The 53,618-nt window shown below is 38.8% G+C and carries 47 protein-coding genes, 2 pseudogenes and 1 riboswitch; of the genes and pseudogenes, 23 read left to right on the forward strand and 26 right to left on the reverse strand.

Annotation, left to right across the window (positions count from 1 at the left end; genetic code table 11):
* Positions 1 to 308 precede the first annotated feature (308 nt).
* The 4 genes from BM098_RS07305 to BM098_RS07320 all read left to right on the forward strand — a co-directional run bounded on the left by BM098_RS07305 (position 309) and on the right by BM098_RS07320 (position 4,938).
* Complete coding sequence (locus BM098_RS07305; protein WP_234987444.1) at positions 309 to 1,259, forward strand: alpha/beta hydrolase; 951 nt, start codon at positions 309 to 311, stop codon at positions 1,257 to 1,259.
* 144 nt (positions 1,260 to 1,403) lie between these two features.
* Positions 1,404 to 2,126, forward strand: coding sequence for a YebC/PmpR family DNA-binding transcriptional regulator (locus BM098_RS07310; protein WP_089831921.1), 723 nt, complete (start codon positions 1,404 to 1,406; stop codon positions 2,124 to 2,126).
* 112 nt (positions 2,127 to 2,238) lie between these two features.
* Entirely contained in the window at positions 2,239 to 4,038 is a 1,800-nt protein-coding gene (locus tag BM098_RS07315; RefSeq protein ID WP_089831923.1) for a M3 family oligoendopeptidase, read from the forward strand.
* A gap of 171 nt (positions 4,039 to 4,209) precedes the next feature.
* Positions 4,210 to 4,938 carry a GntR family transcriptional regulator gene (locus tag BM098_RS07320; RefSeq protein ID WP_089831924.1) on the forward strand — a complete coding sequence of 243 codons (729 nt, stop codon included), beginning with the start codon at positions 4,210 to 4,212 and terminating at the stop codon, positions 4,936 to 4,938.
* A gap of 19 nt (positions 4,939 to 4,957) precedes the next feature.
* On the opposite strand, the gene BM098_RS07325 is transcribed toward BM098_RS07320, so the two are convergent.
* The 6 genes from BM098_RS07325 to BM098_RS07350 all read right to left on the reverse strand — a co-directional run bounded on the left by BM098_RS07325 (position 4,958) and on the right by BM098_RS07350 (position 10,964).
* Complete coding sequence (locus BM098_RS07325) at positions 4,958 to 5,167, reverse strand: hypothetical protein (RefSeq protein ID WP_089831926.1); 210 nt, start codon at positions 5,165 to 5,167, stop codon at positions 4,958 to 4,960.
* Between the two features lie 115 nt (positions 5,168 to 5,282).
* The gene (locus tag BM098_RS07330) at positions 5,283 to 6,014 is read right to left on the reverse strand and encodes an SIS domain-containing protein (protein ID WP_089831927.1); all 732 of its coding nucleotides are present in this window, start codon (positions 6,012 to 6,014) and stop codon (positions 5,283 to 5,285) included.
* Between the two features lie 10 nt (positions 6,015 to 6,024).
* Positions 6,025 to 6,663, reverse strand: a complete 639-nt coding sequence (locus BM098_RS07335; RefSeq protein WP_089831929.1) for a copper homeostasis protein CutC — start codon at positions 6,661 to 6,663, stop codon at positions 6,025 to 6,027.
* On the reverse strand, positions 6,660 to 7,565 hold the full coding sequence (locus BM098_RS07340) for a DUF7916 family protein (protein ID WP_089831932.1): 906 nt from the start codon (positions 7,563 to 7,565) through the stop codon (positions 6,660 to 6,662). Before BM098_RS07340 ends, BM098_RS07335 begins: the two co-directional genes overlap by 4 nt.
* An 86-nt stretch (positions 7,566 to 7,651) precedes the next feature.
* Positions 7,652 to 9,091: an N-acetylglucosamine-specific PTS transporter subunit IIBC gene (gene nagE, locus BM098_RS07345; RefSeq protein ID WP_089831934.1), complete on the reverse strand. Its 1,440-nt coding sequence runs from the start codon at positions 9,089 to 9,091 to the stop codon at positions 7,652 to 7,654.
* A 175-nt stretch (positions 9,092 to 9,266) separates the two neighbouring features.
* Positions 9,267 to 10,964, reverse strand: a complete 1,698-nt coding sequence (locus BM098_RS07350) for an ABC transporter ATP-binding protein (protein ID WP_089831936.1) — start codon at positions 10,962 to 10,964, stop codon at positions 9,267 to 9,269.
* Between the two features lie 215 nt (positions 10,965 to 11,179).
* On the opposite strand from BM098_RS07350, the gene BM098_RS07355 reads away from it, so the two are divergent.
* From BM098_RS07355 to BM098_RS07365, 3 genes are all read left to right on the forward strand, one after another.
* Entirely contained in the window at positions 11,180 to 12,517 is a 1,338-nt protein-coding gene (locus BM098_RS07355; protein WP_089831938.1) for an ABC transporter permease, read from the forward strand.
* Between the two features lie 23 nt (positions 12,518 to 12,540).
* Entirely contained in the window at positions 12,541 to 14,013 is a 1,473-nt protein-coding gene (locus BM098_RS07360) for an ABC transporter permease (RefSeq protein WP_089831940.1), read from the forward strand.
* A 69-nt stretch (positions 14,014 to 14,082) separates the two neighbouring features.
* The gene (locus tag BM098_RS07365) at positions 14,083 to 15,879 is read left to right on the forward strand and encodes an ABC transporter substrate-binding protein (RefSeq protein ID WP_089831942.1); all 1,797 of its coding nucleotides are present in this window, start codon (positions 14,083 to 14,085) and stop codon (positions 15,877 to 15,879) included.
* Between the two features lie 93 nt (positions 15,880 to 15,972).
* Here BM098_RS07365 and BM098_RS07370 read toward each other — a convergent pair whose 3' ends face one another.
* Positions 15,973 to 16,752, reverse strand: a complete 780-nt coding sequence (locus BM098_RS07370) for an alpha/beta hydrolase family protein (RefSeq protein WP_089831944.1) — start codon at positions 16,750 to 16,752, stop codon at positions 15,973 to 15,975.
* A gap of 106 nt (positions 16,753 to 16,858) precedes the next feature.
* Positions 16,859 to 17,524 carry an NAD(P)H-dependent oxidoreductase gene (locus BM098_RS07375; protein WP_089831946.1) on the reverse strand — a complete coding sequence of 222 codons (666 nt, stop codon included), beginning with the start codon at positions 17,522 to 17,524 and terminating at the stop codon, positions 16,859 to 16,861.
* A gap of 508 nt (positions 17,525 to 18,032) precedes the next feature.
* Here BM098_RS07375 and BM098_RS07380 point away from each other — a divergent pair.
* From BM098_RS07380 to mnmH, 5 genes and pseudogenes are all read left to right on the forward strand, one after another.
* The gene (locus BM098_RS07380) at positions 18,033 to 18,959 is read left to right on the forward strand and encodes a glycine betaine ABC transporter substrate-binding protein (protein WP_089831948.1); all 927 of its coding nucleotides are present in this window, start codon (positions 18,033 to 18,035) and stop codon (positions 18,957 to 18,959) included.
* A gap of 109 nt (positions 18,960 to 19,068) precedes the next feature.
* The gene (locus BM098_RS07385; RefSeq protein WP_089831950.1) at positions 19,069 to 19,377 is read left to right on the forward strand and encodes a nucleotide pyrophosphohydrolase; all 309 of its coding nucleotides are present in this window, start codon (positions 19,069 to 19,071) and stop codon (positions 19,375 to 19,377) included.
* Positions 19,378 to 19,583: 206 nt separating this feature from the next.
* Positions 19,584 to 20,624, forward strand: coding sequence for a selenide, water dikinase SelD (gene selD, locus BM098_RS07390; RefSeq protein WP_089831952.1), 1,041 nt, complete (start codon positions 19,584 to 19,586; stop codon positions 20,622 to 20,624).
* 11 nt (positions 20,625 to 20,635) lie between these two features.
* Positions 20,636 to 20,809 (forward strand): rhodanese-like domain-containing protein, encoded by a 174-nt coding sequence (locus tag BM098_RS13920; RefSeq protein ID WP_307725242.1) that lies wholly within the window; start codon positions 20,636 to 20,638, stop codon positions 20,807 to 20,809.
* 12 nt (positions 20,810 to 20,821) lie between these two features.
* A pseudogene (gene mnmH / locus BM098_RS07395) lies at positions 20,822 to 21,658 on the forward strand (tRNA 2-selenouridine(34) synthase MnmH); the annotation flags it as partial.
* Positions 21,659 to 21,740: 82 nt separating this feature from the next.
* On the opposite strand, the gene BM098_RS07400 reads toward mnmH, so the two are convergent.
* A complete protein-coding gene (locus BM098_RS07400) occupies positions 21,741 to 24,797 on the reverse strand; it encodes a hybrid sensor histidine kinase/response regulator (RefSeq protein WP_089831954.1) in 3,057 nt (1,018 codons plus the stop codon).
* 455 nt (positions 24,798 to 25,252) lie between these two features.
* Here BM098_RS07400 and BM098_RS07405 point away from each other — a divergent pair, with 455 nt between their 5' ends.
* Positions 25,253 to 26,383: a response regulator gene (locus BM098_RS07405; RefSeq protein WP_159430137.1), complete on the forward strand. Its 1,131-nt coding sequence runs from the start codon at positions 25,253 to 25,255 to the stop codon at positions 26,381 to 26,383.
* Positions 26,384 to 26,537: 154 nt separating this feature from the next.
* Here the strand turns inward: BM098_RS07405 and BM098_RS07410 are convergent, their stop codons facing one another.
* Entirely contained in the window at positions 26,538 to 27,494 is a 957-nt protein-coding gene (locus BM098_RS07410; RefSeq protein WP_143423386.1) for a class A sortase, read from the reverse strand.
* Between the two features lie 67 nt (positions 27,495 to 27,561).
* A complete protein-coding gene (locus BM098_RS13695; RefSeq protein ID WP_089831960.1) occupies positions 27,562 to 29,493 on the reverse strand; it encodes a collagen-binding domain-containing protein in 1,932 nt (643 codons plus the stop codon).
* 1,113 nt (positions 29,494 to 30,606) lie between these two features.
* Between BM098_RS13695 and istA the strand changes: the two are divergent.
* Positions 30,607 to 31,734, forward strand: a pseudogene (gene istA / locus BM098_RS13700) (IS21 family transposase); the annotation flags it as partial.
* A 191-nt stretch (positions 31,735 to 31,925) separates the two neighbouring features.
* Here istA and BM098_RS07425 read toward each other — a convergent pair.
* Entirely contained in the window at positions 31,926 to 32,834 is a 909-nt protein-coding gene (locus tag BM098_RS07425; protein ID WP_234987445.1) for a DMT family transporter, read from the reverse strand.
* 142 nt (positions 32,835 to 32,976) lie between these two features.
* Positions 32,977 to 34,008, reverse strand: a complete 1,032-nt coding sequence (locus BM098_RS07430) for an NAD(P)/FAD-dependent oxidoreductase (RefSeq protein WP_089831965.1) — start codon at positions 34,006 to 34,008, stop codon at positions 32,977 to 32,979.
* 275 nt (positions 34,009 to 34,283) lie between these two features.
* Here BM098_RS07430 and BM098_RS07435 point away from each other — a divergent pair, with 275 nt between their 5' ends.
* The 6 genes from BM098_RS07435 to BM098_RS07460 all read left to right on the forward strand — a co-directional run bounded on the left by BM098_RS07435 (position 34,284) and on the right by BM098_RS07460 (position 39,483).
* On the forward strand, positions 34,284 to 35,078 hold the full coding sequence (locus tag BM098_RS07435; RefSeq protein ID WP_089831967.1) for an ABC transporter ATP-binding protein: 795 nt from the start codon (positions 34,284 to 34,286) through the stop codon (positions 35,076 to 35,078).
* Positions 35,079 to 35,080: 2 nt separating this feature from the next.
* Positions 35,081 to 36,016, forward strand: a complete 936-nt coding sequence (locus BM098_RS07440) for an iron-hydroxamate ABC transporter substrate-binding protein (RefSeq protein ID WP_089831969.1) — start codon at positions 35,081 to 35,083, stop codon at positions 36,014 to 36,016.
* A gap of 106 nt (positions 36,017 to 36,122) precedes the next feature.
* Entirely contained in the window at positions 36,123 to 37,124 is a 1,002-nt protein-coding gene (locus BM098_RS07445) for a FecCD family ABC transporter permease (protein ID WP_089831971.1), read from the forward strand.
* A complete protein-coding gene (locus BM098_RS07450) occupies positions 37,121 to 38,128 on the forward strand; it encodes a FecCD family ABC transporter permease (RefSeq protein ID WP_089831973.1) in 1,008 nt (335 codons plus the stop codon). The genes BM098_RS07445 and BM098_RS07450 overlap by 4 nt, the downstream gene beginning before the upstream one ends.
* 95 nt (positions 38,129 to 38,223) lie before the next feature.
* Positions 38,224 to 38,652, forward strand: a complete 429-nt coding sequence (locus BM098_RS07455; RefSeq protein ID WP_234987446.1) for a GNAT family N-acetyltransferase — start codon at positions 38,224 to 38,226, stop codon at positions 38,650 to 38,652.
* Positions 38,653 to 38,842: 190 nt separating this feature from the next.
* Positions 38,843 to 38,941: riboswitch (SAM riboswitch) on the forward strand.
* A gap of 104 nt (positions 38,942 to 39,045) precedes the next feature.
* Positions 39,046 to 39,483: an OsmC family protein gene (locus tag BM098_RS07460; RefSeq protein WP_089831978.1), complete on the forward strand. Its 438-nt coding sequence runs from the start codon at positions 39,046 to 39,048 to the stop codon at positions 39,481 to 39,483.
* 83 nt (positions 39,484 to 39,566) lie between these two features.
* On the opposite strand, the gene BM098_RS07465 is transcribed toward BM098_RS07460, so the two are convergent.
* The 4 genes from BM098_RS07465 to BM098_RS07480 all read right to left on the reverse strand — a co-directional run bounded on the left by BM098_RS07465 (position 39,567) and on the right by BM098_RS07480 (position 42,039).
* Positions 39,567 to 40,358 (reverse strand): mechanosensitive ion channel family protein, encoded by a 792-nt coding sequence (locus tag BM098_RS07465; protein ID WP_089831980.1) that lies wholly within the window; start codon positions 40,356 to 40,358, stop codon positions 39,567 to 39,569.
* Positions 40,359 to 40,436: 78 nt separating this feature from the next.
* Positions 40,437 to 41,177 (reverse strand): sulfite exporter TauE/SafE family protein, encoded by a 741-nt coding sequence (locus BM098_RS07470; RefSeq protein ID WP_159430139.1) that lies wholly within the window; start codon positions 41,175 to 41,177, stop codon positions 40,437 to 40,439.
* The gene (locus BM098_RS07475; protein ID WP_089831984.1) at positions 41,170 to 41,730 is read right to left on the reverse strand and encodes a histidine phosphatase family protein; all 561 of its coding nucleotides are present in this window, start codon (positions 41,728 to 41,730) and stop codon (positions 41,170 to 41,172) included. Before BM098_RS07475 ends, BM098_RS07470 begins: the two co-directional genes overlap by 8 nt.
* A gap of 90 nt (positions 41,731 to 41,820) precedes the next feature.
* Positions 41,821 to 42,039, reverse strand: a complete 219-nt coding sequence (locus BM098_RS07480) for a hypothetical protein (protein WP_089831986.1) — start codon at positions 42,037 to 42,039, stop codon at positions 41,821 to 41,823.
* A 420-nt stretch (positions 42,040 to 42,459) separates the two neighbouring features.
* On the opposite strand from BM098_RS07480, the gene BM098_RS07485 reads away from it, so the two are divergent.
* Entirely contained in the window at positions 42,460 to 42,804 is a 345-nt protein-coding gene (locus tag BM098_RS07485) for a hypothetical protein (protein WP_089831988.1), read from the forward strand.
* 168 nt (positions 42,805 to 42,972) lie between these two features.
* Here the strand turns inward: BM098_RS07485 and BM098_RS07490 are convergent, their stop codons facing one another.
* The 7 genes from BM098_RS07490 to BM098_RS07520 all read right to left on the reverse strand — a co-directional run bounded on the left by BM098_RS07490 (position 42,973) and on the right by BM098_RS07520 (position 47,713).
* Entirely contained in the window at positions 42,973 to 43,707 is a 735-nt protein-coding gene (locus BM098_RS07490; RefSeq protein WP_234987447.1) for an aldo/keto reductase, read from the reverse strand.
* 166 nt (positions 43,708 to 43,873) lie between these two features.
* Complete coding sequence (locus BM098_RS07495; RefSeq protein WP_089831990.1) at positions 43,874 to 44,356, reverse strand: hypothetical protein; 483 nt, start codon at positions 44,354 to 44,356, stop codon at positions 43,874 to 43,876.
* 17 nt (positions 44,357 to 44,373) lie between these two features.
* Entirely contained in the window at positions 44,374 to 44,586 is a 213-nt protein-coding gene (locus BM098_RS07500; RefSeq protein ID WP_089831992.1) for a helix-turn-helix domain-containing protein, read from the reverse strand.
* A 10-nt stretch (positions 44,587 to 44,596) separates the two neighbouring features.
* Positions 44,597 to 45,070, reverse strand: coding sequence for a DUF2975 domain-containing protein (locus BM098_RS07505; protein ID WP_089831994.1), 474 nt, complete (start codon positions 45,068 to 45,070; stop codon positions 44,597 to 44,599).
* A 197-nt stretch (positions 45,071 to 45,267) separates the two neighbouring features.
* The gene (locus tag BM098_RS07510; protein WP_089831996.1) at positions 45,268 to 45,720 is read right to left on the reverse strand and encodes an ASCH domain-containing protein; all 453 of its coding nucleotides are present in this window, start codon (positions 45,718 to 45,720) and stop codon (positions 45,268 to 45,270) included.
* 40 nt (positions 45,721 to 45,760) lie between these two features.
* Positions 45,761 to 47,161 (reverse strand): polysaccharide deacetylase family protein, encoded by a 1,401-nt coding sequence (locus BM098_RS07515; protein ID WP_089831998.1) that lies wholly within the window; start codon positions 47,159 to 47,161, stop codon positions 45,761 to 45,763.
* Between the two features lie 123 nt (positions 47,162 to 47,284).
* Positions 47,285 to 47,713 (reverse strand): MarR family winged helix-turn-helix transcriptional regulator, encoded by a 429-nt coding sequence (locus BM098_RS07520; protein ID WP_089831999.1) that lies wholly within the window; start codon positions 47,711 to 47,713, stop codon positions 47,285 to 47,287.
* A 168-nt stretch (positions 47,714 to 47,881) separates the two neighbouring features.
* Between BM098_RS07520 and BM098_RS07525 the strand changes: the two genes are divergently transcribed.
* Entirely contained in the window at positions 47,882 to 49,348 is a 1,467-nt protein-coding gene (locus tag BM098_RS07525) for a methyl-accepting chemotaxis protein (protein ID WP_089832001.1), read from the forward strand.
* A 156-nt stretch (positions 49,349 to 49,504) separates the two neighbouring features.
* Complete coding sequence (locus tag BM098_RS07530) at positions 49,505 to 49,927, forward strand: organic hydroperoxide resistance protein (RefSeq protein ID WP_089832003.1); 423 nt, start codon at positions 49,505 to 49,507, stop codon at positions 49,925 to 49,927.
* 105 nt (positions 49,928 to 50,032) lie between these two features.
* Here the strand turns inward: BM098_RS07530 and BM098_RS13705 are convergent, their stop codons facing one another.
* A complete protein-coding gene (locus tag BM098_RS13705; protein WP_234987448.1) occupies positions 50,033 to 50,212 on the reverse strand; it encodes a hypothetical protein in 180 nt (59 codons plus the stop codon).
* Between the two features lie 80 nt (positions 50,213 to 50,292).
* Positions 50,293 to 53,574 carry an SNF2 helicase associated domain-containing protein gene (locus BM098_RS07540; protein ID WP_089832006.1) on the reverse strand — a complete coding sequence of 1,094 codons (3,282 nt, stop codon included), beginning with the start codon at positions 53,572 to 53,574 and terminating at the stop codon, positions 50,293 to 50,295.
* Positions 53,575 to 53,618: the final 44 nt, after the last annotated feature.

Below are 53,618 nucleotides of genomic sequence, written 5' to 3' on the forward strand. Positions count from 1 at the left end.
AATACCATTAAAAAAATGAAAAATAATTTAAAGCTATCCAGAAAAGCAAAATAGTACTCACTTTTTCAAAAGCGAAAAAACTCTCTAAACCCCTGTAAAATAAGGGGTTAGAGAGTTTTTGTTTTAATTAAGTGTCAAACTCGAGATTATAGCATAGTTTTTGTTAATTTGCTGAAAAAATGTTTAACCGATAGATTTTAAAAGAAAACAAACGGTAGATGTTTCGCAATTTCACCTTTAATTTCATATAATGGAGATGAACCTCACTCTTATCGCTACACTAACCTACAATGAAAAGGATGATTCCGTTGAAGAAAAAAACACTTAAAATCGCCTTATCCGCACTCGGTACAACAAGTGCGGCGCTTCTTTACAGCAGCATTTATTTTTATAAGCAAGCCGTTAAAAACAAACGTTCAACCGTCCCGCTCGATTACGATCTTATTAACGTCGTTCCTAATGATCCGTGGGAAAAAGAAAAAATATGGTTTCAAAAAGTTGAGCGTAATACCTTAACGATTCAATCACAAGATAATCTAACCCTTAAAGCTATGCTTGTCGAGCATGAAAAAGCAAACAAAAAAGTAGCTATTTTAGCACACGGTTATAGCGGCACAAGTAAGGAAATGGCGCCATTCGCCAAATTATTTTACGATTTAGGCTTTACGATTGTCTTACCTGATGCGCGAGGTCACGGTGACAGTGAAGGGGATTATATTGGCTTCGGTTGGCCGGAACGTCATGATTATCTCGCGTGGATTGATTCACTCATCAATCGCTACGGGCAGGACACGGAGATTGTACTCTTTGGTGTTAGTATGGGCGGCGCGACAGTACTTAACGTTAGTGGAGAAATTTTACCGGACCAAGTCAAAGCGATCGTCGAAGATTGTGGTTATAGCTCTGTCGAAAAAGAGCTTAGCTATCAACTGAAGAACTTATATAAATTACCTTCGTACCCAATTATTCCAATGACAAGTTTACTCACAAAGTATAAAGCTGGCTATTCGTTCACTGAAGCGTCACCTGTTGATCAAGTAAAAAAAAGCTCAACACCGACGCTTTTCATTCACGGAGACAAGGACAGTTTTGTGCCTACAGACATGGCGTATGAACTCTATCAAGCAGCCGCTTCAGATAAAGCTTTATACATCGTTCCTGGTGCGGAGCATGCGTACAGTTATGTGACAGATAAGGATGAGTATCGCCGGCAAGTAGCACGGTTTTTCTCGCGTTATCTCAATCACACTATCTCATAGGGAAGCTTCAGGGGAATGATCTCCACAACTAATTAACAGAACAGAGGTAGACTTTTTTCTTGTTTTTTCTTTATCCATGTCCCGTTTCGTGTATAATAAATAACGATGATCAACTAAAGCTAAAGAAGAAAGAAGTGTATAATAATGGGACGTAAATGGAATAACATTAAAGAGAAAAAGGCAAGTAAAGACAAAAACACCAGTCGTATTTATGCAAAATTCGGCCGTGAAATCTATGTAGCTGCTAAACAAGGCGAACCTTCACCTGAATCTAATCAGGCGCTTAAATTCGTCTTAGAACGTGCTAAAACGTATAGTGTACCCAAGCATATTATTGATCGTGCGATCGACAAAGCCAAAGGTGGCGGCGAAGAGAACTTTGATGAACTCCGCTATGAAGGTTTTGGCCCAAGCGGGTCGATGGTAATTGTTGATACGTTAACGAATAACGTCAATCGTACCGCCGCTGACGTTAGAATGACCTTCGGTAAAAATGGTGGCAATATGGGTACTAATGGTTCAGCGAGTTATATGTTTGACCATACTGCTGTTTTAGGTGTCGAAAATAAATCTGTCGATGAGGTTTTTGAACTGATGATGGAACAAGACCTTGATGTGCGTGATGTTGTCGATGAAGACGGTGCGGTGATTATTTATGCTGAGCCTGACCAATTCCATGCAGTTCAAGAAGCGTTAACAAAAGCGGGTGTCGAGGACTTTACTGTTGCTGAGCTTGCGATGTTACCACAAAACGAACTCACACTATCGGATGAGGACTTAGAGACATTTGAAAAATTGATTGATGCCTTAGAAGATTTAGAAGATGTCCAGAACGTTTACCATAATGTTCAACTAGACGACGAATAAGTAACAGTCAAGAAAACTTAGCGTAGATGCGTTAAGTTTTCTTTGCTTCAACACCTATAGCCAATTGAAGACATAAACAAGAAAGCAATCCATTAAAAGAAAGGTGATTATTATGACTTATACACAAACATGGGATTTGGATGCCATTTTCCCTGGTGGCACTGCATCACCTGCCCTAAAAAACAAACTTCAATCCATTGCACAAGATTTAGCTACGTTTAAAACCCTTGTCGATCAGTTTACTGATCAGTTAGCAGACTTTAAACAACTCTTAATCCAACAAGAACAGCTAGAAAAGGCCTTACTGCACGCATCAACATTTGCGAATATGGCCCATGACGCAAACACAAAAGATCCTTATGCGCCTGTTGTGAAGGGTGAAATTATGGTGCTCTTTAGCGAATTAAATAAAGTCGGCAATCGTTTTACGCAAAAACTGGTCGACCTTGATGAAGCGACATTCACACAATTTTTAGCCGATGAGACTCTGGCATCGATTGCTTTTGTCTTAACAGAACAGCGCCAAAAAGGCGCCCGTCTTCTTTCCGAGCAAGAAGAGGCTTTAATTGCCGAATTGAATAAAGATGGTTTAGCCGCTTGGAGTCAGGTGTACGACACGATTATTTCAACGATGTCAATCCCTTGGACAAACGCACAAGGTGAAACGGTCAACTTGTCGATTGGACAAGCAATGAATCGAATGTCACAAGACAACGACCCAATGGTAAGAAAACAACTATTTACCGCATGGGAAGAGGCCTTTAGTCATCAAGCCCCGATATTTGCTGATGTCTTAAATCACTTAGACGGTTACCGTATGACACTACAAGACAAGCATCAATATCGCCATCATTTAGAGGAACCCCTCGAATATAACCGGATGTCAAAAGCGACACTCGATGCGATGTGGCAAGCAGTCTCTGACAATAAACAGCCGCTTGTCTCCTTCTTAAAGAAAAAACAACAGCTCTTACAGCTAGATGAATTAGCTTGGCAAGATGTTGATGCCCCCTTAGCTATTGGTGATCACAAAGCGATGACCTTTACGTACGATGAAGCGTGTGATTTTATTATTAAACATTTCCATACATTCGGTCCTAAACTCACAGACTTCACTACCCATGCCTTAAACAATCGCTGGGTAGAAGCTGAAGACCGAAATGATAAACGACCGGGTGGCTACTGTACAAGCTTACCTGAGTTTGATGAATCACGAATTTTTATGACCTTTACTGGTTCAGCATCGGATACGAGTACACTTGCGCATGAATTAGGCCACGCTTTTCATTCTCATGTTTTAACCGATGTCCCGTATTTAAATCAGCACTATGCGATGAACGTTGCGGAAACGGCTAGTACCTTTGCGGAAACAATTATCGCGGATGCGACTGTTAAATCAGCCCGTTCGGATGAGGAAAAACTGTCCCTGTTGAATAATAAACTTGAAGGAGCAACAGCGATGTTTATGAATATTCATGCTCGGTTTATTTTTGAGGATAGCTTTTATCATGCCCGCAAAAAAGGAATTGTTTCACATGTTCAGCTATCAGAATTAATGACAGCCGCTCAAAAAGAAGCGTTTCACGGAGCACTGGATACGTATCACCCTCATTTTTGGAGTAGTAAATTGCACTTCTTTATTGATGATGTCCCGTTTTATAACTTCCCGTACACATTTGGTTACTTATTTAGTTTAGGCATATATGCAGAATACTTAAAGCAACCTGAAAACTTTGAAGAGAAATACATTGCCTTGCTTAAAGATACAGGAGCGATGACGGTTGAAGACCTTGCGATGAAACACTTAGGGGTTGACGTCACTAACGTTGACTTCTGGGCTCAAGGGGTTCAGTTAATGACTGAGGATGTGAATCAATTTATCACACTAGCTGATCAATTAACAAATAAGTAAATGAATCCGATAAGGTAATCGCCGGATTATCTTATCGGATTTCATTATGTCGTGACGAAAGATATATTGGTATAGTTATCTAGTTGTTTATTCTATACTTTATTCATTTAGTCTGATAAAATAGTGATAGGATACACCAGATGATTAAATAATCGAGAAGGAGGCGGACTGGTGGTTAATAAGCAATCAAAAATACCCATTTACTATCAATTAGAAAAGGCAATTAAGAATGAAATCGATAAGAGTGGAATGGAGCCGCATAGTCCAATCCCTTCCGAACGTGAATATGCAGAAAAGCATGGCATCAGTCGTATGACTGTGCGTCAAGCGATTAACAACCTTGTCAGTCAGGGGATACTTTATCGTGAACGCGGGCGTGGAACATTTGTAAGCGAACAAAAATTTGAGCAAGATATTTCTCAATTAACAAGTTTCAGTGAAGATATGCGTAACCGTCATCTCACACCATCAACTAAAATTATTAAAATGAATGAGTGTGTCGGTCCCTCAGCTGCACATGACAAACTAAAACGAACAAATGAGGATGTCATCTATGAAATCGTCAGACTGAGATTAGCTAACAATGAGCCGATCGCACTCGAAACCATCTACACACCCAAAAAGCTTATCGGCGAACTAAAAGATCATCAAATTGAAACATCTTTTTATCACTACCTTGAAGCTACACTTGGTTTGTCGATTAAACGCGGGTTTCAGTCGATTGAAGCAGGACTTGCTAATAGTGAAGAGGTCACCTACTTAAAAATCAAGAAAAATGATCCCGTCCTCATCATGCACCGGATTAGTTTTTTAGATGATGCAGCTGGGACACCGATTGAATTTGTAAAAAGCATCTACCGCGCCGATCGGTATAAATTCAATATTGAAATGAACCGTTAAGGCTGCAGGACCATTTAGCTTAATCATCTTGTTTTACCGTGCTATTTCCATCTTTCTTGCGATAAAATAAACCATATAGACCTAAACCAAATAGCACACTAGTGACCACTATGCCAACCATATTATCCGCTATTACCTTTGGTAAATACGGTTGTAGCCATTTTAAAATACTGAATATACTCAATATCCAAGCGGTTCGTTTTTTCTTGGTACTTGACTGTTTTTCCATTGGGCACCTCGCTCGTAAATAAGGGCTAGATTAAAAGATAACTTCACACTTTTTTATATACATCTATTTCTAGATACGCATTTCAAAAAAGATGATCGGAGCAATCATCTTTTTCTTATTCGAAGCGATAATGGATTTGATCATAATACGTTTTAATCGCTTCCTTGTTGTGGGCCATACCACCATCTAAGTTGGCACTATAAAAGACCGGTAACACGTCGCTCGTCGGCCACCTTTGTACCATTTCACTGACAAGCAGGTTAACAATTGTTGCGCCAATCACGGTTGATGTCGGGGCGACGCGTTGATCTGATCCTTCAATTTGAATCGCGCCATCGCCAATCGCACCAAAGTTATCGAGTACGATATCAGCTACATCTTTTAATTTCAGACCCGACTGGTGGCGTGAGGTAACGTGATTCGTATAGGTTACATTAGTAATCGCAATTACGGTTACACCTTTTTCTTTTGCGGCCAGTGCGAGTTCAATAGGGACTGGATTTCGCCCTGATACAGAATGAACAAGTAAGACATCACCTGAAGTAAAAGGGGGTTTCTTTGCCAGCAATGTTCCGTATCCGTGTAACCTTTCGACCTCAGAAGTATATGTGACTGGTTCAGTATCCAGCATCAGGTCTCGAGAAAAGATAGGATTTAAGATCATAAGTCCACCCGCACGGTAATACATTTCTTGCGCTAGTATTCCGGCATGTCCTGCCCCAAAACAAAAGATACTATTTTTATTCACACCGGCTTCAATGAGTAATTGAACCGCTTGATCAATCGGCTCATGATTATGATCAACTTGGTCGAGTAACCGCTTGATTTCTTCGATATAAGCATACATCGTATCACCTCTATAATTTTATAATTTTTGTTCCGTGAAACTGATTGGTATTGACAATACTTTTCAATCCGGCTAAATTATCGGCCGTTACCCCACCACCTACAATAAAGTCAATGTTATGATCAGCATAGCGAATATAATCATTAATTTCTTCGGCATTACCTTCTACCGATTGATTCGGATCACTGCCATGTAAAAGGACGCGTGTGACATTTAAGGCAATGAGTTGATCAATGGCTTGATACTTTTCTTTTGGGGTTATCTGATCAAATGCCATATGAAAAATAATCTCTCCGCGATTATTAACTTCATCAACTAATTGCTTCATCAGTGGTACATCGATTGTGTTTTCCTTTGTTAAACAACCAAATACAACACCCGTCGCACCTAACCGAAGCGCCACATCAATATCACGTTCCATTATTTTTCTTTCCATTTCAGTATAACAAAAACCTCCTTGGCGTGGGCGAATCATGACAACAACTTCCACTTTATGTTGTTTGGCTAGTCTAACCGACTGTTCGATAACACCATAACTCGGTGTTGTGCCACCTACAGCTAAAGCATCACATAGTTCAATCCGATCAATACCTTGATGAATCGCTTTCTCTAAATCAGTATAATTCTCTGCACAAAATTCTTTAATCATCGCGTCACCGCCTGTGCCATTCTCACCATTGTATGTCGTTTCCCTCTGATCGCAACTGAATAAGCCTCAATATTTTCAGGAATCGCAAGTCCGGTGTAACCCGCATCACCAATGTGGTGTAAATCAAAGCCTATTTCTTTATTTTGTAAAGCGATGGTTTCAATCACATGTTGACGACTACCTTCTTGACTTGTACCAATCGTACTCATTGCTAATCGGTCGTGCTCGTGAATATAGCGAACAAATTGGGTCGCTTCCGCGACTGTAAATCCTGGTACCGTTTTTGGAGATGGTAACAGCAAGATATTTGTCCCAGCTTCCACTAATTGCTTGACGACTGCTTCTGTCAACGGATCATCGACAACACCTGCATGGTGCATCTTGCCGGCAATTATAAAGACATTTTCACCTAATATACCTTTTGCCTCTTTTACAGCACTGATCATTTCTTTATGAGTTACGCCCGTTTTAGGATTGCCAGTCAAACAAACAAAGTCCAGATTTAGTTCTTTTACTTGTTTGAGTGTCTCTTTAACTGCTTTTCTACCAACAGGAATCGACTCTAAATGAGGGTTTTTAGCACTTGTTTCAGCAACCGGCTCTAAATTCAAACCAATAAGACGACCGGTAAGTTTTCTTATGGTTGCTACGTAGTCTTTAGCTTTTAAATCTTTGCCATCTAACAGCGTCGTTCCAAATACATCCAACATGTTGAGTAGTACCATATCGGCACCAAAGCGCGCGACAATTTCTTGATTCGTGACATTTGGATACATGGGTGGTGCAGTCACAACAGTTTCAGCCACTAGACTACGGCCTTCACTTAATTTTATAGCTAAGAGTTTCTCAGCTTTTGTCATTTTCTTAAAATCTGATGCGTAACAATCGAGTAACCGTTTCATTATACTTCTCCTTTTTAAATACGAAGAAAGACCAAGCCGCTTGAAGCTACTTGATCTTTCTCCTACTTATTATTTTTATACTCGCGTTATTTTCTCAACTTGTGTATTTCATTAGCAACAGATTCAACTTGCGTTCCCACAACAACTTGAATATTATGATCGTTAATCACATTAATGCCCGGGATACCTGTCGACTTAATTTTTTGTTGATCGACTTTATTCATATCTTTTACTTCTAAACGAAGGCGAGTAATACAGTTATCGACTGAGACAACATTCTCATCTCCACCAAGACCTTGATAGATTGTTTCAGCCATGTAGCGATATTTATCATCACTAGCATGTGCACTAACTACATCATCTTCATCTTCAAGATCGTCTCCACGACCAGGTGTTTTTAAATTCAACCCTTGGATAAGCGCTCGGAAAATGACATAGTATAACACCGCAAACACTAATCCTTGAACAATTAACATGTAGGGCTGATTAGCTAACGGTAAACGTGAGCTTAATACAAAGTCAACAAAACCGGCACTAAAACCAAAGCCTGCTGTCCAGTTAAACAAGGCTGCAATCGTTAAAGATAGACCTGTTAGTAAAGCGTGAACAAAGTATAAACCTGGTGCAACAAACATGAACGCAAATTCAATCGGTTCAGTTACCCCAGTAAAGAAGGCTGCAAAGCCGGCCGCAAACATAAGTGCAGCGACATTCTTTTTCTTATTTTCTTTGGCGGTGTGATACATTGCAAGTGCCGCAGCTGGTAATCCAAACATCATCACTGGGAAGAAACCAGCTTGATACATACCCGTTACACCTTTCACACCTTCACCACTCCAGAAGTTACCGATATCATTAATACCAGCAAGGTCAAACCAAAATACTTGGTTTAAAGCATGGTGTAGCCCCGTTGGAATAAGAAGACGGTTAGAGAAACCATAAAGGCCTGCACCAACAGCACCTAAACCACTAATGAATTCACCAAAGCTTACAAGCGCCTCAAACACAACTGGCCACACGAAGAATAATATCGCCGAAACGACCAACATCGATACCGCCGTCATAATCGGCACAGCACGTTTACCACTAAAGAATGCCAGTGCGTCTGGTAATTTTACATGACTAAATTTATCATACATTTTCGCTGCTACTAAACCAGAAATAATCCCTATAAATGCATTACCAGTATTACCAAAAGCAATCGAAACATCTTCTGTCCCTTGTAATAATTGCACTGTTTCTGTAGATAATAATGTGGTGACAACAAGATAACCGACCAAACCACTTAAAGCAGCTGAGCCATCCTTTTCTTTCGACATACCTAAAGCGACACCAATTGCAAACAAGATTGGGATATTATCAATAATAGATCCCCCTGCTTTAATAAAGAAAGCAGCAAAGGCATTACCTGAACCCCATCCTGATGGATCAATCCAATACCCAATCCCCATTAGAATTGCTGCCGCGGGTAAGACAGATACCGGGAGCATTAAAGACCGACCGAGTTTTTGAAAATAACTCATCATAATGCAAAACCTCCATTTCATATTTGTTATACTATAATCCTATCATAGGATTATATAGTTGTCTATACCAGCTTTGGTAACGCTATCACATTTGAATATTTTTATAATTAAAGACAGCTAGCATTCAGCTAACTGTCTTCTTCTATGTCTCTTTAATATGGATTGAGATGCAGCATTATTCTCTCACCCAGTGCCCCTCATACTTTTCTACCCACTGATGATCAAACGTGAAGTTAAGCTTACCCGGTTGGTAGTTTTGTAATTTTTCTTTTTCCTTCACTGGCTCCGGAATAGGAACAGCATCAATAAGCGCACGTGTATACGGATGTAACGGTTGGTCGTAGACATCAACAGCCGATCCCAGCTCAATGAGTTTCCCTTCATACATCACCGCGACCCGATCACATAAGTGTTTTACCATCGCTAAGTCATGTGCAATAAATAAATAGGTAAGGCCTAATTTTTCTTGTAAGTCTTTTAATAACTCGACCATCTGTGCTTGAATCGATACATCAAGTGCTGACAGGACTTCGTCACAGACAATAAAGGTTGGCTCAACCGCAAGAGCCCTTGCAATACCGATCCGTTGTTGTTGTCCACCACTAAACTCATGGGGATAGCGGTACATATGTTCATGCTCTAGACCGACAAGCTTTAATAGCTCTTTGATGCGTTTCTTGCGCTTTTCTTTATCTGGATATAAATGGTGCACATCTAGTGGTTGACCAATAATATCCATCACCTTCATTCTCGGGTTTAGTGAAGCTTTTGGGTCTTGGAAAATAATCTGAATATCACGTCTAAGTTTAAGGCGATCGCGTTTATTAAATCGATGAATCCGCATACCCTTATAAGTGACGCTACCCGCAGTCAGTGATTCTAGTTGGAGAATTAATCGTCCTGTTGTTGATTTACCTGATCCTGACTCACCAACCAGTCCCAAGGTTTCTCCGCGTTTAATATCAAAGCTAACATCCTCAACGGCCGTGAGTTTCTTACCATTCTTCAATCGAAATACTTTTGTTAATTCTGATACAGATAAGAGAACCTCTTCATTCGTCTTCTTCTTTGTTGCGACTTTATCATCATGTAACCGCGGCAGTGCTTCTAACAGCTTTTTCGTATACGGATGTTTAGGAGCATTAAAAATAGAAGCAACATCATTTTCTTCTACAAGTTCACCATCTTTCATCACAACGACACGGTCACACATCCCAGCGACGACACCAAAGTCATGGGTAATTAAAATAATACTCATGTCTATTTCTCGTTGAAGTTCTTTCATTAACTTTAAGATTTGCGCTTGGATTCTTACATCCAATGCAGTCGTTGGTTCATCTGCGATTAGTAATTTAGGACGGCAAATAAGTGCCATCGCAATCATCGCTCGTTGCAACATACCTCCTGAGAATTCGTGCGGGTACTGATGGATTCGTTCATCGACCCGGTCAATCCCTACTTTTTTAAGCATCTCTAAGGCACGTGCTATTGCTTGTTTTTTCGAAAGGTGTAAATGCACCTGTGCTGTTTCAATTAATTGTTTGCCAATCTTCATGGTTGGATTAAAAGCACTCATCGGATCTTGAAAAATCATACTGATTTCTTTCCCTCGCACTTTTGTCATTTGTTTCTGATTTAAGCTGGCGATGTCGGTTTCATTATAGTTGAGTTTGTCTACCGCCACCTCTGCTTGTTGTTCATTTAATAATTTCATCACTGCTTTTGCCGTGACACTTTTACCAGAACCTGATTCTCCTACGATGCCTAACGTTTCACCTTTGGCAATGGAAAAATTAATCTGATTAACGACACGACGGGTTTCGTTCATTCGTTTAAAATCAACAGATAAATTTTCAGTTGTTAATACTGACATACACTCACCTACTTCTATTTAGTCACTTACTTTGGGGTACGTCTTATTTATGGTCCTACTTCGTTCATGGATAGCGTCTTAATGAAGACCTACCTTAAGACAACTTGAATTTTTATATTTGACATTACCTTAAAGACTATCTATAATCTTGTTTAAGCTATTGTATACTAAACAGGTAGGAATTATCAAGTATTTTGAAAGGAGGCGACCAAAACATGACAACACGTTTAATCAAAGGGTTTCACGTTAGCCAAGCCGCAGTTGGCTTGCGCTTCATTCATTGGCTATTAGGTATCCTCATTCATATACCTGCACTGCTGTACTTTTGGTTTAAGGTGCGTAAACTACCCGTGACGGCAACCCTTTTAGATCAACAGATGATACGAAAGCTTCAAACGGATTATGATCAGCGCATGAAATATTTTAACCGCGAACCAAATGAACAGGAAAAACAAGCCTTTATTTCTAAGGAACAGGCACTAATAAAAAAAACAGAACAACAAGACAGATTAAATTACTCGCAATTTTTCGAACAGTTGTTGCGATCACGACTTTTTATACTCATGACACTTGTGCCAGGTCTTTTTCTGTATCTATTTTATTTCATTTATCATCAAGGATTGATTAGATTCATTTTTGAACGACTGTTGGCGACTGTATTTGTTATCTTCTCGGTGATTGTAATTGTGTTTACCTTGCTTTATTTTTCACCACAGGACCCAGCTCAGAATATACTAGGCGATCAAGCAACCGCAGCGCAACGTGAAAACTTTGAGACTTTATTCGGTCTAGATCAACCGTACTTCACCCAACTCACGGAACGCCTGCATGGATTTATCACCTTTGATTTAGGGACAACATATCAAGGCTATGAAGATGTGCTACTCAACATAGAGAATCGCTTTCCAGTGACCCTTACGTTAGCTTTTCTTTCGCTCGTCTTAGCGATTGCGATTGCTGTACCAATCGGTATCATATCTGCGGTTAAAGTAAACAGCTTTTGGGATTACAGTTTTATGTTTGTTGCGCTCATCGGTCTATCCATCCCTAGCTTTTGGCAAGGCCTCATCTTTATCTTAGCGTTTTCGATTGAATTAGACTTACTACCATCAACCTATATTCCTGGACAATTAGCGTCGTTGATTATGCCAGTGATTGTCTTAGGAACAGGACTTTCTGCGACTATTGCCCGAATGACACGATCAGAAATTTTAGAAGTCATGCATGAAGATTATATCGTGACAGCCAAAGCAAAAGGGTTATCAAATAGACGAATCTTTACTAAACATGCGCTCCCTAACGCATGGATTCCCATTTTAACCGTGATTGGCTTACAGTTTGGTGCGATGCTTGGCGGGGCAAGTGTCACGGAGAAAGTTTTTAATATTCAAGGACTCGGTAGTTATATTGTAGATAAACAATTCATTCCTGATATTCCAGCCATTCTTGCTGGGGTTGTCTATATTGCCATAATGATTTCAGTTGTCAATTTAGTTGTGGATTTACTTTATGCCTTACTGAATCCTCGCTTACGCGCTGAACTTAATGATTAAGTTTCTAAGAAAGGAGGAGAATCATGCCCCCCCAACAAATCAAACAACATGACCGGTATAAACACGGGCAGTTTGCGCTTGTTTTATCCCTCGTATTCACATTGTTTTTCTTATATCTCGCAGTTACACGTCAAACGATGGTTTATACGCTTATATCCCTCGCCTTTATCTTTGAGAGTTTAATCCAACAGCTACTCTTACGGCGACTAGTAAAAGAAGGCGTATCACCAACAGATCATTCTAAACGCACCCGTATCTACACGTTACTTCAAGTCTTTAGTCTGTTTACTGGTAATATCTTTACCGCAAGCTTTGCTTTTCGGTTAAGACAGGCTAAAGAAACAATCAGCTACACGTTTATGACCTATATCTTTATTGCTGACGTATTTTTAGTTGCGCTCACGGCGCTAAATATCTTTAAACCCTATGTCACGAACAGCTTTCTGATTATTCTCATCAGCCTTATCTCTCTAACAGTTATAGATGGATTGTTCATTCACTACTTAAAGGCAGACATAACTGAAACGAAATCGCACAGAGCGCGGATTAAGTTGTTGATTGTTTTTCTTATGATCACTGCCCTTACCGGGAACGTTCTCCGACTTTTACTCAGTTATCAGCTTTATATCCATTACATTCAAACTGATGAATCTAAACGCGAACAATCCAATCAATTTTGGCAAAAGATTACCCGAAGCTTTACATCAATGCTAGGTTTATTGTTTATTGTCATTATTTTTTCACTATCATGGATGAGCACCTTCACTTTCGTTGAGAGCTTTGCCGTTGAAAATAATTATCAAACGTTATTGTTAGAACCAAGTCTCACCCATCCATTTGGCACAGACAACTTTGGTCGTGACGTCTACTCACGCGTTGTTCGTGGTGGTGTGATTTCCTTGACCATCGGTGTGTTAACCACACTTATTCCTATGCTCATTGGTGGCGCGCTCGGGGCGATCAGTGGTTATTTCCATCCACTTGTTGACCAAACCGTCATGCGTGTCCTCGATGCGCTGTACGCGATTCCTGGTATTTTACTTGCGATTGCGATTATCGCTGCTTTTGGTTCAAATACAACGAACTTAGTTATTGCTTTAAGTATCGGGGCAATTCCGATGTTTGCCCGGACGATGCGAGCGAACGTCCTCATAATTAAAAAGCTTGAATATATTGAAGCTTCCCGTGCGATTGGGGAATCAGAATGGAAGATTCTCTTTAAACATATCGTTCCTAATGCTCTGGCACCGATGATTGTCCGGGCGACACTCGCGATTGGAACGGCAGTTATTGCAACAAGTAGTTTAAGTTTTCTCGGACTCGGCGTTGAACCACATGTACCTGAATGGGGAAACGTTTTACGTGTCGGTAGTGCTTATTTAGAAACAGAACCCTATTTGGCAATTTTTCCGGGACTCGCGATTATTTTACTTGTGTTATCGTTTAACTTTTTAGGTGATGGTGTGCGTGATGCCCTTGATCCTAAGATGAATTAATCAGGATGTGATTTACCATCTTTCTAAAGATGTTATTGATATGATATAAACTCTAAGGGGGAAATAAAGATGAAAAAATGGCTCTTTTTATTACTTACAACGGTACTGCTTGGTTTAACTGGGTGTTTGAGCACCGAGTCAGATGTATCAGAAGACAATACCGAGTCAGGCGGTGAACTGCCTACCATTAATATTTTAGGACTCGCAACAAGTGAAGATGATGTTAATATTTTGCGCGATCAACTGGCAAAGAGTGGCTTTGATGTTGAATTAAACATTCAACCTGATTACGGTAGCTTCGCAACCCAACGTGATGCGAAAAACTACGATTTAGCAGTCACAAACTGGACCACCGTCACTGGTAATCCAGATTATGCTGTACGCTCACTCTTTACCTCAGACGGTGATTATAGTCTCTTTAAAGACGAAAAAGCTGACACTCTGATTAATCAAGCAGCAACAGAGTTACCCGCTGACTATCAACAAACATATACAGATTTAGAACAACATATCGTTTTAGATGAAGCATATATTGCACCACTTTATATCTCATATAAAGCGCAAGGCATCAATCAGGAGGTTCTTGATGTTGACACTGTTCGCTTGCCGCGCTCACGCGCTGCTGTTTGGGAACAGTATGACTTTAATGATGAATCAAAACGTGAAACAGATCCACTTCTGTTCCACCAATCCATTAGTACATTAACCTCACTTGACCCGATTAAAGGAAATGATGGCTCGATTAATACCTTAAATACAAATATGTATGTGCGTTTAGTGAACTTAACAGATGATGACGCCGTTGTTTCTGACGGATCACTCTCTTACAATTATGCGATTGGTGACGGTAATACGGATTATTACTTCATTCTGCGCGATGATATTAATTTCGCCAAAGTGGAAAATGACACGGCCGTTGACTCGGGTGAACTTGTCTCAGCTGAAGACGTCGTTTTCTCACTGAACCGTGCCAATGACAGAAACTCTGTCCCCGACCACCGTACTTATAGTCTTCATGAACGTATGGAAACGATTGAAGTTGTGACAGACATGACAGAACTCGACCAGACAAATGCCGATGGCACTTCCATTAAAAATGAACTAGCTGAAGGTCTTAGTGCGCCAATCAATGCTTTGGTTGATTCTGAAGATGAGGTCAACAACGCTGAAGGGAACTATCAAGTCGTTAAGATTACGACAGCCGAGCCATTCCCACAAGTACTGAATTACCTTGCTCACCAATCAGCGGGGATTGTCTCAAAAGACCAAGTCGAACAAATCAATACCTTTACTGTTGAAGATTATGACGTCAATACCGATATCGCTTATGGTGATCAGCGCACAGTCATTGAAGGTAATGACACTGACAACACGTTATACGCCAGTGGCCCGTATCTATTAATCAATAAGAATGATTATGAGGCACGGTTTGTGAAAAATCCTGCTTACATGCCAGAAACCAATCATGAACCAAAGATTAATGAAGTGTTAGTCAAGTTTATTCAAGATGCAGAAAGTGCACTGTCTGCTTTAAGAAATGGTGAAGTCCATGTGCTCTATGGTATTAAAGAAAATCGCTATGAAACTGTCGAAGAAGACCCATCCCTTTACCTTCAAACAAATCAAAGTAACGGGGTGACGTATGTTGCGATGAATACAGAAGCAGGCCCACTTACAAGTCGAGCTTTACGTCAAGCGGTGCTTCACTCGATAGACCAAGAAGAGTTTATCTCCTTCTACCAAGGCAATAAACTAAAAACCGTCTCGACAGTCAGTCCACTCGTTGATACAGGACTCGTTGTTGAACATGATGAAGCTCAAGTTGAACAATTGATTCAAGATTACTTTGACAACACCAGCGAATAAGAAAAAGCGAGCCAGAGAGGCTCGCTTTTTTTATCGCTTTAGGGCGAGAAGACACCTTCCTCAGGTGCGTGGGGGCAGTTCAATTAACTATGTTTACTTGATGGAAGTGTGTTTTTGAATGAATTGCCGTAACACCTCACTCGTTTTTTCTTCACCAGCTTTTGAAAACCCATGGCCTTCCCCGAGAAAGATTTGAACCTCTAAGTTTTTATAAAGCGGTTTAACCCAGTCGGTGACTGTATGGCTTACGACCGTATCTTTATCTCCGTGAATAATGTAGACAAATCCTTCATAACTACCGATTTCATCTTCTAAAGCAAAATCAAGTAATACCTCAAAGAACGGGCGTCCAAGAGGCATGCCCCAAAAGACGAGACGGTCTGGAATAGCTGTTTTTGTTTGGTATTGTTGCTGCCAGTCTTTTGCGACTGAAAAAACAGTAAACATTAAAAATAGCCCAGCGACTTCTTTGCGAGCTTCAGCAACAAGACTTGAAACAAGCCCACCCATGGACGCACCAAAAAGAAACAGTTGATTCGGATCAACAAACGGTTGCGATTTAAAGCGATCAACAACCGACAATAAATCTCGCATTTCTGTCAGAATGGTCACCTCTTCTGTCTTCATCTCACTGGCCTCATTCACCGACCCAACTAGAAAATCAAACCGGTAACTATTTATCCCCTGCTCGGCTAAAAGTTGACAATGATGAGTTAAATTCTTTTCTGTACCGTTATAGCCATGACTAAAAATAACAAATGGGGCTTGGTCTCTGGCGACGGTTAACACGCCATGCATTTTAAACCCATCGACTTCTAGTGGATATATTTTTCCATCATGTCGCCTCCCATAACAAAATGTTAGTAACTTCATATTTAATATAATTCTTTCTTTTACTTATTCCACTTAGCGTATAAAATCTCCTGTTAGAAATAGATCATCGCTAACAAAAGTTTTACTGCAATAAAATGGATGAGTCTTATACCCACTTCACGACATCATCAAAAGCTCTTCGTTGTTTTGGTTTAGGCGCTTTTTTCCGGTAACCAAAGGCCACCATTGTCGCTAAGGTAAAGTGGTCATCATAGATTCCTTCGGATTGCAAAAGGTGATCTAACGTCTCGCGGTTAAAACCTTCAACCGGGCATGAATCAATCTCAAGCTCAGCGGCCACACTCATCATATTGGCAAGCGGGAGATACGTCTGTTTCATCGACCAATCATCTAAATAACGCATATCTTCAAACAGGTGAAAGTCATGTTTTTGAAAGTTCTCGATCACATCTTTCATATGTTCAAAAACCTCTTTTGGATAATGCAACTCGTCTAAATAGTGCTTTTTAACATACGCTGAATCAAACCTAACATCTTCATGGGTTCGCGCTAAAAGTAAAACGAAGTGACTCGCAGCTTCGACTTTTGTTTTTGCCCCCCACGAATGCTTTTTTATGAGTTGTTTGATATGATCACTTTCAACGACAACAAATTGCCACGGTTCCATACCAAAAGAACTTGGTGATAAACGCGCGGCTTCTAAAATCGTCATCATGTCCTCCTTGTTTATCTGTTTTGCATCGTCAAATACTTTTGTCGCATGTCTAAAATGGTAGCGCGCGATAATCTGTTGTCTCTTTTCATTTGACATTAGTTTTGCTCCTTTTCTTGATAAAAGCTTTTTTTCCTAATAACTATGTCCCCTTATCTTGTTTTAACTAAACACGTCTGTGGAAATATCAATATTGACACAACAAGTAGCAAATTATTTAGCATTCACTAAATAGTCTCTCCATTGTAAGCGCATACTTACGACGAATCATACCGCATTTGAAAGGAAGTAAGCGTATTTCTATAAAAACCATGCTTTCTAGTCAGCTTATTTACGCTCAGTCTCATATAGAACGTCTCATTTAGATTCTCTCGTTTTGTCTTTCTAATACGCACCTAGGTATAATAGTTTATGAGCGTGTCGCCTTTTGATTTCGCAGTGTCTTATCACTTTAACGTTTTTCTTGCTTTACAGATATAAGGCGATGATTAAAGACTTCAATAGGTTTAACAGGTTTAACATTTTAGAATTCTGGCAATGAATAAGTGGTAGAAGTTAGTTTTTAGCAAGAACCAATGGAACACATACATTTTAAGGGGGAGATTTTATGAAGAACATGAAAAAATTACTACTCAGTTTAGGTTTAGTGCTTGTCCTTATCCTTGCCGCTTGTGGTGATGATAGTGACAATGCCAATTCAAATGACGATGCGGGTGAAAGTACACCAGAAACAATCAGTGAAGAAATGGAGTACACCATTACCGGGATTGAACCAGGTGCTGGTATGTCAGGCGTCATCGATGATATGATCGAAAATGAAGAGAACTTACAAGGTTGGACTCACCAAACATCATCAACCGGTGCAATGTTAACAGAGCTTGATCAGGCGATTCAAAACGAAGAACCAATTGTCATTGCGGCTTGGTCACCACACTATATGTTCGCAAAATATGACATTAAGTATTTAGAAGATCCTAATGAACTATTTGGCGGAGAAGAAAATGTATTAAAGCTTGGACGTTTAGGCTTTGAAGAAGATTTCCCAATCGCAGCGGAAATTGTGCGCAATTTCTATCTTGAGCTTGACGTGATTGAAGCCGCGTTACTAGACTCTCAAGAACAAGAAATTCCAGTCCCAGAAGTTGTTGAAACATGGGTCGTTGATAACGAAGACATTATAAATGAATTTACCGATGGTGTCGCTGAAGGTAACGGCGGGGAAATCGAGATGGTTGTAACATCTTGGGATTCTGAATTATTCCCAGCTTACGTCTTAAAACATGCGCTTGAAAGTCATGGCTTTACCGTGAACGTGACAAAAGTAGATCCTGCGATTATGTTTGAATCAATCGCATCAGGTTCAGCTGATGTGACAACAGCTGCTTGGTTACCACTCACTCACGGTGCTTTCGCTGAGAGTTATGAAGGTGAATATATTGAAATGGGACCAGCATACGAAAAAGCAAAAACAGGTTTAGCCGTTCCAACCTATGTTGAGCTTGAATCTATTAGTGACCTCGTACCAAACGAGTAAAACTTCACTAACAAACGATCGTAATACCCGTTATACAAAAAGCTAGAGCCACCTGCTCTAGCTTTTTTCGTGTATACTGTAACTACCGAGATACGAAAGGAAGGATATAATGTCTAACATAGACGAGCTTATTGCCGAAATTGATACTTTTCGTGACGCACGCCAGTGGCGTCAATACCACAACGCTAAAGACCTCAGTCTCTCTTTATCATTAGAAGCTGCTGAACTACTCGAATGTTTTCAGTGGCAATCAAGTGAGATGGCAGTAAAAAATAACCTTACGAACATCAAAGATGAATTAGCTGATGTGATGATTTATGCGTTAACTTTAGCATCTACACTTAACTTAGATGTTGAAACAATCATTCAAGCAAAGATTAAAAAGAACGCTTTAAAGTACCCCGCACCAACAAAGTGACCGAAAGACTTAAGGCACTCTATGCTGATAATGATGGAACCAGCGAATATAAGTGCAAGCATCCTTGGATCTATGAATAAGCAATAGTTTTTTTATCTTATTCATCCCATTTTCTAACATTAAATGACTTAATTATGACAGTCTCTTCTTTCTCATGTTAAACTAGAACTATCGACAAAATGAATTTAATGAAAGAAGGCGTAGGAATGGAAAAAGTAAAATTAACAACACTAACGACAAAAGGTGGATGTGGGTGTAAGATTGGTCCGAGTGACTTACGTGAAGTTCTGCATCAACTTCCAAAACAAAATCACGATCCCAACTTACTGGTGGGGCTTGATACAGGTGACGATGCGGGTGTCTATAAATTAACGGATGACTTAGCGATTGTACAGACCGTTGATTTCTTTACCCCGATTGTTGATGATCCTTATGACTTCGGACGTATTGCGGCCGCCAATGCAATGAGCGATGTCTATGCGATGGGCGGGGAACCAATCACTGCTTTAAATATCGTCGCATTCCCAATTTTCACGCTAGATAAAGCGATTTTGACTGAGATCTTACGCGGTGCCAGTGATAAGCTAAAAGAAGCAGGCTGCCAACTTGTCGGTGGTCACTCAATTGATGACCCTGAACCAAAGTTTGGCCTTGCGGTCACTGGGACGATCCACCCAGAACGAGTAAAAACAAATGCCGGTCTCAAACATGAAGATAAATTAATTCTCACTAAACCCATTGGCGTTGGGATTTCTACAACCTCACTTAAAAACAATCAGCTCACTGACGATGAAATAAAACGCGTGACAGAAGTAATGGCAACTTTAAATAAACAAGCAGCTGAGGTGATGAATCATTACAATGTGCACGCATGTACCGATGTTACTGGGTTTGGTCTACTTGGCCACTTAACAGAAATGGCTACTGAGTCCCATCAAGCCATCACCATCAAGCAAAAACAGGTACCGGTCTTACCACGGGTTAAAGAGCTCGCCGAACAAGGCAATATCCCTGGCGGATCAAGAAATAACTTAAAACATGTGAAAAGTGCGGTGCACTTTGATGCACGTTTTGATGAGATTGATCAATTGATTTTAGCGGATGCGGTCACCTCTGGTGGATTATTAATTGGGGTACACGAACGCGATGCTCTGTCTATTTTAGATGAGTTAAAACAGCAAGGCATTGACGCACACGTAATTGGTGAAGTCACTGATGGCAAACCTGGACATATTTATGTTCAGTAAGGATGACACTGATGTTTAAAGATATCACACCACAAGAGCTATATAACTTAAAAACGAACGAAAAAGTCATCGTCGATGTCCGGTCACCAAAAGAATATAGCGACGCGACCATTCCAGGTGCCGTTAATATCCCGTTGTTTACTGACGATGAGCGTGCAGAAGTCGGGACGATTTATAAACAATAGGGGCAAGAAGCAGCAAAGGACCGCGGGTTAGAGATTTATTCGAAGAAGTTGCCGGCCTTTATTAAGGCTTTTAAAGCCTTTCCTCAGCCCATTACTGTGTTTTGTTGGCGCGGTGGGATGCGTAGTAAAACAGCCGCCACTGTTTTAGATTTAATGAATATCAATGTCAACCGACTCAGCGGTGGCATTAAAGCCTATCGCCTGTGGATGAAAGAACAGTTGGACACTGTCACGATTCCTGAGCTCTACGTTTTAAATGGTCATACTGGAAATGGAAAGACAAAGATTTTACAAACCTTAAAAAGCCAAGGTTACCCCGTCATTAACCTTGAACAATTGGCAAGCCATCGTGGCAGTATCTTCGGTCAGATTGGTCTTGAGCCAACCAATCAACGGATGTTTGACCTTCAGTTAGGTGAAGCTCTCATCCACTATCAACAGGCACCTTATATCATCATTGAAGGAGAAAGCTCTCGAATTGGTAGAATTATAATCCCTGAACGGTTCTTTAACCAAAAAGAAATAAGCAGGCAATTGTTTATCACTTTACCGATTGAGAAACGGATTAGGTTGATTTTATCAGACTATCATCCAGAAACATATCATGATCAGTTTGTTGAAGCCTTTTCAATTATCAAGCGTCGGATTCATACACCTGTTGCCCATAGAATTGATAAGGCACTTCAGTCACATGATTATCACTCTGTCATTAGAGACTTACTTGATTATTATTATGATCCACGTTATATCCATTCAACAGTTTATCCTGAAGCTTTAATCACAACCATTGAGGCCTCGTCCTTAGAAGAGGCCATTGTACAGGTGAAACAGCACTTACCAGTCAGTTAATGTTCCATGTGATTATCATGATAAGCTTATTACAAGATAGAAAGATCTAGTCATATTTATCATGACTAGATCTTTTCTTATTTCATTTATTAATCGGCAACTCTATCGTGACTGTCGTACCCTTACCTTCGGTTGATTCAATATTTAATTGTTGATGACACCATTTCTTTAGTCGTTTATTAGTGTTCGCAAGACCAATATGTTTTTCATTAAGCTCATTTCGTATAATTCTTTCTAGTTTATCCTTCGGTATACCCAAACCATCATCTATCACTTCAAGTCGATAATAAGATGCCTGTCGCTTCCCGCGAATAATAATTGTTCCCCCATTTGCTCGCATTAAAACACCATGTTTTAATGCATTTTCCACTAATGTTTGAACGACAAGTGGCGGGAGGTAAACGTCTTCTGGATGGTCCACATCTACCTGATAATTTATGCGTTCTTTAAAACGCAGCTGATTAATATAAAGATAGGCTTCAACTAACTCTAATTCTTCAGATAAAGTAATAAGCTGTTTTATGTTATTTAAACTAAAACTGTTCGTTAAATACTGTCCAAAAACGTGTATCAAATCAACCATTTGATCAATATCTGTTGTACTAAGTGACGCAATCGCATTCAAGGTATTAAAAATAAAATGCGGTTTAATCTGGGCTTGTAACCAAGCCGCTTCTAATTGTAACTGTTTGTTGATAGACTGTTTTAATTCAGTTAATGCTCTCACACGCGCTTGTAATTCCAATGAATCTACAGGTTTTACAATGTAATCATTCGCACCTGATAAAAAGCCAGTATACACATCTTCTGGTTGACTTCTAGCTGTAATAAGCAACACTGGAAGTTCTGAGATGGTATAACGTTTTCTAATTGCTTCCGTTAACTGATACCCTGATAGTTTAGGCATCATTACATCTGAAATGACTAAGTCGTACAGTTGTTCATCAATTAGTTGAAGGGCCTTCTCTGGACTTGTCGTGACACTAACGTTATAAGCTGGCTCAAGCATGCTTTTAAGAACTTTTAAATTAATACGATCATCATCAATAACAAGTACTTTAGGTAATGATTCATTAGATTGGGTCACTTTCGATAAGTTTTTTTCTTTATTTTTAGGTAATACATCTGATTGTTCTTTCATTCCTTCTAAGTCTCTAACCTGTTGCTTTGTTGCGATAGGTAGTGTCAAATAAAATTCTGATCCAACCCCTTTTTGTGAGGATACATGAAGGACACCACCATGTTGTTCAATAAGTTGCCGCGAGATGCTGAGTCCAAGGCCAATACCACCAGCATCACGTTCAAAAGTCTCGAGCTTTTCATAAGGAAGAAAGATTTTTTTCATCTCTTCTTGCGTCATTCCGATACCAGGGTCTTTGACCGATATTTTTAACATATCTTGTTGTTCTTTTGCTTCAACAACAATGATACCATAGTTAGTGAATTTCAACGCATTATGAAGGAGATTAAATAATACTCTTAACAGGCGCTGACGGTCAGCATAAACGAATACTGCTGAACCAATATTATTTTCAATGCTTACATCCGTTTTATTTGTCATAAATGTGACAATTTCAATCACTTCATCCGTTAAAATTTTCACGTCTACAGCATTTTTTTCTAGAGAAATGTTTCGTTCTTTAAGTTTTGTAATATCCAATATATCATTTAATGTAAAGGTCAGTTGATGACCCGTTCTAATCATCAGTGACAGATTATACTTCGTTTCTGAATCAAACTCAACATGTTCATTCAATAAAATTTGCGCAATATTGATCATTGCATGTAACGGGTTTCTAATCTCATGTGATGTATTAGCCAAAAACTGATCCTTCTTTTGATCTTCTTCAATCAACTGTTCGCGCTGACGTTCAGAAACAACCAATAATTGATGATGTCGTCTAAATAACAATAACGCAATCGATATAATCGCAAAAATAAAATCAACAGGATAAAAAGGATAATCCACGAAATCGCTCAGTATTAAAAAGCCCCAAACAGTATTAGACGTATAACTGATAATAAAAAATAAAATGAAATAACCACCAATTTCTCCTCGTTTAACATATTGTATCGTTGTATAAATCATATAGCTAATAGACACAAAATAAACCACATAGTATAAGCCTAATAGAACGGATAAATATTCAAATGGGATAATTCCCAATGTTAATATACCCATCACACTGACAATGATACTAACTACATTCACAAAACGCTGATTCGTGGGAAATAATCGATGAATAAACTGAATCATCAATAGAAGTATACATACGTAAAAAAACGTCATAATTCTGAAACTGTATGCATTCCTAATTGGTAATTGAATAAAAGTCTCATCATCAAGCGCACTACCTAGCACCATAAAAATGAGCATTAAACCAAATAAAACTAACTCCTTTCTGTTTGATCTTTTACCAGTAATCAAAAGTAAAAGAATATAGATGGCATGCAGCAATAAGATGATAATCACAGCCATCTGTAGCGTTTCCTGTGTACTTACTTCTCGTACAATGGCTTCATCTGTTCCAAATACTACAGATTTGTTTATACCGCCTATATACGGTGTATCAAAGTTAGACAACTCAATGACTAAATGAAGGGTATCTGTGGCTTTAGAAACAGGAAATAATACGTAAAAAGGTCCACGAAAAGTAGGTACAGACCCATGTGACTTTGCCACAGTGTTCACCGTTTTTACTATCTCTCCATTAACGATGACTCTAGCGCTTGTATGTAGACTTTTTAATCTAACTCCAAAAACAGCTGGTCTGTCGTTTGGTAATGTAATTATTGCTTCATAACTCCCGTAGCCATAAGCCTTCGACTCTGGATAAGCACCTTCTAATACCTCGGTCCAATCGCCCGGTACATCAACCGTTGTTTGAATCTGCCTTGTTTCTATTCCGTCTGTTTCAACAAAGGTTTGTGGATAAAAGGTCCATTCCCCGTTAAGTGATACCGTCTCGTCAGTAAATGTCCATTGAGATAAATCAATTTGTCCGTTTTCAATAGTTGGTTGACCCACAGACTGATGGACATGAATCCATAAGAAGCGAAGACTCGTCAACACAATAATGAACACGAGTATTGATATTGCAATACCATATTTTTTTATAAACCGCTCCTGATTAAGCATGGATTCACCTCCTTAGGCAAACGAATTTTTCTATTCATCCTATTTCTCACCATAATTAGTAATTAAGAGCAGCTGAACAGCTACTTGTTTCTTTGCATTACTATCATCATGACCATAATGACCCTTACCATTTTCAAGCACGGATAAATCAATATAGTTACATGATGTAGCTATCTATTATAAATTCAATCAAAACATACTTACTTAATAATCTTATTATCGCATAAGTTAACGCCTTCTATATTGTTTCTGATAACTATCCATTATGATATAATGACAATTAACACAAGTTTAGTATTCATCTAATAATCAATATTCACTTTGTGCTAATGTTATTTTACCATAACATTATAAACCATTCGTATAATTTTTAGTTTAACAACCATACCTTTCCTCAATTTAAATAGGTTTACTACCGATATAAGTAACTGCTCTCAATAGAAGGAGGCACAATGATGAAAGTTTGTATCTTTGATGACGAAGTTATGGCTATTGAATTTTTAACACACCAATTAAGTAAGATAAACGGTGTTGAAATTACATTAACATCATCAACACCCTACTTAGATCACTACCACGACTTACTTAAAAACATAGATGTTGTATTTTTAGACATTGAGATGCCCGAAATTGATGGGTTAGCTCTTGCTGAACAACTTAATGAACAATATCCTCATATACATATTGTTTTCGTGTCAGCCTATAAAGGTTATGCGATTGAAGCTTTCGAATTAAGTGCGCTTGACTACTTGTTAAAACCGGTCAAATTAGATCGCTTAAAGAAGACCATCAACCGGATTGAACAACAATTACCGCTAAACAGCTCAATCAATAATTCTAATAAGCATTTATTGATTCAAGTTTTGGGTCCTCTCGAATTTATTCTTGATGATAATTTGATTACTAACACTATTCAGTGGCGTACGAGTAAATCAAAAGAAGTGTTTCTATTCTTACTTCATCATGCAGGGGCTGTATTATCTAAAAGTAGAATTGTTGAAACCCTTTGGCCAGATATCGATCCTGATAAAGGATTCGCTAATCTTTATGTAAATATCTATAATGTTAGAAAATCACTAAAACAATTAAAAAACTTCATTACAATAACTAATGTTGATAACGGTTATGCTATTAAATTAAGGCATACAGACATTGATAAACAATTATGGTATGCGTTTTTCAAAAAAAATTTCTCATTACATGACGCTATACCACTTGATTACCAACATCACTTAGATATGTATAAAGGCTTTTATTTAGAAGAACTTGACTATATCTGGGCTGAGGCCGAACGGTTTGAAATAGATGAAAGCTGGGTACACCACGCGAAGTTACTAGCAGACTTTTACTTTAATAATAATGACATCGAACAAGCTTCGCGCTGGTATACAACTATAATTAAACGTCGTCCAGATGACGAACAAGTAGCTTTTCAATTAATGAAGCTCTATGCTGATTTAAATTATCGCATGCTTGTGGAACATCAATACAAAGATTTACAAAAAAACCTTCACGATTTAAATGTCTCAATGGATACAACGATTAAAAACTGGTTTGCAGAGTGGCAAAGACAGTTCTATACGTAACCTTATATAAGAAAAGCTCGGCTAGGCCTCGCCCTTTATGGGCTAGAAGTTAGCCGAGCTTTTCAATTCTGGATTTTTATAAGTGATACCATGAAAGCTTGTGTAATACACAGGAAGGATTTCGACTAGATTCATCAGATTTTTCATCACGGATTCAAAATGAATAATATATAACAAATAAAAGAAAAACTAACATAAAAAAGAAAATGGTATAGCTATCAGCTAAAGCATAGACTCTTAAAAACAGCTGTGTCAAAATGTTTTTTTGACTAATGATGTCGGTTGTTTTTGTTTGTATTTGCTCAAATATATTTTTTGAGTCCTCTTCTGTTTGATATTCAACTGTAGAAACTTCTTGCGTGTCACTTTCTAACTTTTCAGTACTGTTGATTACTTCAACGTCAATCATCAAACCCTTTAATATATCTTTATCAACTTCACTTATTTTTTCTTTTTTTATATAATCACCATAAACAATTCGACGCCAATCCGTATTATATTCCCCTTCGCAGCGGTAAAGTAATAACTTCGCTGTTTCATTTTCTTCAGGTTCTTTTAAATATGAAGATTCTGTTTCATGAACAACTGTTTGCTCAGTGATCCTATACGTATATACATCGGTGAAATCCGTTAAATATACCAGATCATCTTTTTCTGCTTGATCAATATTTTGTAGCAATCGCTGGTTAATTACATTATGTGACATCCCTATAAATAACCCTTCGCCTAATTCCTTTTCAGCACTAGCTGTTGCCACACCATTCAACAAATTTTCTTCACTCGTTCCTGCAAGTAAAGGGAGCGAAATTTCACTGGCAGGTATATAAACACTGCCAATGCCATATTCTTCAACAGATGAGCTGTAATTCTCTCTTGCTTTAGCAATAGCGGACCCATCAACATGAGTAACCTCCCCCCCGTATTCAGCACTCTCTATTTTGTTTTGTCGTTCTTCTTTGTTTTCTAAAAATTCTTTTTGAGTTTCAGATAGAAGATGTTCCGTTTTGGGCTCATGACTAATAAGAAGATAGCCTGATACACCTGATAAAACAAGGATAACTGCCATAAATAAAGCGCTATTTGCAATGATTCTCCTTACAATTCTACTCACTATTTATCCCCACCTTATAATTGGTAATCAAAAAACAAGGAGGAAATCTCCTTGTTTTTATTCTATCTTATTTGATGATTTTTTTATTTTTTCTTAAAACCAACCCAGTACCTAGTGCACTAAGAAGTGCAAATAACCCTAAACCAATGGTAGTTGTACTTGTTTGTTCGAACTCAATATCTTCTCCTGTTGGATTTTTCGAATCCGACTCACCTTTTACATCTGTCGAATTCTCGGAATCTGTTGATTCCTCCCCTGTTGGATTTTTTGAATCCGACTCACCTTTTATATCTGTGGAATTCTCTGGATCTGTTGGATCCTCTGAATCTTCTGAGTCATCTGTTGGTCCATTTGGATCTTCTGGATCTTCTGGATCTGCCGGATTTGTTGGTTCATCGGGATCTTCCGGATCTGTCGGGTCTGTTGGTTCATTTGGATCTTCCGGATCTGTCGGGTCTGTTGGTTCATTTGGATCTGCCGGATCTGCCGGATCTGTTGGTTCATTTGGATCTTCCGGATCTGCCGGATCTGTTGGTTCATTTGGATCTTCCGGATCTGTCGGATCTGTTGGTTCATTTGGATCTTCCGGATCTGCCGGATCTGTTGGTTCATTTGGATCTTCCGGATCTGCCGGATCTGTTGGTTCATTTGGATCTTCCGGATCTGCCGGATCTGTTGGTTCATTTGGATCTTCCGGATCTGCCGGATCTGTTGGTTCATTTGGATCTTCCGGATCTGCCGGATCTGTCGGTTCATTTGGATCTTCCGGATCTGCCGGATCTGTTGGTTCATTTGGATCTTCCGGATCTGCCGGATCTGTTGGTTCATTTGGATCTTCCGGATCTGTCGGATCTGTTGGTTCATTTGGATCTTCCGGATCTGCCGGATCTGTTGGTTCATTTGGATCTTCCGGATCTGTCAAGTACGTTTGATTTGTTTTCACATAATCATCTCTATGCGACTCAGCATTTACTACGATTTTTTCACCAATAGCAGTTCCATTTATATTACTATTTAAATTGATTGTAGCACCAGGTGCGATAATACTTCCCGTTACTGCTCCTGTATTTTTTATTGTTCCTCGATATACATTATCATTCTCAGATGAATCATAAATATTCCAAACGACATTTGCATTAGACCAAACAGTAACTTCTCCAGTACTTACCTTAGTACCATCTGTATAACTTGCGACTGAATTTGGAATAGAAAGCTCATTTTTATCTTTCATATCAACATTAATTATCAATGTTGAAGGGTTTTCCTTATCAAAACCTTTAATATGAATTGACCTTGTAAAATTAAAATCGTCCTTTTTAACATTGTATACACTAAATTCATCACTTTTTTCCACAATGATTGCTTGGTTATTTTGATCTTCATTACTTACGTCAGTTGCGTTGTTTTCTAATTTCGATAGCTTTTCTGATAATGTTTTTACTTCTTGTTTTACTTCATCAAAATCAATAAATTCAATCTCAGTATCTTGCCATAAGCTATTCGGGCTATTTGTTTTGCTGGGATTATCTACCTTATTTTCATTAACGGACCAATAATTTCCATTATCGACCGAACCAATTTCGGTGTCTTTTCCAACAACTAATACAGAATCGTGAGCTGTAGTATTATTTAGTGTTCCGCCACCTTTTATATATTTAAGATAGCTCACTTCTGTTAACTCTTCAGTTCCAAAATTACCACCATTATTGAAATAATTCGCTAAAATATTCCCATGTATGTGCGCTTTTTTTTCAACTGTGTCTAGACCAACTAAATGAAATCCACCAGCGATTCCAAATAAATGTTCTTTGTAAAATTCTGTGTTTTTATAAGTGTTTGTTTCATCAACTAATATAACACCGTTCTCATCTTTTTCTTGATCATTTTCACCTTGAGCATTCACATGAATAGATAAGGGTGGTAAAAATAGTTGGATAATCATTATAAACGTCGCAATTATTAATGGTTTATATTTCCACTTACTCTGTAATTTCTTCATTAATTTTCTCCTTTATATTACATAATTAATTTTTCGGATACTAAAATTAACATAGCCATTAATCATTCACGAGTAATAGATACTGTGTTAAAAATATGGATGCTATAATTTTAGAGTATCTTGTTATCTGGATAACTTCTTTTAAAGCAGCGTTTGAAAAAGTTGATACAACTAATTCTATTCAATTTTCACAATCTAAAAATGCTAGCTTTCTTGATTAAGTCTGGTAGCATTGATTAGTTAAATACACATATTTTGATGGATTCTTATTTTACAACGTCACCTTCATCGTGACCAGCGCGTGCATTTAAAAGAAATCTATACGTCAGTCGCACAAACTGTAAGCTTAGCGATTAAGAAATCATTCACGTTTACAGCTTGCGTTGGGGTATAGTAAAGTAACGAAATCAATACTGAAACTTCAGAAGATATTTCAAAATCGCTCATATAATAAGTCAATCAATTATAAAACCATTGTATATATCACCCTTTCACGGCAAAACCTCTGTCATAATACTGATCGAACACTAGTTTTTTGAGTGAAGAAAATAACAATGGTTTGAAATCTTACCTAGTTACATCAAAGCATATCTTCTAAATTTGAGGTGATAAAGTTTAGTAAGAATAAAATCGTACTATCATTTTTTTACTCTTAGTAGATATACTATTCGTTTGATTATAAATATAGAATTATTTAAGATGTAAAAAAATACATTGATCCGGACAAATCCCCGTTTTATCCACACGATACAAACACATTTTAATGTGGCTTCTTTTCCACATATCTCCGACCATCATTTAGTCTAAAGAATCGTTTTAAACATTTTCTAAAAACCAATCAATCAATCATTAATAAACGTAGGCATAAACATCTGCAAAATTTTAAAAAATTAACATTAGCTAATGTACTAATGTTAAAGATTTAGTTATGAATTATTTGTTTTGATAAAAAATTTCAAGTGAGATAAAGATTGCTCATTAGAATAATGTAACTGCTAAAATAAAGTATACAGATATCGCCTGATAAAAATGAACACTTTTTACACCAAATAAGGATCTCATCCATTATGATAGATATATTAATGGATGGGAGGAAAAGGTGTGAAAATATATATGATTTTACAAGTACATCAACTGCATAAACAAGGATTTAGCGTATCAGCTATTTCTAGAAAGTGTGACATTAGTCGAACAACGGTCTATAAATACTCGGCTATGGATATGGAAAAGTCTTTTGAATGGGTGGGGCAATTAAAGACACGTAGAAGAAAGCTAGATCCTTTCAAAGCGCGTATTCTTAGTTGGCTAAAAGAGCATCCGGATTTATCCGCAGCACAAATATCAGATTGGCTAGAAGAACAATGTCAGTTTAGTGACGTTGGGGAAATTACGGTGAGAACATATGTGAAGGAATTACGAGAGTTGTATGTGATACCGAAAGTCATGTCTTCTCGTTCGTATAAGGCGCTTGAAGACTCACCCATGGGGCAACAAATACAAGTAGATTTTGGTGAACTGAAAGTTAAGAAAACAGAAGGAAAGAAAGTGAAGTTGTATGCCATTGTATTTATCCTTTCAAACTCCCGGTTTAAATACGTTGAATGGCTCGATCGGCCTTTCACAACACAAGATATCATCCGTACACATGAGCATGCGTTTGAATTCTTTGGTGGTCGAACGGAGGAAATCGTTTATGATCAGGATCGCTTGATGACCGTGAGTGAAAATAACGGTGATATTATTCTCACGCAAGCCTTTCAATCCTATCGTGATCAACGCGGGTTTAACTTTTATCTCTGCCGTGCGGCAGATCCAGAATCAAAAGGCAAGGTTGAAAATGCGGTGAAGTTTGTCAAAGGACATTTTGCGAAGAATCGAAGATTCCACAATATTGATGCGTGGAATGAAAGTTGTTTGAAATGGCTAGCGCGTTACGGCAATAAAAAAACACATGAGACAACAAAAAAGAGACCTGTAGAAGTGTTCGCCCAGGAAAAGCACCACTTAATACATGTCTCTCACCAACTCTCTTTCGAGAGTCAACATAGGAACATTATAACAAGAACTGTTCATAAGGACAATATAATTAAATACCAATCGAATCGTTACTCGGTGCCATTACACAACTATCAATCAGGGAAAGAGACGAAGGTCAGTGTGCGTATTGAAAACGACCAGTTGATCATAGAATCGCTATCTGGAAGTGAACAACTTGCCGTACATCCGTTATGTCATGATAAAGGGCAATTAATAAAAAATTCCGATCATCAGCGTGATCGACAAAAGTCTATCGATCAGTATAAAGAAACAGTGAAGAAAGCTTTCAAAGAGACGAGGGTTGTCGATCTATTTTTAGATCAGCTATCAGAAAAAGCCTTAAAATCAGTGGATATACTGATTTTAAGGCTCTCTACTTTTTTATGTTTAAATGATTACTTTTTATTTACGATAATAATACCAAACGCCACCATCACAAAAGCAACTACAAGCATCCACGTGAGTGCTTCACCCGGAATAAACACAGCCGATAACAACACACCGGATACTGGGGTAATAAACTTATACATACTAATGCGTCCGGCTTGGTGGTATTTTAGTAGTGAATACCACAAGGCAAATGCCGTCGCCGATAAGAACGCTGAATAAAGTAATAGTCCAGCTCCGAGTGCATTAAACTGAATCGCACCTGCTTCTAGTTGCGGAAACCCAATGAGTAACAGGGCTACTGCGCCGAGCGTGAGCTGCCAACCCGTAATCGCAAACGGATGAATCCCAGTCGCTAATTCTTTGGCCATAATGGTCGCAATTGCACTGGTTACACCAGCCATCAACATAAACCCTTCTCCGTCCCACTGGAAGCTTAAGGTCAGTGATTGACCCCAATTCGCTAAGATAATCCCACTAAAGCCGGCGAGTATCCCAATCACTTTTTGTTTACTTAAACGATCATCTTTGTAGTAAAAATGGGCTGCAAGAATTGTAAAGAAGATCCCACCAGAAGATAAAATTGCTCCTTGCATTCCTGTTACTCGCGCCAGACCATTATAAAAGAAATAGTACTGAAAAGCCGTTTGAATCACACCGAGTACAAGTAAAATTCCGAATTGTTTCTTCGTTATTTTAATTGCTGAGCGGTTCATAAAGAATAAAAAGATGAGTACCAATAGTCCGGCGAGAAAAAACCTTAAACCCGCAAACACCATTTTAGCGATAACATCGTCAGCTGACATTTGTAGTTCATCATAACTCACTTTGAGGACTGGAAAAGCACTGCCCCATAATACCGAACAAAGAATAGCCACAGAAATAGCTATACTCGGTTTCATTAATAATTTTTTCACTTGTCTCTCTCCCTTATCGTTCTAACACTATCATATGAGCAAGTGTCTGCTCCGTTATTGTATAAACACACAAGGGTAAGCATACCAAATTTAGCCGCGTGAAGAAAGAAAATTGCTTATAAAAGAAACCTTAAACGGGCGCTCAATCTAACAATTGTTGTCTCATGTCTTTATTTTTATCCGTGAATGCTGTGTGATGTGAGGATACCATTGCTCGCGCATTAGCGTCAGGGTCTAGAAACGTTTTTGCTTGGTTTACCGCATTCGCAGCATCTTGGAAACACCCAAGAATGAGGTTGACCTTCCCATCGTAACTGATAATGTCACCAGCTCCGAAAATACCCGGAACCGAGGTCTCACTATGACTATTCCCTTTGATGAAAAACTCACCCACACGCTCAAGCGGTAACTTTGTCTCTTCTAATAGACTCGCATCTTTCTCATAGCCATGATTCACGACCACATCATCAACTTGTTTTATGACTTTCTCCTTCGTTTGACAATGAGTCAGTTCGACCGCTGTAATCTGATTACCTTCTGCAACTAAGCGGGTAATTTCAGTGTCAGGGTAGTAAGAAACCGAGCTATTTAAAAGTTGTTTCACCGGTTGTTCATGACCTTTCAATTCTGATTTCCGGTATGTCAACATCACTTTTTTTGCAATTGGCTCAAGTAAGTTCGCCCAATCAATCGCCGCGTTGCCACCACCAGAAATAACGACCGTGCGGTCTTTAAAGTAGCTAAGCGAGGTAAGAGTATAATGAATATTGTCAATCTCTAAACGATTGGCACCATCAATATCTAGTGTTTTTGGCTTTAAAATTCCTCCACCCACTGCTACAATAACAGTTTTGCTGAAGTGCTTTTCACCATCTTGATTAATCAATTGAAACATACCATCCAACTTCTCAATAGACGTGATTTTCTCATTTAAAACAACTGTCGGATCAAATGTTAACGCTTGTGTCGTGAGTTGTTCAATGAGTGCTTGGCCGGTAAGGGGGCCCAGTCCTCCGACATCCCAAATGATTTTTTCCGGGTAAACATGTAGCTTCCCACCAAGTGCTTGTTCAGCATCAATGATTTTTGTTTTCATGTGGCGTAAACCACTATAAAAGGCTGAATAGAGACCTGCTGGTCCGCCCCCAATTATCGTTACATCAAAAAGTTCCATCTTATCATTTCTCCTCCCTTTTAACGGTCTACTTGTTGATTATTACCTATACTATCTTTAACACTTCTCGCTCTATATCTAATTGATAATTATTATCAATTATAATAGAATGCCTTTGAATTCTCAATCCTTTTTTGATTATTTCTATATTTTCTCACTTTTATCACAGAAATGTGTGAAAAGCAGCCAAACTGTATTGACACAAGCCTGAATTCTCGCTATAGTAGTAACCACAAATGAAATTGAGAATCACTCTCATTACGGAGGTAATAACTATGGCTCGCCTCTATACCGATCAACTCGCTGTTGGTTACGGCGCTTCTCCTATCGTGAAAGACTTAACACTTACCATTCCTGACAAACAAGTAACCACTATTATCGGTGCCAATGGCTCAGGTAAATCGACATTACTTAAAGCAATGACACGGCTGATTCCTTATACGTCTGGCCATGTATGTTTAGATGGTCAAGCGATCCAAACGGAACCGACCAAAAAACTCGCGCAAAAAATGGCGATTTTACCCCAAGCACCTGAGGGGTCTGAAGGTTTAACTGTCTATGAACTCGTCTCCTACGGACGCTTTCCCTATCAGTCCGCACTTGGTCGCTTAAGTCCGCATGACTATGACGTCGTTAACTGGGCGCTAGATGTGACGCAAGTTTCGGCATTTAAAGACCGTGCCATTGATTCACTCTCAGGCGGACAACGTCAACGGGTATGGATTGCGATGGCATTAGCGCAAGAAACGGATATTATCTTTTTAGATGAACCAACAACATATCTTGATATGGCGCATCAGCTCGAAGTCTTAACCTTACTTGAAAAACTCAATCAAGAAGAGGGGCGCACGATTATTATGGTATTACATGATATTAATCAAGCTGCGCGTTTTTCTGATTATATTGTCGCTTTAAAGGATGGTGTGATTACAAAAACAGGTACCCCAGAAGATATCCTCACCAAAGACGTATTAAAAGCAGTCTTTCACATTGACGCCGTCATTGGTAAAGATCCAACAAATAATAAGCCGATGTGCTTAACCTATAACTTACTAAAAGGAGATAACTAAATATGAAAAAACTGTTAACTATTTTTGTTTTTTTCTCAGCACTTATTTTGTTTGCTGGATGTAACACAGCTGAGGAGACTAACTCAGACGATCAAACGAACGCAGATATGGCTGAGGATACAAACGAAACATTCACCTATGAATCAGAAACAGGTCCCGTTGATGTACCTACAAACCCTGAACGGGTCGTTGTTTTAGCCGGCTACACAGGGGACCTGATAAAACTAGAGGTCAATATCGTCGGTGTCGACACATGGTCTAAAAATAACCCCACATTCGCAGATGAATTAGCTGACGTTGCGCTCGTATCAGAAGACAATCTAGAAAGTGTTATTGCCTTAAACCCAGATTTAATTATTGCACTCTCGACTGTAAAGAATGTCGAGCAATTAAAAGACATTGCGCCTACGGTGACGTATACTTGGGGGAAACTCAATTATTTAGATCAACATATTGAAATTGGTAAATTATTAAATAAAGAAGCAGAAGCAACAGCTTGGGTTGAAGATTTCAAATCACGCGCAACAGCGCTCGGGGAAGAAATCAAAATGACGATTGGCGAAGATACCACCGTCTCAGTGATTGAATCTTTTGGAAAAGACTTATACGTCTTCGGAAACAACTGGGGGCGTGGGACCGAAATTTTATACCAAACAATGGCGTTGAAGATGCCTGAAAAAGTAAAACAAGATGCGCTTGAATCCGGTTATTTTACCTTATCACAAGAAGTTTTACCCGATTATGCAGGGGATTATCTTGTCTTAAGTAAATACCAAGAAGCAGATACAGCTTTTGAAGAAACAGACACTTTTAAAAATATTCCTGCTGTACAAAATGGCAACGTCATTGAGATGCAAGGGGAAGGGGCGTCATTTACTGACCCAATTACGTTAGAAAAACAACTCGTCTTCTTTAAAGAAGCCTTCCTCGGCGAATAACAAACCCGCGCATTGCTTAATCAAAGTGGCTTATATAATTTGATACGCTAACAAGGGAGTGCAATAATCGCCTCCCTTGTTAAACTTTTAGAAAGAGTTGATCCTGATGTTAGCGACGTTTAAAGACTTATCTATAAAACAACATCTTCTTCTTGGCATCAGCATATTTACCGTCATGTTTTTTGTTGCGCTTCGCCTTGGCGCAAAAGACGTAGATATCGCTGATGTCTTCTTTGCGTTATTTACTGACCAAAAAAACGAAGCGGTGCTTGTCTTACGTGACATAAGAATCCCCCGGGAAGTGGGGGCGGTTTTTGTCGGGGCAGGGATGAGTGTCGCCGGTGCTATTATGCAGGGGATGACCCGTAACCCGTTAGCTGATCCTGGATTACTCGGGCTGTCGGCTGGTGCCTATCTTACTTTAAGCTTATCGGTCATTTTCATACCGAGCGCCTCGATGTTACTCACGTTGGTGATTTGTTTTATCGGCGCAGCTTTAGGTGCCTTACTTGTATTTGGACTGACGATGGCCAAAAAACAACCATCGGTCTTTCGCATGGTACTAGCTGGTGCCAGTATTTCAACGTTACTGTATGCGGTGAGTGATGGACTCGGCATTTACTTTAATCGTTCAAAAGACATTGCTTCTTGGACAGCGGGAGGACTGATAGGAACGCAGTGGACGCAACTATGGACCATTGCCCCCTTTATTATTCTAGGCATAGTCGTAGCCATGTTATTCGCAAAGCAACTTACCGTCCTTAGTTTAAACGAAGATGTTGCGATTGGACTTGGTCAACACGTCACAAGAACAAAAATCATCTTGTTTATCATCGTGATTATTTTATCAGGAGCTGCCGTTGCTTTAGTTGGTAATATGACCTTTCTCGGGTTGATGGTGCCACATATTGTCCGCGGCATCATCGGGCATGATTATCGGTATATCTTACCGTTTTCTGCCCTTTATGGTGCGATTTTTATGTTATTTGCGGATACACTCGGTCGCACATTAAATGCCCCCTTTGAAACACCAGTAGCCGCGATTATCGCAATTATTGGTTTACCATTCTTTCTCATCATTGTAAGACGAGGAGGACAAGGTCTATGAATAAACAACGTTTAAAAAGACAACGTTGGCTGCTTACTTTTTTAACTCTATTGTTATTGATCACGATCCTTGCAGCGATTAATGCTGGAACGGTTAACATTCCGCTTAACCGCGTAATCCAGACCTTTTTAAATAATGGTAGCTTTAATGATCAATTTATTATCTTTGAATTACGCTTACCACGTATTTTCATTACGATGTTAGCTGGTATGGGCCTTAGTTTATCAGGGGCGATTTTACAAAGTTTAACCCGTAATGATTTAGCCGATCCTGGACTGATTGGAATCAATGCTGGAGCAGGCGTTGCCATTAGTATATTATTTTTATTCATTCCACTCGAACCCGGTCTTTTTAGTTATGTTATTCCGCTCGTTGGTATGTTAGGCGGTATCTCTACGGCTATCTTGATCTACTTCTTCAGTTATGAACGGCATCGTCCATTAAAACCGTTACGGTTAATCTTGACAGGTGTTGGGGTGTCAACGGCTCTATCTGGATTTATGGTTGTGATTATTTCTAGTGCCGAACGAGAAAAAGTTGATTTTATCGCTAAGTGGCTAGCCGGAAATATTTGGGGAACAGATTGGCCGTTTGTCTATGCTTTGTTACCGTGGCTTGTGGTTTTCGTACCACTCACGTTCATAAAAGCTCAGAAGCTTAATATTTTACATTTATCAGAAGGTGTGGCTGTTGGTTTAGGCATCCGAATTCAACAAGAACGACTACTATTACTATTTAGCGCAGTCGCTTTGGCTGCTTCAAGTGTTGCCGTAACCGGTGGTATTAGTTTTATCGGGTTGATGGCACCTCATATCGCTAAACGCCTCGTTGGTCAACGTCATCAGCTCTTCTTGCCACTTGCGATGTTGATTGGGGCTTGGTTATTACTCGTTGCCGACACTATCGGCCGTAGTTTAATTGCGACCATCATCCCGGCCGGGATTATTGTTTCAGTCATTGGTGCCCCGTACTTTATTTACTTGTTGATGAGAGAGGTTGATTAATACCTTGAATACCCTCACACATGATTTAAGCTGTAATCTGACAGGTTGAGGGTCAACATGATAGAATGATAGTAAAAATGAAAGGATGTTTTCTCATGACACGTATTACAACTCAATCCGCTCTGCAAAAAGTCTTTAATATTAGACGACGCGTTTTCATTGAGGAACAACAGGTACCGGAAGCGATTGAATTTGATCAATATGACCGGTTAGACGCTGATTGTCTTCACGTTTTAATTCATCATAATTCAGTACCTGCTGCGACTGGACGGGTAAGATTTATCGACCAATCGGCTAAACTTGAACGGATTTGTGTTTTAAAACCCTATCGTAAATATGGACTGGGTAAACGCGTGATTGCGGCACTTGAAGAGATGGCTGTTGAAAAGAATATGAACCAATGTCTCCTGCATGGCCAAACCCAAGCGATTCCATTTTATGAGCGGCTTGGTTATAACGTCGTATCAGATGAATTTATCGAAGACGGGATTTCGCATGTTGAAATGGTAAAACAGATGTTATAACATCAATTACCCTCTCACTTAAACGCTAACACGTTTTGAAGCGGGGGTATAAAAACCCTTCATTGTCTAACCTAAGTCTTTCTAGCACTAATTTAAAAACTCATTTGGTCAAAATACTTCGGATCATTTAACTAAAAGGTTGACAACTGTTTTTCTTTCGTGTATATTTACTGAAAATTCATACTTTTACAACTCATCAAGAGAGAGGGAGGGACTGACCCTGTGAACTCTCGGCAACCGCTAGTTATAGCAAGGTGCCAATTTCAGAAGCTAATGCTAAAGATGAGGAGGTAGAAAGATCAACGTATCTTACGCCCTTCTCTTTTGTTAGAGAAGGGCGTTTTTCTTAGAGTTGTAAGAGATGAGAAAAACTATAAAAAGGTGGAGATTATTATGGCAAAAGAAACATTTACTACAACATCAACATTAGAGGACCAGTTTTTAGTTAAAAATACCGCCCGTCAGCATACCGTTTTCGTCGACGAACCAGCATCCCTTGGTGGAACGGATACAGCGGTCAATCCAGTTGAATTATTACTTGCAGCACTCGGTTCATGCCAATCAATTGTTGCGCGCACCTATGCCAAAAAGCTTGATATAGATTTACAAGGGTTTAAAGTTGAACTTGAAGGAGATATTGATTTAGATGGCTTCTTTGACAAAGCCGATGTGCGTCCTGGTTTTTATGATATTCGGGCAACTTATCATATTGAGACTGATGCTGATGAGGCGAAAGTGAGTGACTTTGTCCGTTTCCTTGAAGCCCATTGCCCAGTCGGTGATACGATTGAAAATACTGTTGCCTTCTCATCGGTGTTTCATATCATATAATAATATTGCACGATCTTCGTGACACCTATAAAAAACGGCTTAGAGATTCTCTCTAAGCCGTTTAACTTTTGTGTTATTTTGTTCTACTCGTTAGACATATTAATATCCATTGTTGGATACGGAATGCCGATATTTTCGCGGTCAAAGGTAAGTTTGACGTCTTCTAATACATCATAATAAACAGTCCAGTAATCTTCTGCTTTTACCCATGCTTTTACCGCATAATCAACAGAAGAGTCACCGTGATTAGCTAGACGTACAAATGGTTCTGGGTCTTGCATCACTAATTCATGGTTTGTGATGATTGTTCTTAACACTTGTAACACATGTTGATTGTCTGCATCATAGCTAACACCAAAAGTGAAATCAACCCGGCGGGTACTGTTCACAGAGTAGTTCGTAATACCAGCGTTAGATAAGTTTCCATTTGGAATAAAAATCATTTTATTATCCACGGTCACAAGTTCCGTATAAAGAATTTGAATCGCTTTGACTGTCCCGCTGTATCCAGCGCCTTCGATGTAATCACCAACTTTAAACGGACGAATCGTTAATAATAATACCCCACCTGCAAGATTTGCAAGTGAACCCTGAAAAGCTAAACCAACCGCTAAACCAGCGGCACCTAAAATGGCGACAAACGACGCAATCGGAATACCTAAAATACCGATGACTGAAATGACAAGCAAGACTTTTAATCCCGCGCTAATGACCGATAGTAAAAACGGTTTTAAACTATCGTCTAGTTTTGATTTTTCAATTTGACTACCAATCACTTTAACAACTGCTTTAATAATTGCTAAACCAACAATTAACGTAATAATTGCCAGTACAATTGGCTTAACAATATCCACTAAAAGATTGATCCACTCCATTGTTCCAACTCCTTTGATATGTAAAGTATAATTATTATAACATGTTTAGTTCGTCTATACATGTCCTAAAGCTTTAAATTAGACGAATAAGTAAATGGCTGAAATAACCGTTGTCGCAAAAATAAACATACGGTATGTTTTTTCTTCAATGACAGATACGAGCCAAATACCAATCCGGGTCCCGGTAAAGATGACCGGTAAAAGAATAAGGGCTAACAAGAGATGTTGCCATTGAATCGATTGCCAAACAAACACGTGAAATGGTAACTTGAATGTATTGAGTAATATAAAGAACCAGGCCGTTGAACTGATCATTTTGCGTTTACCGATTTGTTTACTTAAAATATAAATCGCAAAAATCGGACCGGCCGCATTACCGACCATCGATGAAAAACCACTAAGCACACCAACTAAAGTCGTGAGCCACTTATGACTCGCAATTTTAATTGGGGCTTTCTGAATTTCTTTATAAACAAGTAGCACAACACAAAGAAGTACAATAATCCCCATCGTCATTTTAAATTGTTGGTCATTGACATATTGACCATACCATACCCCTAGTAGGACACCGATGACTGCAGGTGGTAAGAGATGTAAAATATCTTTTACTGAGACCTCTTTCCCGTAGTGCTTAACCGCAAACACATCACCGACCATCAGTAACAACAACATCATTCCTGATGAGACAATCCCCCCAAAAGTAAGCGCCATTAACACAACGACAAAAATGGTCGAACCTTGGATACCGGTTTTTGAAAAACCAATGATGATACCCGCAAGAATCAAGATCCCCCATTCAAGTAAACTATAATCAAACATAATCGACCTCCTTATAACCTTGATAAACAGCATCTTTAAACGTCATTTCAATCACAACAGGCATTTTATTTTTGAGTGCTAAAAAGTCTTGAAGACCAAAATCTGGTTCAAAGTACTGAATAATTGTACTAAGACTCGTGCCATGCGTTCCAATCATAATCGTTTGACCTGAGTGACGCGTCATTAATTCCATTAATACGGCAATATTTCGTTTTTGTACAATTGACAAGCTCTCACCTTCAGGCAAGCAGTATGAGAAGTCTTGCCACTGCTTTTTAACAAATCCATCAAAATCTGCAATCCAATGATTGGTGATCTTGCGTTCACGTAAATCATCGATTATTTGCACTTCTAGGCCAATAGTGTCCGCAAGCGGTTTGACAGTTTCAATCGCGCGTATATATGGACTAGAATAGATAGTGTGAATGGACTCATCGTTAAAGACAGTTCCTAAAGCCTGACTGTCACTTTTACCTTTCTCCGTTAATGGACTCATTGCGTCATCATGAACAGAAAAGTCTGGCTCTGCATGTCTGATCCATATCACTTTCATTGCTTCACACTCCTTCTCCTTACTCAATATAAATTAGTATACCATAGTAAAAAACCTTGAAGCAGTTCATTGCCTCAAGGTTTTTCTACGTTAGTTTGTTTTAAATTTGTTTACTTCATGCTCAAGTGATTCACCGTTTTGTTGGAGATTTTCGGCAGATTCTGCCACCATCTTAAGTGCTTGGAGTTGTTCAGCACTTGAGGCCTCGACTTCCTCAGTTGCGGCAGCTGTTTCTTCTAAAATCGCCGCAATTTGTGAAATAGCCTTCACAACGCCATCTTTGTATGCATTTATATCTAAGTGTTTCAACAGAGAACATCACTTTCTGGTTTTCTGATGCGAGCGAGGTAAACCTCGATGTTGTTTGCTTGATTTCATCGGCTTGACGTTCGGTCGCTTGTTTTGATGATTGATAACTTAAGTAGGCTAGTAAAGCTAAACTTATTAAAACAATTGGAACAAATATTAAGATTTTCTTTTGTATACTTACTTTCATCGGTGCATCCCCCTTATTCGTTTTAATGTGATATCTTCTATATCGACTTTTTAAACGAATAAGCGTAAAAAAGTAAGCGCTATATTCAAATTTTTAAATGTTGAACAATTCAGTATCGTTCTAATTGTGATTCATTGACTCTCACTCAGTATATTTTTTAACACCTTTACCGTTTACCTAAACGGTATTCGGGGAAAGAAAGGTTATCCAAACTTTTTTAAGGAGTGACCACCATGACACGTTCAGCTAAAAAACCTTACGATCTACTTATTCTCATAACGCATGTTACTTTCATTGTTTTTTCTTTTTATGTAGCGATTACTCTCCCCTATTACATTGGCATCTTATTAATCGTTGGACACTACACTCACGAAAGACTTCATAAAGGGTGTATTCTCACGACTCTCCAACAAAATCATGGCTATGCGAGAAATAATGAAGACTTCTTTCACTATCTATTTCGTCGTTTGGGTATTGATCTAAATCCAACCATCACAACACAACTGCATAATGTTGTGAAAACCATTATTTTGATTATTGTTGTTATTGATTTTGTTGAACGCGTCATTCTTGTCTAAGTTAGTATCCTTTTCTATATGGAGAAAGCCACCTAACGATGAGTTAGGTGGCTTGTTCATTTACCAGTTAAGATTTAAGTGCTTCACTTTTGTCTCAGATAAATCACGTAATTGTTGTTTTGTGTTTGGGTCTAATGGTGTTTGACCAGCGCTCATATTCTGTCTTAACTATTCACTATTTCTAGCACCTGGAATGACAGAGGCAAATGCTTTAAATGATAAAATATATTGCAGGTCGACACTTGCCATTGATTGATTTTCACCAATAATGTTGCGCACGTCTTGAACAAGCTTACTGCGTTCTTTAATCTCCGCTTCACTCCAACGACTACGAATACCTTTGAAGGTGCTACTTGCATCGTATTTACCTGATAACCATCCGGAATCAAGCAGGACTTTGACAATCACACCAACCCCTTTGTCATAAGCACGCTGGATGGCTTCAAGTGGTTCTTGATGGAAGATATTGAACATCACCTCAATCACATCACTGTTTGTTTCAGCTGAAATCTGATCGACCTCTTTACCTGTATCGATGGATGCCCCGTAGGCTTTGATCTTTCCTTGTTGTTTTAAATCTTCTAATACACCATAAACTTCACTTGTTTGGGAGAGTGTGTCAAATGGTGGATTGTGCAGTAACAATGAATCTAAATAGTCCGTTTGGAGCCGCTGTAAACTGCCATCAACGGATTCAATTAAACGCTTCGGATCAAAGCTCTGAACGTCATCGGTATGGTGACCACACTTACTATTAATAATGACCTCATCACGTCTACCTTTGAATGCTTCACCTAAAATTGACTCACTCTTACCTAAACCGTAATTCGGTGCGGTATCAAAGAAATTACATCCGCGTTCGATTGCTTCATGAACAAGTTTGACTGCCTCTTTGTCAGTCATCTCGCCCTAATCTTTTAAATTACCAAGTTGCCACGCACCAAAACCAACCCGCGATACGTTAAGACCTGTCTGACCTAATTGTTGTTTATCCATCTCATCTCACTCCTCTATGCTTGTTAACGCTAACACTAAAGCGCTTTCGTTATTTGCGCAAGTAAAACGCAAGTTAAACCTTGCGTTTTTTCATCCGGTCATAGACAAAACCACTGATCGTGCTAATAAAGACAATCACCAGATAACTCAAATAAAAGAATAGTAGGATAATCCCCGCACCAGGTCCTGGGTCATCGGTTAGGTTTTCCATCGGGAATAACCAGGCAAATAACACAACACTAACAAGAAGAAAGACGACCGCAAACACAATGATCAGTAAATCGATAACATGACCTGATATTAATTTTCTTGGAACAATCATCGCAAACGCGATTAAACCAATAAAGAAAAGAACAATTAATATCATACTCACGTTATTAACCGTTTCAAGCCGTATACCAATCAAACGACTGATTCGCAGGGGATTTACAATGAGTTCTGAGATGAAAAAACCAAGCAAAGCATAAATTGCCCCAATCATTATCACCCGGCCGAGGTTAGTTCGTAAGGTGTTCTTTTTACTAGCCACTGTTTGTTCCTCTTTACGTCGTAACATAACCATGTCTCCCTTCATCATTCATCTACGTCACTCACATACTCCAATATATCACCCGGTTGGCACTGAAGCGCTTCACAAATAGCTTCAAGGGTGGAGAAGCGAATCGCTTTGGCTTTGCCATTTTTTAATATTGATAGATTGGCCATAGTAATACCAACGCGTTCTGATAGTTCCGTTACACTCATCTTTTGCTTAGCTAATAACACATCAATATGAATTTTTATCATCTCTGCCACCTCAAATCGTTAAATCATTTTCTGATTTTATTTCAATCGCTTGAGTTAATAACGTTTGGAGTAAGGCTGAAAAGACAGCAATAATAATGGAGCCAAAGATAGGTAATCCACTAACTATTATTAACCCTGGTGCATCTTCTATTTCAGCCACGCCATAAACTAAAGGCCAAATAACGGTATACAATACCGCAATAGCAATGGCTGACTGTTTAATCTGTCTTAAGGCCGTTACCGCAACATACGTGAAGGCTTGTTGTTGGTCAATGAGTTTCAACAAGTCATAGGCACGCTTTAGCGCATAGAAAAATGGTAGCGCCGTTATTAACATCAACGTTACGATTGGGTTTAGTAAGTGATTATATGTGGCATTAAATGGTGGACTAAACAAAAGATAGACTAGGTAACCAGTAAAAACAGCGATTGGTAACCCGATAAAGATTAAGCCGAATTTCAATAGTCGTGTGGAATAATTCATGAGACCCCTCTTTTCGAATAAGCTTTATATTCATTTTAATATATTTTTTATTGTTTATCAATAAATAATTATTGTTTATCAGAAAAATAAAGCAGCTATTCATTCAAAAAAGCTTCTCACTCATAGATAGAGTAAGAAGCTCTTCGTTTTTTGATGTAGTCATATATCTTCTTTTCATTCCATTGATGAATGCAATCTTAAAACACCCGAACAAATCGTTCACAAACGACAGAGATTTTGTCATGGAAAGGTTGATTGATCTCCTCTAGTTCTTGTTTAAAGAATGGCTCATGGACATCCCGCCAGTATCGAAGGCTTCTGTCACCTTCACCTTCTAAAAAAGCATGGGCGGCCGTGACTTCATCGAATGGACAAATTTCCACATGCGTTGTTTCAATAATCGCGACCGCTTTCCCGTCGCCGTCTAAGATAACACTATAATCCCCGACTTTAGGTAATGGCTCATTCTCCACTTCATATAAAGTATAATTTGAAGAAGTCGCCGTCTTAATCCCCTTTACGACTAAGTCACTCAAGTCATCGGCTACTTCTTTTCCGTACCCGAAAGCCCAAGCTTGATAATCGTCGGTTACGGTTGGGTGCTTCGTTTTAAATTGATTCCATAAACTAACGACTGATTGTTGATCCATTTTACATCACCCTTCTCATACTTTTATAAACTACCCTGCTTTATTCTAATACTTTAGAAACTTCAACCGATGTATAGCCTTGTTCTTCAAGGTATGGTAAAACGAGTTCTAAGGCATCGATCGTCGTTGCGTGAATATCATGCATCAATATAATCGCACCGGGCTTAAGGTTTTCTTTTACCTCAGCTAAAATAGCATCCGGGTTTTTCGTTTTCCAATCAAGGGTATCAATTGTCCACAGCACTGATGGGACGGTTAAAAAGCTCTCCACATGGTCATTGGTTGCCCCGTATGGTGGACGAAACACCGTGGCACTTTCACCTATGATGTCTTTTAACTTTTGATTGACTGAGTTAATTTCTTCTTTAATAGCCGCATCACTAATCTTTGTCAGTTGCTTATGGTTCCACGTATGATTACCAATCTCATGACCTTGATTGAAGACTTCTTTAACTAGGTCTGGATAGAAGTCGATTCGACTACCTAACATAAAAAATGTTGCTTTCATGTCATACTCAGCTAACAATTGCAGCGCTTTTAATGTATTTTCTGAATGTGGCCCATCATCAAAGGTTAAAGCCACCTTCTTTTTATCAATTGATATTAATTGATCATCTTCCTCTTTTTCACCCGCTGATACGTTATCTGTCTCAAGGTTCTTTTCTGTCGGCTCATCCACCTTTAATTTTTTTAGCCATTCTTCTTTTAAAAACGGGCCTGCGTCGTTTAACGGTATCGCTACTTCTGGGGAACCAGCTGCTCCTGCGGTCACTTCATATTTATCAAACTTAAATGTTATGGCATCTCTACTCAAGTAGAGATTGGAGAAGTCTGTTGACTCAATCCATTCCTGTAATAAGTCATCAAAAAACATGTCTTGATAATCCGTTGATGTGTCAAAATAGTTCTTTAATGTTGTGTAAAGGACGTCTCTCGTCTCTTCATTCACTCGGATAATGTCATCGGCTGTGACAAAGTTTTCACTACCTAAATCAACCATAAACACTTTCGATGTTTGTCGTCCATTCGCTCCCATGACATAGCTCTCTGTACTAAAGACGATCGAGTAAAGCTCGTCTTCTACCGGATGGATATCGAAGGTTAAGTAAAAGCTTGCTTGCCAACCTCTTTCAGTTAATAGCACCTCATTATCAGCAACTTCCTTTAAATAATGTGCTTTTTCTTCTTCTACAAATGCTGTTATCGTCTTATTTAATTTGTCATCCTTAAAGACCGGGTAATGTACAGCACTATGATAGTGCGCTTTTTCTTCTACTTCTGTCGCAATTTGAATACCTGGATAATGTGATTGGGCTACATCTTCTGTCGCTTGCAACTCATGATTGGTTGATTTCCCTGACATGAGCGACCCAATGATTAAGCCTACAAGTACGAAGATAAGTAGTGCCAGCACGCCATATATTTTGTGGATAGCCTTCATTTTATTCCCTCTTTTATATTTGTTTTTTATGTTCAATAGACTATTTTAACAAATAGTAGAAAGAAGTACGATGCATCGTTATAACCAATTTAAATACTCAACAAGATAGAGTGACTTCATTAATCAGTCAGGTTTTTGCATCAATTTGGTTAAAATCACTTTCAATTGATGATACTCTTCTTCTGTTAGTTTCGTGCCTTCGATAAATTTCGTCGGTATCTCTTCTGCTAAATGTTCTTTCTCTTTCCCTAAGGCGGTTAGTTCAACTTCTACAACGCGTTCGTCTTCTATTGAGCGGCGGCGGGTTAAGATCCCACGGTCTTCCATCCGCTTGAGCATCGGTGTGAGCGTACCAGAATCTAAGTATAACCGATTCCCTAACGCCTTGACGGTGATGATTTCTTCTTCCCATAGAACGAGCAGGACTAAATATTGTGGGTACGTCACATCTAATTCCTTTAATAACGGTTGATATCGCTTCGTCATCTCACGCGTCGCCGCATAAAGCGGAAAGCATAGTTGATTATTTAATTTTAATTGTTCTTTTGCCATCTCGATCACCTCTTCATTTCATAGTTTATCACAAAACCTTGTGGTGATAACTGTTTGAGCTTACTTAACATATTTTTGACATACTATAAAAATATTTAAAAAATTAAAAGCATGCCGATATAATAATTGATGTATTAAAAATAGATGTTATAACTGGAGGAGTAAACTATGCAATCAGTTGAAGAACTGCAACACCAAGACCTTAAACAAAAAAACTTATTGGCAATTATTTCTTTTTCATTTTCTATCGCTACTGGTGCAATGATCGCCTTTTTAGACGGCCTAACAACAAGGGCTATTTTTTACAGTGCCGAAATTTTATTTTTATGGATCAGTTTCTTATTATTACGTTTTATTATTAAGAAACCAATAATTTTCCCATATATTATCATATTGGCCAGCTATACTTTTACTATTATCGCCATTTTTTTGTTTGGAAGTAGTTTTTCTATTGCTTTAATCGTTTTCTTTTTACTCTTTTTATCTACGCTCTATTTACGTAAAACTATCTTTATTATTGGTAGTGTACTTGGACTCGCTGTACTTTATTTGAATACGATACACGCACCAGTGGAATTAACCTTTTTACTTGATAACTTAACAATTATGATGTTCACATACATTTTAACAGCTATCGTTGCCTTTTTACTTGTAATTCTAAACAATAAACAACAGCAAACGCTTGAAGCGATTCTCACCGAAACTGAGACTGCTAAAAATCATCAGCGTGACCAGCACCAACAACTAGAAGCTCACGTTGAAACAATCGTGAGTGCGTTAACAAAGATGAACGAGCATATTCATAGTAACCTTGATTCACAGGGCGAAATGGCAATTGCGATTCAAGAACTCGCAGAAGGTAGTGCTGACCAATCTGAGAAAATCTCTGATATTGATACCTACCAAAAAGAAACAATGCGTGAGACACAGGCGATGTTAACAGAAACCGAAACACTGGAATCTTTAGTGGCATTGTCAACCGAAACAGCTAATGACGGCAATCAATTACTTGATAGCTTAGTCAATAATACGAAACAATTACTCGGTTACTTTAAAGAAATGAATGAGGCGTTTAACCTCCTTTCGACAAAGATTAAAGAAACGAATAGTTTTTCAGATAGTATTATCGATATTAGTGAACAGACAAACCTCCTTGCTTTAAATGCCTCAATTGAGGCTGCTCGAGCGGGTGAGGCTGGTAAAGGTTTTGCGGTTGTGGCTGATGAAATTAGAAAGCTTGCTGAAAATAGTAATCATGCGGCTGAAAATATTACCACAAACTTAAAAGAAGTGAACGACACACACGAGTTTACTCTGACAAAAATGACAAAAAACCTACAAATGAGTGAAGATAATTTGAAAAAGGCCACCGATGTAGACAAGGCCTTCACAATGCTGGGTAGCTACTTAACCAACTTACGCGAACAATTTAACACTTTCCAAATACTCGCAGAAAAAGTTGAAGGCAACACCAATCATGTCAGTGACCGCACAAGCGAACTCGCTGCCATCATTGAACAATCATCTGCGAGCTTAGAAGAAATGAGCGCAACAGTTGAAACATTAAACAAGCAAAATAAAACAATTGCTGACGATATGAAGCATACCGAATCAGCAGCTAAACAGATGGTTTAATAACATAAGATGTTTTCGCCTTTTTTAAAAATAGTAGTTAACCTCAAGTCCCGGTCTCAAATGAGATCGGGACTTTTTTTAAGCATTGAAGTTGCTTTTGTTATTTTAATTGTGTACAATTTAATTGTAAACAATTAAAATAGGAGGTTATTCATTATGGGATTACCACTTTATACTGCAAAATCAACCGCATCAGGTGGACGAAAGGGTGTTGCAAGAACATCTGACGGACAAATGGAACTCGCATTATCGTTACCGAAAGGTTTAGGTGGCAAAGAAGAAGACGGCACAACAAATCCGGAACAACTTTTCTCACTCGGATACGCTGCTTGTTTTGACAGTGCGCTGCAACTCGTGGCAGGACAAGCAAAGAAACAGATTACATCAGAAGTAACCGCAGAAGTAAGTATTGAGAAGAAATTAAAAGGCTTTGGATTAAGCGTAAAGTTAACCGCTGAAATGACCGGTGTCACCCAAGCAGAAGCTGACGACTTAATGGAAAAAGCGCATCAAGTATGTCCTTACTCTCGGGCCATTGATGGTAATGTACCAGTTAAGAAAAAAGCTATCGCCAAATAGTTTGGCTCACGCTTTAAATCAGTCAGTCTGAGGAGATTATTGAATAAGACATGACAAAACCCACGCATGATTGTTTCGCGTGGGTTTTCGTCGTTTTTTATCTCATTACGTCAAGTTTAACAACAGTTTAATATCCTCTTCTGATAGGGATTGACTGGTTGTCTCACCTGGCTGAATGACGGTATCAATCAGTTCCCGTTTCTTTTCTTGTAGCTGATAAATTTTCTCTTCGATCGTGCCTTCAGCAATTAAACGATGGACATGTACAACATCTTTTTGTCCCATCCGGTGAGCACGACCAGCCGCTTGTTCTTCAACAGCTGGATTCCACCATAAGTCATAAAGGATAACGGTATCTGCCCCAGTTAAATTAAGTCCAGTGCCACCTGCTTTAAGTGAGATAAGAAAAATTGGTTTCTCCCCTTCATTAAAACGTTCAGCATATCAACACGCGCCTGACTTTTTGTCTGTCCGTCCAGATAAAAGAAATCATAACCGGCCCCAGTTAACTTTTCTGCCATTACTTTAAGCATACTTGAAAACTTCGAGAAAATTAGAAGACGGTGATTATTCGCAAGACCTGTTTCAATTAAATCTAAAAGTTGCAGTAACTTACCTGATTCACCTTCGTAGTTATCTAAGAATAATCCCGGGTGGCAACATATTTGTCTTAGTCTTGTGAGACCTGCTAATATTTTCATCCGGCTCTGCTGGAAACCTTCAGTTTTTAACTGCGCCGCTGCTTCTTCTTGAATCTTACTTAAGTAAGCTAAGTAGACTTTCTTTTGATCATCGGTCAGTTCTGAATACTGTAACGAATCCACCCGGTCCGGCAGTTCTGTCAGCACATCTTGTTTAACTCGGCGTAGAATAAACGGCCGAACAATCCGGGCGATTTTTTCTGGTGCAAGCTTTTTAAAATCTTTTTTCGCCGGGAACAGTCCTGGCATTAATACATGAAAGAGTGACCATAACTCATCCAGTGAGTTTTCAATTGGCGTCCCACTTAAGGCAAAGCATTTACCAGATTTTAGTGAGCGGATGACCTTGGCTATTTTCGTCTGATTATTCTTAATCGCTTGTGCTTCATCTAAAAACAGAATCGGATACGCCTGTTGTTTCAAGACATCAATTTCTTGCCGTACCATCGGATACGAGGTAATCCAGACATCGGGTGATTCTGTTTGCCACATTAACTCGCGCTCATCTTTTGTCCCGTAAAAAACTTTGACCGTTAGCTTTGCCGCAAACTTTTTAAATTCGCGTTCCCAGTTAAAAATTAATGACGCTGGTGCGACAATAAGTGCTGGTGACTGGAAAGACTGATCTTTTTCTTCCCATAACTTTAAGATATAGCAAATCGCTTGTAGGGTTTTACCAAGACCCATATCGTCTGCCAGTACCCCGCCAAAACCATAATGTGCGAGTGTATTAAACCACTGGAAACCATCGACTTGATAGTCACGTAAGTTGGCTTCGATCGTTTCAGGTAATGGGACTTCCCTGGTTTCCGGTTGTTTTAAGTCTCGTAAGAGACGTTTAAAGGCTTGTTTATAAATCGCTTGATTCGATTCACTCATCATGTCATCAACTTCCATACTATGATAGAGCGGCAAATGGACATGTTCATTCGTAAGGTCACCCGCCTTAACATCAAACCGTTCAGCAAACTGATTGATTGTTTGGAAAACATCGGTATCAAGCGGCATAAATTGACCATTTCTGAGGCGGTGGAACTTTTTCTTTTCTTTCATTGAGGTTAACACACTACCAACTTCATCAGACGGGATATGTGAAAAATCAAACGCGATATCAAGAAGTTGATTATCATGGTCCACATCTGAAGTCATCGTTGGATAGTGACGTTCTTCAAGGAATAAGTTCTTTGCCTTCTCTGTCATAAAGATATCAAGATGCTCACTTAAGATGGAGAGGTGCTGATAAAAGAACGCAAATTGATCCGCTTCTTCTAACAGGTAAAGAACGTCTTCATCGCGCACAAACTGTGCTTGACCTAATAAATACATAATCTGTTGTTCTTTATTGGAATCAGTCACAAGCAGCTTGTCTTCAGCCGGACCTAAAAATGGATTAAAGGTCGTTAAACCATATTGGAACTCAAGCTTCGCGGTCAACAAGTGATTGTCATAATCGACATAAAGTTTCGCTTGTAGTGGATGTTTTTCAATCTCATCTTTTATGGCAGGGTCAATGATGACCTCGCCAGTTTTCTCAAGCTCCGGCGCAACATCTGATAGAAAATCAAGCATTTGTTCATGGTTGAAATAGAGCCTATCCCCACCAGAATCTTGCACTAAACTATAGCACGTCCATACAACCCTTTCTTGTTCTTCTGTTAAAGGATAAAATTTATTGTCTTTATTTAGGTATAAATAATCTTCTAAGAATTGATACGCTTCTAAGTTCTTAAAGTGTAAGACATAGCGCTCCTCTTTTTTAGACAGTTCAAATTTAAGTGGTGGCTTTTTATCCATCACCTTCAATACTTTTGTTGGTTTGTAGGTCGTATCATTAACAACTGTTGTCCGTTCTGAAAGGAGGGGCAGTAACTCTCTTGCTGCTTTAGCCGTTAACATAATCGAGCGTCCTTCATAATCAAACCGGCTATCACCAAACCGTTGTTGTTCTTGAATATACGTTTTTAAGTACGTGAAAACCGCTTCATCTTCTGGCGTAAACGTATATTTATTTGGATCATAGCTGAATTTAGACGTAAATGTAAGTGTGTCGTGTCGATCGATATGTTTTAACAGTTGATCGATTGACTTCACCACATAGGTCCGCTTTTCACCTATTTTCACATCCAGCATCAGATGAAGTCCGTTATAATAACTGTGTTGAATATGCACGAAATACTCCACCATTAATGGCATGCGATTGGTTGAGGCTGCCTGTTGAAATATTTGTTTTTGTCGCATCGCTTTTAAATGATTCACAAACACTTGGCTCCACTCAGCTTCTTGCGACATTATTTTCGCTGGTTGTTTCATACTGCTATCTTCAAACTTTCCCACTAACTCAAGCATGACCGCCGCCACATGCTTACATGTTCCGTAATCACTAAATGCCGGACAATCACAGCTATAGTCTTTAAACGGGTGTTCCGTGTGAATCAACACATCATAATCATATTTAGAGCCTGAGACATTTGCTTCCCATAAATGAAGTTTTCGGTTACGCTTAAGATTATGGACCCGATAGTTATTATAATAGTCATACCCACGCTTAAAAAACGTTGGATTAAAATGTGCTTTCACATCTTCAAGGGTTAAGTCATCTTCTTTCCCTTTAAAAAGAACAGAAAATTCGTCTCCTCCCCACCTAGCGACAATGTGTGTGCCAGAAAAAACACTATTCAATAACACTGCAGTACTTTTAATCATTTCGTCTCCTTGATGATGGCCTAATGTATCATTAATTTCCTTGAAATTATCGATATCAATAAAAACGAGATAATCAAAGCTGGCATTTTCATTTTTGACCTCATTCATTAATATCTCATCAAATGATCTCCTATTATTTAGTCGTGTTAAGCTGTCTATATGAACTATATTATCTAATTTCTTTTTGTCTCTTGATAGTGTACAATATTTTGTGTAAACGACCTTTGACTCGTTTTTGAGCATGGAAAAAGGAAGCCTCTTTTTGTAGAATAGAGTTACCAAACAAC

Source organism: Halolactibacillus halophilus (assembly GCF_900115605.1).
GTDB lineage: Bacteria > Bacillota > Bacilli > Bacillales > Amphibacillaceae > Halolactibacillus > Halolactibacillus halophilus.

Excerpts from the sequence above, each read along its gene's own strand:
- BM098_RS07310 (WP_089831921.1), top strand. The coding sequence starts at position 1,404 with ATGGGACGTAAATGGAATAACATTAAAGAGAAAAAGGCAAGTAAAGAC.
- BM098_RS07315 (WP_089831923.1), top strand. The coding sequence starts at position 2,239 with ATGACTTATACACAAACATGGGATTTGGATGCCATTTTCCCTGGTGGC.
- BM098_RS07325 (WP_089831926.1), bottom strand. The coding sequence starts at position 5,167 with ATGGAAAAACAGTCAAGTACCAAGAAAAAACGAACCGCTTGGATATTG.
- BM098_RS07330 (WP_089831927.1), bottom strand. The coding sequence starts at position 6,014 with ATGTATGCTTATATCGAAGAAATCAAGCGGTTACTCGACCAAGTTGAT.
- BM098_RS07335 (WP_089831929.1), bottom strand. The coding sequence starts at position 6,663 with ATGATTAAAGAATTTTGTGCAGAGAATTATACTGATTTAGAGAAAGCG.
- BM098_RS07340 (WP_089831932.1), bottom strand. The coding sequence starts at position 7,565 with ATGAAACGGTTACTCGATTGTTACGCATCAGATTTTAAGAAAATGACA.
- nagE (WP_089831934.1), bottom strand. The coding sequence starts at position 9,091 with ATGATGAGTTATTTTCAAAAACTCGGTCGGTCTTTAATGCTCCCGGTA.
- BM098_RS07350 (WP_089831936.1), bottom strand. The coding sequence starts at position 10,964 with ATGTCAGTATTAACAACTGAAAATTTATCTGTTGATTTTAAACGAATG.
- BM098_RS07355 (WP_089831938.1), top strand. The coding sequence starts at position 11,180 with ATGACAACACGTTTAATCAAAGGGTTTCACGTTAGCCAAGCCGCAGTT.
- BM098_RS07360 (WP_089831940.1), top strand. The coding sequence starts at position 12,541 with ATGCCCCCCCAACAAATCAAACAACATGACCGGTATAAACACGGGCAG.
- BM098_RS07365 (WP_089831942.1), top strand. The coding sequence starts at position 14,083 with ATGAAAAAATGGCTCTTTTTATTACTTACAACGGTACTGCTTGGTTTA.
- BM098_RS07370 (WP_089831944.1), bottom strand. The coding sequence starts at position 16,752 with ATGAAGTTACTAACATTTTGTTATGGGAGGCGACATGATGGAAAAATA.
- BM098_RS07375 (WP_089831946.1), bottom strand. The coding sequence starts at position 17,524 with ATGTCAAATGAAAAGAGACAACAGATTATCGCGCGCTACCATTTTAGA.
- BM098_RS07380 (WP_089831948.1), top strand. The coding sequence starts at position 18,033 with ATGAAGAACATGAAAAAATTACTACTCAGTTTAGGTTTAGTGCTTGTC.
- BM098_RS07385 (WP_089831950.1), top strand. The coding sequence starts at position 19,069 with ATGTCTAACATAGACGAGCTTATTGCCGAAATTGATACTTTTCGTGAC.
- selD (WP_089831952.1), top strand. The coding sequence starts at position 19,584 with ATGGAAAAAGTAAAATTAACAACACTAACGACAAAAGGTGGATGTGGG.
- BM098_RS13920 (WP_307725242.1), top strand. The coding sequence starts at position 20,636 with ATGTTTAAAGATATCACACCACAAGAGCTATATAACTTAAAAACGAAC.
- BM098_RS07400 (WP_089831954.1), bottom strand. The coding sequence starts at position 24,797 with ATGCTTAATCAGGAGCGGTTTATAAAAAAATATGGTATTGCAATATCA.
- BM098_RS07405 (WP_159430137.1), top strand. The coding sequence starts at position 25,253 with ATGAAAGTTTGTATCTTTGATGACGAAGTTATGGCTATTGAATTTTTA.
- BM098_RS13695 (WP_089831960.1), bottom strand. The coding sequence starts at position 29,493 with ATGAAGAAATTACAGAGTAAGTGGAAATATAAACCATTAATAATTGCG.
- BM098_RS07430 (WP_089831965.1), bottom strand. The coding sequence starts at position 34,008 with ATGGAACTTTTTGATGTAACGATAATTGGGGGCGGACCAGCAGGTCTC.
- BM098_RS07435 (WP_089831967.1), top strand. The coding sequence starts at position 34,284 with ATGGCTCGCCTCTATACCGATCAACTCGCTGTTGGTTACGGCGCTTCT.
- BM098_RS07440 (WP_089831969.1), top strand. The coding sequence starts at position 35,081 with ATGAAAAAACTGTTAACTATTTTTGTTTTTTTCTCAGCACTTATTTTG.
- BM098_RS07445 (WP_089831971.1), top strand. The coding sequence starts at position 36,123 with ATGTTAGCGACGTTTAAAGACTTATCTATAAAACAACATCTTCTTCTT.
- BM098_RS07450 (WP_089831973.1), top strand. The coding sequence starts at position 37,121 with ATGAATAAACAACGTTTAAAAAGACAACGTTGGCTGCTTACTTTTTTA.
- BM098_RS07455 (WP_234987446.1), top strand. The coding sequence starts at position 38,224 with ATGACACGTATTACAACTCAATCCGCTCTGCAAAAAGTCTTTAATATT.
- BM098_RS07460 (WP_089831978.1), top strand. The coding sequence starts at position 39,046 with ATGGCAAAAGAAACATTTACTACAACATCAACATTAGAGGACCAGTTT.
- BM098_RS07465 (WP_089831980.1), bottom strand. The coding sequence starts at position 40,358 with ATGGAGTGGATCAATCTTTTAGTGGATATTGTTAAGCCAATTGTACTG.
- BM098_RS07470 (WP_159430139.1), bottom strand. The coding sequence starts at position 41,177 with ATGTTTGATTATAGTTTACTTGAATGGGGGATCTTGATTCTTGCGGGT.
- BM098_RS07475 (WP_089831984.1), bottom strand. The coding sequence starts at position 41,730 with ATGAAAGTGATATGGATCAGACATGCAGAGCCAGACTTTTCTGTTCAT.
- BM098_RS07485 (WP_089831988.1), top strand. The coding sequence starts at position 42,460 with ATGACACGTTCAGCTAAAAAACCTTACGATCTACTTATTCTCATAACG.
- BM098_RS07490 (WP_234987447.1), bottom strand. The coding sequence starts at position 43,707 with ATGACTGACAAAGAGGCAGTCAAACTTGTTCATGAAGCAATCGAACGC.
- BM098_RS07495 (WP_089831990.1), bottom strand. The coding sequence starts at position 44,356 with ATGTTACGACGTAAAGAGGAACAAACAGTGGCTAGTAAAAAGAACACC.
- BM098_RS07500 (WP_089831992.1), bottom strand. The coding sequence starts at position 44,586 with ATGATAAAAATTCATATTGATGTGTTATTAGCTAAGCAAAAGATGAGT.
- BM098_RS07505 (WP_089831994.1), bottom strand. The coding sequence starts at position 45,070 with ATGAATTATTCCACACGACTATTGAAATTCGGCTTAATCTTTATCGGG.
- BM098_RS07510 (WP_089831996.1), bottom strand. The coding sequence starts at position 45,720 with ATGGATCAACAATCAGTCGTTAGTTTATGGAATCAATTTAAAACGAAG.
- BM098_RS07515 (WP_089831998.1), bottom strand. The coding sequence starts at position 47,161 with ATGAAGGCTATCCACAAAATATATGGCGTGCTGGCACTACTTATCTTC.
- BM098_RS07520 (WP_089831999.1), bottom strand. The coding sequence starts at position 47,713 with ATGGCAAAAGAACAATTAAAATTAAATAATCAACTATGCTTTCCGCTT.
- BM098_RS07525 (WP_089832001.1), top strand. The coding sequence starts at position 47,882 with ATGCAATCAGTTGAAGAACTGCAACACCAAGACCTTAAACAAAAAAAC.
- BM098_RS07530 (WP_089832003.1), top strand. The coding sequence starts at position 49,505 with ATGGGATTACCACTTTATACTGCAAAATCAACCGCATCAGGTGGACGA.
- BM098_RS13705 (WP_234987448.1), bottom strand. The coding sequence starts at position 50,212 with ATGGGACAAAAAGATGTTGTACATGTCCATCGTTTAATTGCTGAAGGC.
- BM098_RS07540 (WP_089832006.1), bottom strand. The coding sequence starts at position 53,574 with ATGCTCAAAAACGAGTCAAAGGTCGTTTACACAAAATATTGTACACTA.